The sequence below is a fragment of the Bacillus sp. SA1-12 genome, assembly GCF_000981385.1.
In the GTDB taxonomy this organism is placed as follows: domain Bacteria; phylum Bacillota; class Bacilli; order Bacillales; family Bacillaceae; genus Metabacillus.
The window spans coordinates 111,334-158,147 of sequence record NZ_LATZ01000134.1; the positions used below are offsets into that span (position 1 = coordinate 111,334).

Annotated in this window: 53 protein-coding genes (1 of these 53 running past the window's edge); 2 read left to right on the forward strand and 51 right to left on the reverse strand. The window is 36.6% G+C overall.

Translation table 11 applies throughout. The features are described 5' to 3' along the window. The 5 genes from bshA to WQ54_RS30120 all read right to left on the reverse strand — a co-directional run. Positions 1-220 carry the 5' end (the start) of an N-acetyl-alpha-D-glucosaminyl L-malate synthase BshA gene (gene bshA, locus WQ54_RS30100; protein ID WP_046590353.1) on the reverse strand. 914 nt of this gene lie to the left of the window's left edge, so the window shows 220 of its 1,134 coding nt (coding positions 1-220); it begins with the start codon at positions 218-220; its stop codon lies off the left edge, out of view. After that, complete coding sequence (bshB1, locus tag WQ54_RS30105) at positions 217-930, reverse strand: bacillithiol biosynthesis deacetylase BshB1 (protein WP_046590355.1); 714 nt, start codon at positions 928-930, stop codon at positions 217-219. Before bshB1 ends, bshA begins: the two co-directional genes overlap by 4 nt. A gap of 269 nt (positions 931-1,199) precedes the next feature. After that, entirely contained in the window at positions 1,200-1,610 is a 411-nt protein-coding gene (gene mgsA, locus WQ54_RS30110; protein ID WP_046590357.1) for a methylglyoxal synthase, read from the reverse strand. A 14-nt stretch (positions 1,611-1,624) separates the two neighbouring features. Continuing rightward, positions 1,625-2,422 (reverse strand): 4-hydroxy-tetrahydrodipicolinate reductase, encoded by a 798-nt coding sequence (gene dapB / locus WQ54_RS30115; RefSeq protein ID WP_046590358.1) that lies wholly within the window; start codon positions 2,420-2,422, stop codon positions 1,625-1,627. A gap of 237 nt (positions 2,423-2,659) precedes the next feature. Next, positions 2,660-2,986 carry a nucleotide pyrophosphohydrolase gene (locus tag WQ54_RS30120; protein WP_046590360.1) on the reverse strand — a complete coding sequence of 109 codons (327 nt, stop codon included), beginning with the start codon at positions 2,984-2,986 and terminating at the stop codon, positions 2,660-2,662. 147 nt (positions 2,987-3,133) lie between these two features. Between WQ54_RS30120 and WQ54_RS30125 the strand changes: the two genes are divergently transcribed. After that, positions 3,134-4,006: a YitT family protein gene (locus WQ54_RS30125; RefSeq protein ID WP_046590362.1), complete on the forward strand. Its 873-nt coding sequence runs from the start codon at positions 3,134-3,136 to the stop codon at positions 4,004-4,006. 362 nt (positions 4,007-4,368) lie between these two features. On the opposite strand, the gene ypjB is transcribed toward WQ54_RS30125, so the two are convergent. The 37 genes from ypjB to WQ54_RS30310 all read right to left on the reverse strand — a co-directional run bounded on the left by ypjB (position 4,369) and on the right by WQ54_RS30310 (position 39,697). Then, the gene (gene ypjB / locus WQ54_RS30130) at positions 4,369-5,163 is read right to left on the reverse strand and encodes a sporulation protein YpjB (protein ID WP_046590366.1); all 795 of its coding nucleotides are present in this window, start codon (positions 5,161-5,163) and stop codon (positions 4,369-4,371) included. A gap of 189 nt (positions 5,164-5,352) precedes the next feature. Beyond that, positions 5,353-5,955 carry a DUF1405 domain-containing protein gene (locus tag WQ54_RS30135; protein WP_046590368.1) on the reverse strand — a complete coding sequence of 201 codons (603 nt, stop codon included), beginning with the start codon at positions 5,953-5,955 and terminating at the stop codon, positions 5,353-5,355. A 154-nt stretch (positions 5,956-6,109) separates the two neighbouring features. Then, positions 6,110-6,877, reverse strand: a complete 768-nt coding sequence (locus tag WQ54_RS30140; protein ID WP_046590370.1) for a menaquinol-cytochrome c reductase cytochrome b/c subunit — start codon at positions 6,875-6,877, stop codon at positions 6,110-6,112. 77 nt (positions 6,878-6,954) lie between these two features. Then, a complete protein-coding gene (gene qcrB, locus WQ54_RS30145; protein ID WP_046590372.1) occupies positions 6,955-7,629 on the reverse strand; it encodes a menaquinol-cytochrome c reductase cytochrome b subunit in 675 nt (224 codons plus the stop codon). 3 nt (positions 7,630-7,632) lie between these two features. Continuing rightward, a complete protein-coding gene (locus WQ54_RS30150) occupies positions 7,633-8,139 on the reverse strand; it encodes a ubiquinol-cytochrome c reductase iron-sulfur subunit (RefSeq protein ID WP_046590374.1) in 507 nt (168 codons plus the stop codon). A 144-nt stretch (positions 8,140-8,283) separates the two neighbouring features. Next, positions 8,284-8,736 carry a YpiF family protein gene (locus tag WQ54_RS30155; protein WP_046590376.1) on the reverse strand — a complete coding sequence of 151 codons (453 nt, stop codon included), beginning with the start codon at positions 8,734-8,736 and terminating at the stop codon, positions 8,284-8,286. A 120-nt stretch (positions 8,737-8,856) separates the two neighbouring features. After that, positions 8,857-9,399: a ReoY family proteolytic degradation factor gene (locus WQ54_RS30160; RefSeq protein ID WP_046590378.1), complete on the reverse strand. Its 543-nt coding sequence runs from the start codon at positions 9,397-9,399 to the stop codon at positions 8,857-8,859. A gap of 79 nt (positions 9,400-9,478) precedes the next feature. After that, positions 9,479-10,747: a lipopolysaccharide assembly protein LapB gene (locus WQ54_RS30165; RefSeq protein WP_046590380.1), complete on the reverse strand. Its 1,269-nt coding sequence runs from the start codon at positions 10,745-10,747 to the stop codon at positions 9,479-9,481. Between the two features lie 85 nt (positions 10,748-10,832). Then, positions 10,833-11,753: a hypothetical protein gene (locus WQ54_RS30170; RefSeq protein ID WP_052738047.1), complete on the reverse strand. Its 921-nt coding sequence runs from the start codon at positions 11,751-11,753 to the stop codon at positions 10,833-10,835. A gap of 213 nt (positions 11,754-11,966) precedes the next feature. Beyond that, the gene (gene aroA / locus WQ54_RS30175; protein ID WP_046590518.1) at positions 11,967-13,250 is read right to left on the reverse strand and encodes a 3-phosphoshikimate 1-carboxyvinyltransferase; all 1,284 of its coding nucleotides are present in this window, start codon (positions 13,248-13,250) and stop codon (positions 11,967-11,969) included. Positions 13,251-13,461: 211 nt separating this feature from the next. Further along, positions 13,462-14,565: a prephenate dehydrogenase gene (locus tag WQ54_RS30180; protein WP_046590382.1), complete on the reverse strand. Its 1,104-nt coding sequence runs from the start codon at positions 14,563-14,565 to the stop codon at positions 13,462-13,464. A 119-nt stretch (positions 14,566-14,684) separates the two neighbouring features. Then, on the reverse strand, positions 14,685-15,770 hold the full coding sequence (gene hisC / locus WQ54_RS30185) for a histidinol-phosphate transaminase (protein ID WP_046590383.1): 1,086 nt from the start codon (positions 15,768-15,770) through the stop codon (positions 14,685-14,687). Positions 15,771-15,914: 144 nt separating this feature from the next. Then, entirely contained in the window at positions 15,915-16,706 is a 792-nt protein-coding gene (gene trpA, locus WQ54_RS30190; RefSeq protein ID WP_046590384.1) for a tryptophan synthase subunit alpha, read from the reverse strand. Beyond that, positions 16,672-17,898, reverse strand: coding sequence for a tryptophan synthase subunit beta (trpB, locus tag WQ54_RS30195; protein ID WP_046590385.1), 1,227 nt, complete (start codon positions 17,896-17,898; stop codon positions 16,672-16,674). The genes trpA and trpB overlap by 35 nt, the downstream gene beginning before the upstream one ends. Further along, complete coding sequence (locus WQ54_RS30200) at positions 17,879-18,535, reverse strand: phosphoribosylanthranilate isomerase (protein WP_046590386.1); 657 nt, start codon at positions 18,533-18,535, stop codon at positions 17,879-17,881. The genes trpB and WQ54_RS30200 overlap by 20 nt, the downstream gene beginning before the upstream one ends. Then, the gene (gene trpC / locus WQ54_RS30205; protein WP_046590388.1) at positions 18,528-19,292 is read right to left on the reverse strand and encodes an indole-3-glycerol phosphate synthase TrpC; all 765 of its coding nucleotides are present in this window, start codon (positions 19,290-19,292) and stop codon (positions 18,528-18,530) included. Before trpC ends, WQ54_RS30200 begins: the two co-directional genes overlap by 8 nt. Next, the gene (trpD, locus tag WQ54_RS30210) at positions 19,285-20,304 is read right to left on the reverse strand and encodes an anthranilate phosphoribosyltransferase (RefSeq protein WP_046590390.1); all 1,020 of its coding nucleotides are present in this window, start codon (positions 20,302-20,304) and stop codon (positions 19,285-19,287) included. Before trpD ends, trpC begins: the two co-directional genes overlap by 8 nt. Beyond that, a complete protein-coding gene (trpE, locus tag WQ54_RS30215) occupies positions 20,273-21,814 on the reverse strand; it encodes an anthranilate synthase component I (RefSeq protein ID WP_046590392.1) in 1,542 nt (513 codons plus the stop codon). Before trpE ends, trpD begins: the two co-directional genes overlap by 32 nt. 373 nt (positions 21,815-22,187) lie before the next feature. Next, entirely contained in the window at positions 22,188-22,556 is a 369-nt protein-coding gene (gene aroH, locus WQ54_RS30220; RefSeq protein ID WP_046590394.1) for a chorismate mutase, read from the reverse strand. After that, on the reverse strand, positions 22,553-23,647 hold the full coding sequence (gene aroB, locus WQ54_RS30225; RefSeq protein ID WP_046590396.1) for a 3-dehydroquinate synthase: 1,095 nt from the start codon (positions 23,645-23,647) through the stop codon (positions 22,553-22,555). The genes aroH and aroB overlap by 4 nt, the downstream gene beginning before the upstream one ends. Beyond that, positions 23,647-24,819 carry a chorismate synthase gene (gene aroC / locus WQ54_RS30230; protein WP_046590402.1) on the reverse strand — a complete coding sequence of 391 codons (1,173 nt, stop codon included), beginning with the start codon at positions 24,817-24,819 and terminating at the stop codon, positions 23,647-23,649. The genes aroB and aroC overlap by 1 nt, the downstream gene beginning before the upstream one ends. A gap of 79 nt (positions 24,820-24,898) precedes the next feature. Further along, positions 24,899-25,675: a protein-glutamate O-methyltransferase CheR gene (locus WQ54_RS30235; protein WP_046590403.1), complete on the reverse strand. Its 777-nt coding sequence runs from the start codon at positions 25,673-25,675 to the stop codon at positions 24,899-24,901. A 603-nt stretch (positions 25,676-26,278) separates the two neighbouring features. Next, positions 26,279-26,725, reverse strand: coding sequence for a nucleoside-diphosphate kinase (gene ndk / locus WQ54_RS30240; RefSeq protein ID WP_046590404.1), 447 nt, complete (start codon positions 26,723-26,725; stop codon positions 26,279-26,281). Positions 26,726-26,839: 114 nt separating this feature from the next. Beyond that, positions 26,840-27,802 (reverse strand): heptaprenyl diphosphate synthase component II, encoded by a 963-nt coding sequence (gene hepT / locus WQ54_RS30245; protein WP_046590405.1) that lies wholly within the window; start codon positions 27,800-27,802, stop codon positions 26,840-26,842. A 130-nt stretch (positions 27,803-27,932) separates the two neighbouring features. Continuing rightward, positions 27,933-28,643 carry a demethylmenaquinone methyltransferase gene (locus tag WQ54_RS30250; RefSeq protein ID WP_046590407.1) on the reverse strand — a complete coding sequence of 237 codons (711 nt, stop codon included), beginning with the start codon at positions 28,641-28,643 and terminating at the stop codon, positions 27,933-27,935. 2 nt (positions 28,644-28,645) lie between these two features. Next, entirely contained in the window at positions 28,646-29,428 is a 783-nt protein-coding gene (locus tag WQ54_RS30255) for a heptaprenyl diphosphate synthase component 1 (protein WP_046590409.1), read from the reverse strand. Between the two features lie 362 nt (positions 29,429-29,790). Next, positions 29,791-30,015, reverse strand: a complete 225-nt coding sequence (gene mtrB / locus WQ54_RS30260) for a trp RNA-binding attenuation protein MtrB (RefSeq protein ID WP_046590411.1) — start codon at positions 30,013-30,015, stop codon at positions 29,791-29,793. A gap of 224 nt (positions 30,016-30,239) precedes the next feature. Continuing rightward, the gene (gene folE, locus WQ54_RS30265) at positions 30,240-30,806 is read right to left on the reverse strand and encodes a GTP cyclohydrolase I FolE (protein WP_046590412.1); all 567 of its coding nucleotides are present in this window, start codon (positions 30,804-30,806) and stop codon (positions 30,240-30,242) included. Positions 30,807-31,059: 253 nt separating this feature from the next. After that, positions 31,060-31,338 (reverse strand): non-specific DNA-binding protein Hbs, encoded by a 279-nt coding sequence (hbs, locus tag WQ54_RS30270; RefSeq protein WP_034332307.1) that lies wholly within the window; start codon positions 31,336-31,338, stop codon positions 31,060-31,062. 476 nt (positions 31,339-31,814) lie between these two features. Continuing rightward, entirely contained in the window at positions 31,815-33,293 is a 1,479-nt protein-coding gene (spoIVA, locus tag WQ54_RS30275; protein WP_046590452.1) for a stage IV sporulation protein A, read from the reverse strand. A gap of 258 nt (positions 33,294-33,551) precedes the next feature. After that, the gene (locus WQ54_RS30280) at positions 33,552-34,271 is read right to left on the reverse strand and encodes a hypothetical protein (RefSeq protein WP_046590454.1); all 720 of its coding nucleotides are present in this window, start codon (positions 34,269-34,271) and stop codon (positions 33,552-33,554) included. A 24-nt stretch (positions 34,272-34,295) separates the two neighbouring features. Then, positions 34,296-34,496, reverse strand: a complete 201-nt coding sequence (locus WQ54_RS30285; protein ID WP_046590456.1) for a DUF2768 domain-containing protein — start codon at positions 34,494-34,496, stop codon at positions 34,296-34,298. 834 nt (positions 34,497-35,330) lie between these two features. Beyond that, entirely contained in the window at positions 35,331-36,368 is a 1,038-nt protein-coding gene (locus WQ54_RS30290) for an NAD(P)H-dependent glycerol-3-phosphate dehydrogenase (RefSeq protein WP_046590458.1), read from the reverse strand. 78 nt (positions 36,369-36,446) lie between these two features. Beyond that, positions 36,447-37,757, reverse strand: a complete 1,311-nt coding sequence (gene der, locus WQ54_RS30295; RefSeq protein WP_046590459.1) for a ribosome biogenesis GTPase Der — start codon at positions 37,755-37,757, stop codon at positions 36,447-36,449. A gap of 257 nt (positions 37,758-38,014) precedes the next feature. Continuing rightward, a complete protein-coding gene (locus WQ54_RS30300) occupies positions 38,015-38,206 on the reverse strand; it encodes a hypothetical protein (RefSeq protein ID WP_046590461.1) in 192 nt (63 codons plus the stop codon). After that, positions 38,203-39,096, reverse strand: a complete 894-nt coding sequence (locus WQ54_RS30305) for a YIEGIA family protein (RefSeq protein ID WP_046590463.1) — start codon at positions 39,094-39,096, stop codon at positions 38,203-38,205. Before WQ54_RS30305 ends, WQ54_RS30300 begins: the two co-directional genes overlap by 4 nt. Before the next feature lies 1 nt (position 39,097). Beyond that, positions 39,098-39,697, reverse strand: coding sequence for a hypothetical protein (locus tag WQ54_RS30310; protein ID WP_046590464.1), 600 nt, complete (start codon positions 39,695-39,697; stop codon positions 39,098-39,100). A 131-nt stretch (positions 39,698-39,828) separates the two neighbouring features. Between WQ54_RS30310 and WQ54_RS33200 the strand changes: the two genes are divergently transcribed. After that, positions 39,829-39,960 (forward strand): YpzI family protein, encoded by a 132-nt coding sequence (locus tag WQ54_RS33200; protein ID WP_084822389.1) that lies wholly within the window; start codon positions 39,829-39,831, stop codon positions 39,958-39,960. 58 nt (positions 39,961-40,018) lie between these two features. Here WQ54_RS33200 and fni read toward each other — a convergent pair whose 3' ends face one another. The 9 genes from fni to WQ54_RS35080 all read right to left on the reverse strand — a co-directional run. Next, the gene (fni, locus tag WQ54_RS30315) at positions 40,019-41,077 is read right to left on the reverse strand and encodes a type 2 isopentenyl-diphosphate Delta-isomerase (protein ID WP_046590466.1); all 1,059 of its coding nucleotides are present in this window, start codon (positions 41,075-41,077) and stop codon (positions 40,019-40,021) included. 11 nt (positions 41,078-41,088) lie between these two features. Further along, the gene (gene rpsA / locus WQ54_RS30320; RefSeq protein ID WP_046590468.1) at positions 41,089-42,237 is read right to left on the reverse strand and encodes a 30S ribosomal protein S1; all 1,149 of its coding nucleotides are present in this window, start codon (positions 42,235-42,237) and stop codon (positions 41,089-41,091) included. 166 nt (positions 42,238-42,403) lie between these two features. Beyond that, entirely contained in the window at positions 42,404-42,979 is a 576-nt protein-coding gene (locus tag WQ54_RS30325) for a 1-acyl-sn-glycerol-3-phosphate acyltransferase (protein WP_046590469.1), read from the reverse strand. A 4-nt stretch (positions 42,980-42,983) separates the two neighbouring features. Beyond that, positions 42,984-43,655, reverse strand: a complete 672-nt coding sequence (gene cmk / locus WQ54_RS30330) for a (d)CMP kinase (protein ID WP_046590471.1) — start codon at positions 43,653-43,655, stop codon at positions 42,984-42,986. A 122-nt stretch (positions 43,656-43,777) separates the two neighbouring features. After that, on the reverse strand, positions 43,778-43,960 hold the full coding sequence (locus WQ54_RS30335; protein WP_046590473.1) for a YpfB family protein: 183 nt from the start codon (positions 43,958-43,960) through the stop codon (positions 43,778-43,780). Positions 43,961-44,038: 78 nt separating this feature from the next. After that, positions 44,039-44,425: a flagellar brake protein gene (locus WQ54_RS32290; RefSeq protein WP_052738048.1), complete on the reverse strand. Its 387-nt coding sequence runs from the start codon at positions 44,423-44,425 to the stop codon at positions 44,039-44,041. Further along, positions 44,426-44,701 carry a flagellar brake protein gene (locus tag WQ54_RS32295; RefSeq protein WP_052738049.1) on the reverse strand — a complete coding sequence of 92 codons (276 nt, stop codon included), beginning with the start codon at positions 44,699-44,701 and terminating at the stop codon, positions 44,426-44,428. Between the two features lie 164 nt (positions 44,702-44,865). Beyond that, complete coding sequence (gene ypeB, locus WQ54_RS30345) at positions 44,866-46,212, reverse strand: germination protein YpeB (RefSeq protein WP_046590475.1); 1,347 nt, start codon at positions 46,210-46,212, stop codon at positions 44,866-44,868. Positions 46,213-46,227: 15 nt separating this feature from the next. After that, on the reverse strand, positions 46,228-46,814 hold a 587-nt coding region (locus WQ54_RS35080), incomplete at its 5' end, for a cell wall hydrolase (protein WP_231597707.1).

Below are 46,814 nucleotides of genomic sequence, written 5' to 3' on the forward strand. Positions count from 1 at the left end.
AATCATACGGCGGATATTTAAATACCGAATATTGATTTACTTCTACCTCATGAAAGGTAATATTGCAATAAACCTTATTCAAGCGGAATGGCAAGCTCGAAGTAATAAAATGGATTTCATGTCCCCGTTCAGCAAGGAGCTTTCCCAACTCTGTTGCGACAACTCCTGAACCGCCTACAGATGGGTAACAGGTAATGCCGATTTTTAATTTTCTTTTCATTTTCCTTCACCTATCAAATCTGCTGAAAGCAAGATTGGTTTTTTCGTTTTAAATCCTTCCGCATACAGCACTCCAGCCTCTTTTCCAAACAGTCTTTCCCGGCTCTCGACTGTTTCAATATATCCGTTTGTTAATGGAGTATCTGCTGAGCCTTCAGCCTTTTCAAATTGGCTTTTATACGCTCTAAGGCTTTCTATCTTTTTATCTATTGAATCGGATATATCAATAACAAAGTCTGGCCTGTGAAATCCGTTAATCATATAAAAATGAAGGTCTTTAACACGATGTGAAAACTGGCCAAGAGCATCTTTATAGTTGCGTATGCCTGCAGAGAAAACTGCTTCCTCAACTAGTTTCGCACAATGACCATGATCCGGATGACGATCTTCTAAATATGGTGCAAAAACAATAGTAGGCTGATATTCTCTTATCACCGTAACAATACTGTTGATGGCAGCTTCTGTTATGTATAGTCCACGATCCGGTAATGATAATTGGATTCTATTAGAAATACCTAATATTTCTCCAGCTTTCTTTGCTTCCTCTTGACGTAATGTAATGGTCCCATTTGATGAAAGCTCTGACTTTGTTAAATCACATATACCAATTTTGTAGCCCTTATTTGTATATTTTGCAATGGTTCCGCCCATCCCTATTTCAACATCATCAGGATGAGCTCCAATAGCAAGAATATCTAGTTTCTGACTCATGTGCCTCTCCTTCGTTTAATAAAAGGTTAAGGAAGTGAATGACATTCTTTCGAATAAAGTGAGACTCCTTCAATGGGTGTTCTTTCTCACCCCACTGATGGTTAGCAAAACTTATTAGATCTTTTACAGTAGTAATCTGAACTTATCTTCTTAGATATATGAATCCTGAATTTGGGGTATTACTAGCCGTTAAGATTTCCGAAAAAATTTCTCACTCCCTTTAGTAGGTATAAACATATAAGCAATCTTATATTTTATAAAACAAAAACCTATTTATTTTCTCTGGAATGAATTACATTTCTCCATTGTAAGTCACCGCGTTCAAGCCCACGAATTAAAATCTCTGCTGTACCCATATTTGTCGCAAGCGGAATCGAATAAACGTCACAAAGGCGAATTAGGGCTGAAATATCAGGCTCATGCGGCTGTGCGGTTAGCGGATCTCTAAAGAAGATAACCATATCCATATCGTTTTTAGCAATCAGTGCCCCAATTTCCTGGTCGCCCCCAAGCGGCCCAGATTGAAAACGGTGAATAGATAAGCCGCTTGCTTCTTGGATCCTTAGTCCAGTAGTGCCAGTGGCAAATAATTGATGATCTTTGAAAATAGGTTTATAAGCCATTACAAACTGAACAAGATCAGTTTTTTTCTTATCATGAGCTATCAATGCAATCTTCATATTACTTTTCCCCTTTATTCGATAATGTTTTCCAACCCATAAACAAGTAAATCTACTTTCATTACATTTTCAACCGCTAGTTTTACTCCTGACATAAATGAAGCGCGATTATAAGAGTCATGACGGATCTTTAATGTTTGTCCATCGCCTCCAAAAAGAACCTCCTGGTGTGCAATTAGCCCTGGAAGACGTACACTATGGAGTCGAATGCCTTGATAATTTGCTCCGCGTGCTCCTAAAAGAATTTCTTTTTCATTTGGATGTCCCTGTTGTTTTTCTTCACGAACGGCTGAAATCATTTCGGCTGTTTTTAAGCCAGTACCCGAAGGTGCATCAAGCTTTTGATCATGGTGTTGTTCAATGATCTCCACATCCTGAAAATACTTAGCAGCCATTTGAGAAAATTTCATCATTAAAATCGCACCAATTGCAAAGTTTGGGGCAATAATTGCTCCGATTCCCTTCTCAGTTGTTAATTCTTGAAGCTCTTTTAAATCTTCATCAGAAAAACCGGTTGTTCCGACTACAGGTCTTACACCATTTAGAAGTGCTTTTTTAGTATGGATTTTACCGATTTCCGGCGTCGTTAAATCGATAAGCACATCTGGGGATGTTTCAAAAAAGCATTTATCGATATCTGTATAGATTGGTACATCAACATCAAAGCCATCAATATCCTTCAAGCTTTTTCCCCCATGCTTATGATCAACTGCTGCTACTAATTGAAAATGGCTTGTTTCTTCTACAAGCTTAACAGCTTCACTGCCCATTCTTCCACGGGCTCCTGCAATTACAATTTTAATGTTTTCCATCATTCAAAACTCCTTTTATTGATTACCATGTTAAACTTGTCTTTAGATATTTCACTAACCCATTATTAGCGTTGGCCGGTATTTCCTCCATCCTATGCGCCCGCTTTGATCACAATGTCCCGTTGTTATGCAGGAATCTTTAACTTTACCCTCTAACCAACATAGCAATAATTAAAAATAAGTATTAGCATGGCTGAATGTTAAAAATAAGATATTTTTTAGAGTAAAAATATACTTTTAATCTTTTTTTGTCCAGCGATCCTTGTCCCTTGTTTTAAATTTATTCATGACAAGATCATGCGCCTTATCTAAGTCTATATTTAATGAGTTCGCAAGACATATAAGGACAAACAATACATCTCCAAGCTCTTCTTCTATCTCCTTTTCTTTTTCTGTCGCTTTTTTTGGTTTCTCACCATAGTAATGATTAATTTCTCTTGCTAATTCCCCGACTTCTTCCGTGATCCGGGCCATCATGGCTAATGGTGAGAAATAACCTTCCTTAAAACCGCTTATGTATTGGTCAACCTCCTTCTGAAGGTCTTTCATTGTCTTTTGCTCCAACTGTATCACCTCATCTGCTTTTCTCTTCAATGTTAGCTAATACTAATAAGATTTACAATTATTTCGTCATCATTTTTTCAAAATTTGCACCTTGACTTACGATCATCTATAATAGCTTTGCCATGGTCGTATTTTGGGAGGTATTATATGTTAGGAGAATTGCGTTTAAAAAACATTTTATTTATTATAATTGGATCCGCCATTTTTGCTTTCGGTCTTGTGCATTTTAATATGCAGAATAATTTAGCCGAGGGAGGCTTTACCGGCATAACCCTTATGCTTTTTTTCCTCTTTAACTTCGATCCATCCATATCAAACTTACTATTAAATATACCATTGTTTTTTATCGGGTGGCGTGTTTTAGGAAGAACTTCTTTTTTCTACACGATGATTGGAACTTTGGGATTGTCTATCTTTTTATGGATTTTTCAACGGTATCAAATTGATATGCCGTTAAATGATGATTTAACGCTTGCAGCACTTTTTGCAGGGGTATTTTTGGGAATTGGCTTGGGTACAATCTTCCGTTACGGGGGAACAACTGGTGGCGTAGATATCATTGCTAGGCTGGCACATCGCTATTTCGGTTGGAGCATGGGAAAAACAATGTTTTTATTTGACTTAATTGTAATTACGTTATCTTTAATTACCTATTTATCCTATAAAGAAGCGATGTATACACTTGTTGCTGTATTTGTTGGGGCGCGTGTTATAGACTTCATGCAGGAAGGTGCCTATGCAGCCAAAGGTGCGACAATTATCTCCAGCAAATCTGAAGAAATCTCCAAAAGAATTATGGAAGAGATGGAACGGGGAGTTACCATTTTAAAAGGACAAGGCTCATTTTCCAAACAAGATCGTGATGTCTTGTATTGTGTTGTTGGAAAAAATGAAATTGTCAGGCTAAAATCAGTAATTACAGCTGTCGATCCTCACGCTTTTGTTGCTGTAAGTGATGTCCACGATGTTCTAGGTGAAGGCTTTACATTAGACGAAAATAAAAAGCCTTTGCAGCGTTAATTTTAAGCTATGTTAATACATATTTAAGTTTTGTTTTGTTTCCGCTTAAGAATCGAAGATATAGTGGGACATGCATATCTAGGATTTTTTCTACTACCAGATGTACACGGTCATGCTTTGCTACAGAACGTTGTCAACTTACCCCACTGGTGAATGTGTTAAATCTTTTCAGACTTAAACTGCTAGGGTCTTATGTCTCTCTTAACTCGGACAACAATTTCTCGTCCGATCTTTACAGGCAGTCGATTACCCTCCACTCTTCTTAGATGATCTTGAAGTGGGGATTTTACTGCCTGTTAAAATTGGGATAGATAATATCTTCTCATTCGTTTGTAGCTAATTGTCGCTCTTCATGGCGATTTTTATTGCTGGTTATTTTTCTCTCTTTTGGAGGCTTTTTCTTTTTCTCCGCGGTATTTTCTCCAACCTGCATATGATAATGATAATAAGATGACACTTCCAGTTGAGATCATTACCCATAATAAGGAGGGATCAGCTTCATCCTCTTTTACTCTCTCAAAAAGAGATTTTAATTCTTCTTCCATAACTGTCAATTGCTTAACACGGCTAGATTCAGGAATATCTTGAAAGAGGCGATCCTCCACAACTGAAATATGGGCATCTATTTCTTTTACCCGCTGACTATCGAAATCAATCTGTATACTAGGATAAATGACTTCATATAAAGCCAAAAATTCATTCCAATCATGTTGAAAGGACTGAGTATCTCCTTCCTCCACATCCGTTTTCATTTGTGAAAAAGTCTCCATAATCGAAGACTCCATCGACCCCCATAATGGCTGATGTTCAGACACCATTGCATCAACTACAAGGCGGAACTTTGTTAATGAACGAATCTTCTCTTCTTTGCTTACTTTTTCATCTTCTACTATGCTTAAAGCATTTTTATGTGTACTTGTAATTGTTCGAAGATGATCAAGAGATATATACTTTCGATCAATCGGTATCTCATCAAATTTCACAGCAAAATATTCAAGTAATTGGGCAGACTCACTAAATCTTTCTTGCTTTGCTAGCTGTAATGCAGTGTCAGAAATATTATTTAGAGCTTCCCAGTCATATTGTTCTTCAGAAAAAGCTGGTTTTATGTGAAACAGCAACATTCCAATAATGAGTGCAACTATCCATTTCTTCATCCTTGTCCCCCCTAGAACTTCTACTAAAAAACCTATGAAGGAATGGACAAGGTTAGACCAAAATTATTACTGCAAGTAAAGGTTTTTTCATTCAAAAAATCTTCCCTCTGGAGTCTCACATCCCCATTCCAATCAACAGCCTGACAGAATGAACAAAAAGACAAAAAAATAAAAAAAGCCTAGCAATTATTAGCTAGACTGAGGCAAATTTAATTTGTAAGAACCTTTTTTAAGCACTAGGGCATAAGCAATTAGTAACGAAATGATACTTAACCAAAATGTAAAGTAACCTATTTGTGTAATATACTCCATTAAGTCACTGTACTTAGGCATCATTCCAAATACATAATCAATGACATCATTATGTAATGTCCAAACAGCAGCGACAATTAAATGCCAAGCTTTAAAACGATAATACGGTGAATAAAGCAACCCTTGCACAGCCATTCCAAGGTGTGATGCTATGAGCATATACCCTTCCCAAGGTAAACTGCCATTACTAATCAATACGAGAATGTTCATAATAACAGCCCAAATGCCATATTTAAAAAGCGTGACTATGGCCAGTGCCTCAATAAGTGGGAGATTCCTTCTTAGCAAGAATCCAAGTAAAACAATGACAAAAAATAGGCTGGCTGTAGGGCTGTCTGGAACAAAAAGATAAAAATGAGCTGGGGTTTCTGCTAATTGATACCTATACCAATAATAGCCATATATTGTTCCAAAAAAGTTAATTAAAAACATAATGAATAAAATAGGTCTTTGCCCTAAAATCAACTGAATCATTTTCATTTTTTATATACCTGTCCTAAAGATTTTAATTACTTTCTAGTCCGGGTTTTCCAATTGTGAGAGACACAGCAAAAAGAAACGTTCCCCTATCTTATTAAACAACGGATAAGCAGGTCTTTCTATACGTATAAAAAAAGCTGACAAATGTCAGCTTTTATTTTGACTTAACACTAGAGATAAACTCTGATAATACTTTTAACTCTTCATCTGTCCCTTTAAAGACACCAGCTGGCATGGCACCTTGACCATTTTTAGCAATTTCTGCAATTTTAGCAGGTTCTAATCCATTATCAACTAGAGCTTTACCTGCAGCTCCTCCTTCTAGATTGTCGCCATGACAAGAAATACATCCTTGCTCTTGGTAAAGTTTGTAACCATCTGATTCTTTATCAATTTCTGCCTCAGCTTTGATCTTACCTTGTTCAGCAGCAGCTTCCCAGTCATGTGTAGCAACAGATTCCCAAGTTAAGTAGAACGTACCAGCAATTCCCAGAAGCATCATACCAACAGCAATTGGGCGTTTTGCGGGACGGCGGTGCGGTCCGCGATCTAGGAATGGAGCAAGCATTAAAGAACCAAAAGCTAGTCCAGGAATTACAATTGCTCCAATAACCGTATATGGACCAGATGCATAAGAATATTTCAACAATTGGTATAAGAATAAGAAGTACCAGTCTGGTAATGGAATATAACCAGCATCAGTAGGGTCAGCCACACGCTCAAGCGGCGATGGGTGAGCTACTGTTAAACATAAAAATCCAATTAAGAAAACAGCACCTACAAGCCATTCCTTTAATAGAAAGTTTGGCCAGAATGCTTCTGTTTTCCCTGGATATTCCGAGTAGTCCTTCGGAATATTAGGTTTCTTCTCTGCAGGAATACGAGAATCACCTACAAATTTCATACCTTTTCCGCGATGCATGATTTCCCCTCCTTACTAAGGTGGTATCCGATATCAAATGTTTGGATCGTTAGTAAAATTTTTTATGAAACTATTTTTTATAGCGGACCAGAAATACCTTGTTTGCGAATCATAATAAAGTGAGCAGCCATTAATCCGAAAAGTGCAGCAGGCAAGAAGAATACATGGATAGCAAAGAAACGTGTAAGCGTTTGAGCACCTACGATTTCTGGATGGCCCGATAATAATGTTTTAACAGTTGGTCCAATTAAAGGCACGGATTCAGCGATTTGCAGCGTAACCTTTGTCGCAAACAACGCTTTCATATCCCAAGGCAATAAATAACCTGTTAAACCAAGACCAAGCATAATAAAGAAAATTAGTACGCCTACGATCCAGTTTAGCTCTCTCGGTTTTTTATAAGCACCTTGGAAAAACACGCGCAAAGTATGTAGGAACATCATAACAATAACAAGACTAGCTCCCCAGTGGTGCATGCCACGTACTATTTGACCAAAAGCAACCTCATTTTGTAAATAGAATACTGATTCCCAAGCATTCTTAATGTCTGGCACATAATACATTGTTAAAAACATACCAGATAGAACTTGAATAACAGTTACAAAGAATGTCAATCCGCCAAAGCAATAAACAAAGGCAGAAAAATGGTGTGCTGGGTTTACGTGTTCAGGAACTTCATGGTCAGCAATATCGCGCCACATCGGCGTAATATCTAGACGTTCGTCAACCCAATCATAAATTTTGTTAAGCAATCATTACGCCTCCCCTCGTGGTTTCGCTTTACCTAAGAATAAATAGCCGTCCTTAACTGCGCTTTCATAAACATCAAGCGGAGCAATTGGTGGTGTTCCTGGAACGTTTGTCCCATCTTTTTCATATCGCCCATAATGACACGGGCAGAAAAATTGGTTTTTGTTAGCCGGATCGTTATTCCAGCCGACTGTGCAGCCTAAATGTTTACAGATAGGTGATAAAGCCGTAATTTTTTCACCTTCTTTAAATACCCAAGCTGATCTCGTTTCTTCAGATTCATACCAAGCGTCTTTTTGTTTGATTTTAAAGTCGAAGCGTTGAGGTTCATCCGTTATTTCGTCAACCTTTACAACTTGTACTAAATCTGTCTCATCTGCTGGTCGGAGCACAGGGTCAAGTGCGAAGCGAACCATAGGCATAAGCATACCTGCAGCCATGAAACCGCCTACACCAGTAAGCGTATAGTTTAAGAATTGACGTCTAGAAACTCGATGTTTTTTCTCGCTCATCATTTTCCCCCCTCTATCTTAAGCTCAGTCCGTTTAGGACATACGGAAATGACATATAAAACTAGGACATACTCATGATATATCAATCTTTCCATGAGGTCAATAAAATCCTGAGTTCTAATCTTGGAAATGAAAAGGTTTTTATTATTTATTCCAAGATTGTAATAAAATGTTCAAAATTTGTTCGACTTGATTTTGTAAAAGCTTTCTCATCAGTTTTTCATCCATATGTTCAAACGGAACTACCGGCAACCAAATAAGATGCTCTTTCATCTGTTCGATACTGCTGTTTTTTAAAGCCTCATCACTAGTAAGGAAAAAAACATGTTTAAATTCCTGCTTTATTTTAGTTTTCCATTCTATTACATTTTCAATCACATTCGTTGAATTTTTTAGATATGAAAAAGAAGGAAATAAGAAAACTCTTCCTTTTAATTGTCTCTCAAGTTCATTGCAAACATACGTAATAAACTCACCTTTTGAAACAGTGCCTTTAAATTCTGATTCCAAGGCAACAGGTATTAGAGGGATAATTGCAGTATCTACATATTCTTTTGACTGATTGTACAAATCCACATCGCTTAAAACCCACTTCATTTATTCCACTCCCTATCATTATTTAACAATAGATCTATTATAAAGCTTGTCCTACTAATTGTTAAAGGTAAAATGCAAGAGGCTGATGAATATTCATCAGCCTCTTGCAAAAAATAAGCGTTATTTTTTTAGTTCTAATAATTGATTAGTTAGTCTTTGGAATTCAACTTTGTCCTGACGGTCGAGAGCTTCATCAATCAATTGTAAAAGCTTTTCCTTTTGAAATGTTTGCAATGAGTGTTCAAGCACTTTTTCAGCAACTTCCCGATCCTTCTCATTCCCGTGAAGATGTTCTGGCATAAACGGATTTGATTCTAAAACTGCTGCATATTGCGGTGATTGATAAGCAGATCTAAAATTAAGCTGAATAAAAAGCTCTTCATCTTTATTTAAACGTATATCATGGAATGATTTTTCCGCATCTGTTGTCATCACATTTTCTTTATAAAAACGAAAAGGAACTTCTTCAACACAATGCGTTGACATGATTATTCCTCGCGGACAGTATTGTGCTTGTTCTACAAAGTGAACTTTTTCCATAAGGGTATCATGACTCATTAAATAATTTAAAATCCATACACATTCTCTTCTTTTTAGTTGATAATGGTTTAAAAACCACCTGATAAAATCTTTCTTTTCGTGGACAGATACAGGGGCCACCATAGAATTCCCTCCTCTGCAGTACAGTTTATTCTTACTTTGATAATTCCACAAAATAAAAATAAAATCCTTCTTATCTCTCTTAAAACTCATCTTCTAATTGTAGCAAAATCTCACCAATTTCGACATTAGAAGGATCCTGCCTTAAAATTCGTCCAAAAACTTCCTTTGCTTCCTTTCTGCGGCCTTCCTCGATCAAAAAATACCCATATTCGTATAGAAAATCTCGTTGATCCTTGAAAGAATTATATGCAAGTTGATAATGGTTTAATGCCTGTGTATATTCTTCTTTTTGATGATATGCCCGAGCTAAATTCCATTCAAATTGCGGATCTTCTTCTCCATATTTTTTACATTCAGAAATGACATCAATTACATCATCATATTCCTCTTCCTGAAGAAAGACATTAGTCAATGTTAGTGCAGCCTCTATATGACCCGGATCAATTGCAAGTGTTTCCCTAAGCAATTGTGTAGCATCACTCATATTCCCCGATTTAATGGCGACTTTCCCTCCATACATATATAATTCCTTGTTAAATTCATCTACCTTAATGCCCTCTTGAACGGTACTAAGACTCTCCTGCAATAGCCCTTCATGTTCATAAGCCTTTGCTAAATATAAATAGAGGGACGAATAATGGGGATCTGCTTCTTTTAGCTTCAGAAATTGTTGAATCGCTGTTTTATAAAATCCGCCTTGGTATGCGGTAAATGCATAACCAAACAGTGTAGTAAGATCCTCATGTTTATCTGCTGCTTGTTTATAATAGTCTAATGCTTCTTCAAATTCCCCAATTGCACTTAAACACTCTGCTAATCGTTGATCAATAAAAATGCCTGAAATGGATTCTTGCTCTTTTATGATTCCTTCATAATATGGGATGGCATGTTTATATTGGCCTTGATGAAAATAGAACTCGCCTAATGCAAAATCAATGACCGGTTCATCAGGTAATAGCTGTTTTGCTTCCTGCAATTTTTGCTCGCTTACTTCTGCTAAGCCTTGCATCTGGTATAAATCTGCCAATAGTAATAATGCCTGAGGATATGCTTCATCTTCAAACGGTATTTGATTTAATAAGTCAATCGTTTGCTCTTCCTTTTCCATATCTAAATAGAGCTCTGCTAAAAACAAGGTAATTTGAGTTTCTTCAGGATAAAGAAAGTGAAGTTCTTCAATAATTTCATGCGCTTTATCAATTATTCCCCATTGGAAATATTGATCGGCAAGCTGGAGCTTTTCTTCATCATGCAATGTAGGCAAAATATTTGCCAATAAATTTAATCCTTCTTCAGTTTCACCTTTATTTACAAGATTTATTGCTTCGTTTAGTACTTGATTAAACATAGTTCTTCCTTTCTTTTAAACAATGGTAAATGCATGGACGCTTTCTTTTTAATCTTTATTTTATAATTTATATCTTTATCATACATCAAAAGGAGACTGATAGTGGTATGAAACGTCCTGAAATCGGAATAAAACATTCTACACCTATTCCTGGAATAAATGAAGTTTCTCCGTTTACATTGATTAATCTCCCTTGATGTGCAGTTATAGCCGGATGTAGCTCTAAGGCATTAATAGCTGGTTTACCATCGGTATGATACCTTATTTCACTAAGATTGTACAAATTATAGTTTACTTGCCCACCAACGCGAATATCACCTTTTTCTGGATATATGCCTAACCTCATCAACACATCCTTAGAGATGGGCACTCCTTCTTCTAAAGGAGTAATTATGGAAGAAAGCCGATGTTCTTTCATGATTCGTTCCCAATCAAAAAGTTGCTTTGACTTTTTATGAACGAATTCTTTGTTTTTCTTTAGGAACGGAATGAGTGTAATTGGGTTTGAAAACATTGCATCTCTAATCCATCCCCATGATTTTGTGGATAGCTCGTCGGTTTCATCAATTTCAACAAATACCACTGCTATTTGCTGTTGCTTGCATTTTCTAATAATTGAAGGAGAGAGTAAATTAAATGGAATTTTAATGCCAATATAATAATCAATTGGAGAATTTATCATAAGTTGTCTTTTTTGTTTTAGATTTGATCCTAATTCGTGCTCAAACTGAATATCCTCAATTGTCAATAGTGATGTACAGCCTTTTTTCATGTATTGATGAATCATATACTGTTTGAATTGTTGAAAATGAAGTAATGAATGAAGAGAAAAGTCAAGCATGACATATCCTGGGGTTAATAAATAAGTACTCATATCCATTCGCATAAATCGAATATTATCCATTTTCTTCCGCATAAATTCAATTTTGTTTTTATTAATTAATAAGGAGGTTTTTTCTAATCCATTAGCCTTAACTATTGTTGCGTTATCTATTATATATCTCATCAAACACCCCACCTTTCATCCTCTTAAGACAAGCTATGAAAAAATGAGCTTTTTTATTACAATTACGGAGAATTTTTTAAGAGGTAAGAGAAGTGCTAAAAAGGCAAGAAGAAAGAGACAGCCTTATTTATTTGTTTAATCATAAAGATTTTAAAATAAATAAAGGCTATTCTCTTTCTAGTTAACTGTATATTGTAAATGACTAACGAAATATTATTTTCTTAACAAGGAAAGATGCTCAAAAAACGATGGATATGATACATCAATAGCATGAGCATCATGTAATTCAATCGGTTCTTCAGTAATACATGAAGCAATGGCAAGCATCATACCAATTCGATGGTCACCATGACTAGAAACAGCTGCATTACCTGTTAATTTGGTTTTGCCGCTAATCACCATTCCATCATCCGTTGCTTTAATCGCTGCTCCGATTTTCGATAATTCACCAACTACAGTATCAATCCTATTTGTTTCTTTAACCTTTAACTCACTTGCATCCTTAATGATGGTTTCACCTTCAGCTTGTGATGCTAATAACGCAATTACCGGGATTTCATCAATTAATTTTGGAATTAAATCACCGCCAATGGTTGCTCCCTTTAAAGTTGACGTTTTAATCAAAATATCTGCAATTGGTTCAAACGACTGATCTTGATGGGGAATAATCTCAATGGTTGCACCCATCATTTTTAATACATCAAGTATTCCTGTTCTTGTAGGATTAATCCCAACATTTTTTAAAAGAATTTCACTATTTGGTACGATTGCCCCTGCAACAAGGAAAAAAGCTGCAGATGAAATATCACCAGGTACAAAGATATTTGTCGCTTTTAGACTTTGACCCCCTTTTACTGTTGCTGATTTTTCATCTTCTTCCAGCTCTACACTAAATGCTCTGAGCATACGCTCAGTGTGGTCTCGCGATTTGTGAGGCTCTGTTACCGTTGTTTCTTCTTGATTTGTCCGTAAGCCTGCTAAGAGGATCGCTGACTTAACCTGAGCACTTGCAACAGGTGATTCGTAGTGAATACCTTTTAAACTCGCTCCGCGGATAGCTAATGGCGTAAACTGGCCATCTTCTCTCCCATCAATTTTTGCCCCCATCATTCTTAATGGTTTTGTCACTCGTGACATAGGTCTTCTGGCTATCGACTCATCGCCAATAATGCATGAGTGGAAATTTACCCCGGCCAAAATCCCCATCATTAATCGGGTAGTAGTACCTGAATTCCCTACGTCTAAAATCTCAGAAGGTTCTTTTAACCCATCTATGCCTTTCCCTTCTACCGTTACAAGACCTTCCTGAATGTCAATTGATACACCCATTTTTCGAAAGCATGAAACTGTGCTCAGACAATCTGCTCCCATTAAGAAATTTGTAATTTCGGTTTTTCCATTTGCCATAGCACCAAACATAACAGCGCGGTGTGAGATAGATTTATCTCCTGGTATTTCAATCGTACCTGCTAAACTAGTAACCTTAGATAATTTCATTACATCTGTCATTTACTCCACCTCTATTAATTACATATAAAGTGAGACTTCCATCAGTGGGGTTCACTTCATCCAACTGATGGTTAGCGAAACTTATCGGATCTTTACGGGCAGTTTTACACATACTGATCTTCTTATCTTCTCTTCATTCTGAAATAGGTGTCTTACTGCCCATTAAGATTGCGATGAATTGAATCGGTCAAGACCAAAGTTAAATGATAAAAGTATCATAATTTGAATATTTGTTAATGCAGTCTATTGCTCGTTCTCGATCTCGTTCTGTTTGGAAGCTTAACCTTAATACGCCATATATTTCTTCTCGAGTTTCAATAATCCGTATATTGGTTAAACTAATCTCTTCCTTAGCTAAATATCCAGTAATTTCAGATATGATACCTGGATAGTCAGGTACATCAACAAATAAATCATAAAACGATGGGATCGCACCTTTTTGTTTTTCCGGCAAACCGTCGCGATATTGTTTAGCATGTTCGAAATATGTGTATAGTTGATCTGCTTCTTCATTTGCAACAAGGCCTTTTACACGGTTCATCTCAGCAATCCACTCATCAAAAAGTTCTAATAAAGGCCCTTTGTTTTGTAATAAGATATCCCGCCACATTGCTGGGTTGCTGGAAGCTATTCTCGTTATATCGCGGAATCCGCCAGCAGCTAATCTTTTTACTAGTGGAAATTGTTCTTCATGGTATTCTGCTTGGCATACCAAGCTTGCGGCAACAATATGCGGAAAATGGCTTATTATCCCCGTTACCTTATCATGTTCATCAGGAGTCATTTCTATGAAATTTGCTTTTGTCCCCTCAAGAACATCTGTTAAACGAGCGAGGTCCTGCGGAGTTACATATTCAGACGGGGTTAAAATGTAAAAAGCATTTTCAAACAAATGGGGTTTTGCGGCTAAAATTCCCGACTTATGTGAGCCAGCCATCGGATGGCCGCCGATAAATTTAATTCTTCCGTTTAGATACTTGTTTGCACATTCTACGATCTGAGCTTTTGTACTGCCAACATCGGTAATTATGACACCCTGTTTCAATTCAGCGAAATGCAGCTGCTCAATGATTTTGATTGTCTGCTCAACAGGTGTAGAAATAAAAATAATATCAACATCCGTTAAATCTGGAATAAGTGCAGCAGAAATTTCGTCAATTGCCCCGATTTTTTTGGCAAGTGAAGCTTGATCTTGATTTATATCAAATCCAATTATATGAATAGCAGGGTTTTTCCGTTTAATAGCTAATGCGATAGAACCGCCTATTAAACCAAGTCCTATTAAATAAATATTTTTCACCATTAAAATCACCTTTTTTGCCTATCATTCTAAGAGGCTATTCATAAAATAAGTACGGGTTAAAAGTTTTGGGGGTCTGCCCCATTGTATTGAGACAGCCCCTGATTTAGAAAATCATTACATTAATTAAGTACAAATTCCTTTAAAATCTCAATGATTTCTGCATTTTGTTCTTCAGATCCCACTGTTATACGTAAATGGGTCGGAAAACCTAATGCGTTACCAGAACGAACAATATACCCTTTTTTAAGCAATGCACCGAACACTTCATCTGAATCACGCTTAAAATCAATTAGGATAAAATTCCCTTCCGATGGATAATAATTTAAGCCCTGTTCTTCACAAAACTGGTAGAACTGTTGGAGACCTTTTTTATTTTTTTCTTTACATTCAGTAATGAATTCAAGGTCATCGAGAGCAGCAATTGCAGCAGCCTGTGCAACACGGCTTGTATTAAATGGTTCTCTTGCCGGTTCTATTTTTCGAATTAAATCAGCATTTCCAATTCCATAACCGACACGTAATGCAGCTAATCCATACGCTTTTGAAAATGTGCGCAAGATCATTACATTTGAATAATCTTTTAACAACGGCACAGTTTCAGGATAATCTTCAGCAGCTACATATTCATAGTAAGCCTCATCAACGACAACCAGCACATGTTTAGGAACCTTATCTAAAAATTCCAGCAAAGCTTGTTTTTTAACATATGTACCAGTTGGGTTATTTGGTGTACATACCCATACCACTGTAGTGTTTTCGTCAATTTGATTAAGCATTGCATCAAGGTCATGATCTCCATCAACAAGTGGAACTTCGCGAATCTCAGTTCCCTCTATCACGGCATTATGCTTATATTGAGGAAATGTTGGTGTTGCCATAACCGTATTTGTTTCAGGACTTAATAGAGCTCGACAAATAATTTGAACAACTTCGTCTGACCCATTCCCAAAAATTAATTCATCCTCATTTACGCCTAAATGATTAGCCACCTTTGTACGCAGAAGAGCGCTGTATCCATCAGGATAAATCGCTAACTGATCAAGTTCATCGAGTATCGCTTGCTTTGCCTTCTGTGAGCATCCGTATGGATTTTCATTTGATGCTAATTTTACTACCTTTGTTAAATTAAATTCCTTTTTAACTTCCTCAATCGGTTTTCCTGGTTGATATGGTTTTAAACTTAATAACTGCTCTTTTACTTGCAAAGCCTAACACCTCTCCTACTTTAAGTGAAACTCAGGTCAGAGGGATTAACTCTCTCTGATCGTGCTGATTCTTATCTTAATGAGAAACTTTACATAATGCAATAAAATCATAAAAAAAGCCTTTTGAATCTCTTTTTCCTTCGTTTATGATGCAAAGATTTTAGCGTATTCTCTAAATGCTTCAATTGCTTTACTTCGAGTGGTGTCGTCTTCTAATTCCGGCTGCAATCGTTCAATCTCTCTCACTAATGCACTTCCTACGACAACACCATCACAAATAGTTGCCAGTTCTTCTACCTGTTCTCTTGAGGAAACTCCAAAACCAACAACAACAGGTACTTGGCTGTATTGTTTTACTTCATCTAAGAATGATGTAATTGCGTGATCAAAGTTCTTTCTAACCCCTGTAACACCTAAAGAAGATACACAGTAAATAAAGCCTTCAGCATTCTCCGTTATCATTTTTATTCTGCTTGATGAGGTTGGAGCAACAAGTGATATAAATGAAATAGAATGGTCTTTACACTTTTGGCGAAGTTCTTCACTTTCTTCAAAAGGTATGTCAGGAACAAGTAAACCATCAATAGTATTTTCTCGCAGTAAAGCGAAAAAGGATTCCTGTTCTAATTGTAACACAGGATTATAATACGTAAATAGAATAATTGGAATATTTACTCCCTTTTTCCTCATTTCAGGAACAAGCTTGATAGCTTTTACGATATTCATACCCTTCTTTAATGCCCTAGATGAGGCCTTTTGAATAACCGGTCCATCAGCAACAGGATCAGAGTAAGGTATCCCTAATTCAATTGCTGCCGCTCCTGCCTCTTGCAATGCAACGGCTAGATCTATTGTCGCTTCACTATAAGGATCACCTGCAGTAATAAACGGAATAAATAATTTATTTTGCAGTGGCTGCTTGAAGAGTGTTTTCATGCTTTTTCTCCTCCTTAAAATGATTCATTAAAGTATGAACATCTTTATCTCCTCTGCCTGATAAACAAATCAGAATACTTTCATCACGAGACATTTGTTTAGCATGTTTAAAAGCAGATGAAAGGGCGTGTGCCGATTCAATTGCTGCAAGGATTCCTTCTTCCCTTGCCAGCAATTCAAGAGCCTGTAATGCTTCTTTGTCTGTAACACTTTCATATTTCACTCTTCCCGTGCTTGCAAGATGAGCATGTTCAGGTCCGATTCCAGGATAATCTAATCCTGCTGAAATTGAATAAGGTTCTATAACTTGTCCATATTCGTCTTGTAATAAATATGTTAATGAACCGTGCAGAACACCTTTTGTGCCCTTCGTAATTGTTGCGGCATGCATGTCTGTTTCAACTCCCATGCCGGCAGCTTCAGCTGCAACAAGTTCAACATTTTCATTTAAAAAAGCAGCAAACATCCCAATTGCATTACTGCCGCCTCCAACACATGCCACTACTTTGGAAGGAAGCTCACCTTCTAAATTAAGAAATTGCTGTTTCGCTTCGTCTCCAATAACACGCTGAAACTCTCGTACAATGTAAGGATATGGATGCGGCCCAACGACTGAACCAATAATATAAAAATGGTCTTCACAATGTTGAACCCAATAGCGCATCGCCTCATTTGTAGCATCCTTTAATGTCTTATTACCGCTTGTTACAGGAATAACTTCTGCTCCCAGCAGCTGCATACGGAATACATTTAATTCTTGACGTTTCACATCTTCTTCACCCATAAACACTTTACATTCCATACCGAACTTTGCTGCAACAGTTGCAGTTGCAACTCCATGCTGTCCTGCACCTGTTTCAGCAATAACCTTTGTTTTTCCCATTCTTTTTGCAAGCAGTGCTTGACCAATTGCATTATTGATTTTATGGGCACCAGTATGGTTTAGATCTTCTCTTTTGAGGTAGATTTTTGCGCCGCCAAGTTTTTCTGTCATATTGCTTGCATACGTAACGGTTGTCGGCCTTCCAGAATATTCCATCAATAAATGATGATATTCCTCCATAAAAGCTGGATCGTTCATTGCATCAATATGGGCTTGCTCGATTTCAGCCAATGGGCTCATTAACGTTTCAGGTACAAATCGTCCGCCAAAATCACCGTATCTGCCATTTTTATCTGGATAAATTAACATACTTTAACACCCTTTCTTCAACTTCCTGGATTTTATCTTTGCTTTTTTGTTCATCAACCTCAATGCCGCTAGAAAGATCTATCGCTTGTGGATTATAGGTTAATAGCTTTTCTATGTTATTCTCGTTTACTCCGCCGGCAATAAAGCAAAGCTTATTATTATTCCTCGAGAACATTATATATTTCGGGACTGCAGACCAGTCAAAGCTTACACCAGTCCCCCCCCACTGACCTTTTAACCTGGAATCAATGATAAACCCATCAACAATATCCTGATAATCCTCCATCTCTTCCAACGTATTTGAATGATGATGCAGTGCCTTCCAAACAGCACCTTTAAATGTATCTCTTATTTTCTTAATCTCTTCAACTGACTCATTTCCATGAAATTGAATAACATCAATCGGAACTTCTTTAAGAACTTGATTGATTTCTACTTCTGAAGGATTTACAAATACAGCAACTAATTTTTTTCCCGAAAAGTCGACGTTGCTTATCCATTCCTTTACTGATCTAGGATCTACTCTTCGTTTGCTCTCAGCAAAAATAAATCCAATATAATCGGCATTTGATTTGGAAACAAGTTTATAATCCTCAAAAGAGCGAACTCCGCAAAATTTTAATAACGGTTTAGACATTGATTTCTTCTCCAAATAATTCTTTTATCGCTAATGTCTGATCGTCTTTTCTCATAAGCGATTCTCCAACTAACAATGCTTTTGCTCCATATTGCTTAACAAGCTCAATATCTTCTTTAGTATAAATGCCGCTTTCACTGACAAGCAATGTATCTTTAGGTATGATTGATACCATATTTTCCAGCTGGCCAATATTTGTTTCAAACGTTTTTAAGTTCCGATTGTTGACACCTAAAATTTTCGGAGTTATTACACTTAATACCAGCTCAAGCGTTTGACTATCGTGAACCTCTACAAGTACATCTAATCGTAATTCTTCCGCATATTGATAAAGCTCTTTTAATAATGTCGGTTCAAGCGCTTCACCAATTAATAAAACCGCATCAGCACCAATCCGCTTAGCTTCATCCACCTGAATAGGATCAATGATAAAGTCTTTTCTTAATATTGGCAGGTTTACTGCTTTTTTTACCGCTGTTAAATATTCACGTGCTCCTTGGAAGTAGGGAGCATCTGTTAACACGGATAAACAGTCTGCCCCACCTTTTTCATAAGCCAATGCAATCTCAACCGGGTGAAAATTCTCTTTTATTAACCCCTTAGAAGGAGACGCCTTCTTTACTTCAGCTATAAGGCCTAATTCTCGATAAGGATTTTTTAGCGCTTGATAAAATGATCGATGCGGCAGATTCTCTTCAACTGGTAAAATAAGATTTTTAATTTCTTCTTTCTTAGTTTCAATTATTTTATCAAGCATAATGTTCCTCCCTTTGATGGCGCAATATTTTTAATTGTTGAAGTGCCTTGCCGTTACGAATGGCTTCTTTTGCAAATATGACACCATCAGCTATGGATGGAACATAATTTGCAACATATAATGCTGCAGCTGCATTGACGGCCACAATGTTCTCTGCACTTTTTGGGCCGTTGCCTCTAAATATCGCTTCGATCAGCTTTGCACTTTCCTGAGCATTATTAACCTTTAATTCTTCTATATCTCCTACAAATAATCCAACGTCATTTGGATGTAAAACATATCGAGTGATTTCACCGTTCTTTAATTCCACAACATCTGTTTCGCCTGAAATCGAAATTTCGTCAAGTCCGTCACGTCCAGTTACAAGCAAGACATGTTCAGAACCTAATCGTTTTAACGCCTCAGCCATTTTCTCAGCATATTCAGTAGAAAATACGCCAATTACCTGTCTTTTTGCGTTAGCCGGATTTGCTAAAGGCCCTAACAAGTTAAAAACCGTTCTAAAACCGATTTCCTTTCTCGGATTCACAGCGTGTTTCATCGAAGAGTGAAACATTGGTGCAAATAAGAAGCTCATGTTCTGATCATTTAGACTTTTAATTGCTTCTTCATTCGAAGTTTGGATATTAATCCCCAATGTTTCAAGTACATCTGCACTGCCGCTCTTAGAGGAAAATGCACGGTTTCCGTGTTTCGCTACTTTTACCTTTAAAGCAGATACAACGATTGCTGCAGCAGTTGAAATATTAAATGTTGAGGCTCCGTCGCCACCAGTACCGCATGTATCGATAACATCATTGTCATAGTAGATGGATGTCATATGATTTTTCATCGATTTTGTAAACCCGACGATTTCATCAACAGTCTCTCCTCGAAGTCTCAAAATGGAAACTAGGCTGGCAATTTGACTTGGTGTAGCATCACCTGCCATGATTGAATTCATAACTTCTTCTGCCTGTGCTTCGGACAATGTTTTTCCTTCAATACATTTTGCTAGCAGCTCTCTCATCATGCATGACCTCCTCATTAAATACCTTTTCAGCTAATTGAATTGCTTTTAACATAGCGCTTGCTTTATTACAGGTTTCCTTCCATTCAAGCTCAGGAACACTGTCTACAACAATTCCGGCTCCGGCTTGCACATACGCAATGTTATTTTTTACTGTTATTGTTCGTATGGTTATACAAGAATCAACGTTCCCATCAAAACCAACGTAGGCAACACAGCCAGCATAACTGCCTCTTGCAGCAGGTTCCAATTCCTGAATAATCTGCATTGCCCTAATCTTTGGAGCACCTGAAACTGTTCCAGCCGGGAAAGAGGATAGCAATGCATCTATTGGGTGAACATCATCTCTTAATGTTGCAGTAACCTTAGAAATTAGGTGCATGACATGGGAAAAGCGTCCTACTTCCATTAATGTTGGCGTCGTTACCGAACCGTATTCTGCGACTCTTCCAAGATCATTACGGGCAAGGTCAACTAACATATAATGTTCCGCTTTTTCTTTTTCATCATTTTTTAATTCTTCTTCAAAAAATTGATCTTCTTCAAATGTTTTCCCCCGTCTCCGTGTCCCTGCTATCGGATGAATTTCAAGATGTTTATTTTGTATATAGATTAAACGTTCAGGCGAGCTTCCTACTAGCTCAGTATCGTTAAAGCGAATATAAAACAAATAAGGAGATGGATTGACAATTCGTAAAATTCGGTAAAGAGAAAAGCCGTCTGTTGATATAGGAATCTCAAATCGCTGTGATAAAACACCTTGAAAAATGTCACCTGCACGGATGTATTCTTTTACCTTTTCTACATCTTCTAAAAACTTGCTCTTCTCATAATTTGATTTAATTTCGTCAAAATTCACCTCAAATTGATCTGCAACAGTTAATGGCAAATGCTCAGGCTGTTCTTTCTGTTTAAGCTTGCTAATGTACTTGTTCATTTTTGCCTCAGCAAGCTGGTAGGCTGCCTGAAGATGTACTTCATCTTCGTCTCCATTTACGCGTTCATAATGGATGAAATAAAGCTTTTTCTCATGATGATCAAAGGCGATCACAGTTTCACATACAAAAAACATACAATTTTGCTGTTTCAGGTCATCTATTTCATGCTTTTCAACCTTTTCTAATATCGATACAGTATCGTAACCAATGTAGCCTACAGCACCACCGACAAACGGAATATCTAATTCTGGTAATTTAATAGCCAAATGATTTTGTAGATTTTCAAATATTTTTGTTAGAGATTTTGATTTCGATATCGTTTTTCTCTGTTCATTTAAAATTGAAAATTCTCCATGGTTTTCTTCAACAAATAAAAACGGGTTTATGCCAATAAATGAATAGCGTGACCAGCTTGATTCAGCATCCTTACTCTCTAATAAGTAAACAGCTTCCTCCTTAAATAACTGGAACAATTGAATGGGTGTAAATGTATCAACAATATATTGCTTTACAATGGGGATTGTTCGATAATGCTTGCTATCTTCACAGAAAGCGGTGTAAGAAGAAATATTCAAGGTTACTCACTCCTCCAATTAATTTGGAGAATGAGCATTTAGGGAGGTTATAAAATTGAAGATGATTAGCACCGTATCACTTCTTTCCATCTATAAACCAATTTATTGATTTTTAGTTTCATCCTATTTAAATGGGACAAAACGATTAGAAAGAAGAAAAACCCAAAAACCTGCTCGGTTTTTGGGTAGACTTGTGCCGTTAAAAATAAAACCTCAGCTAAACTAACTCATTCTCTGCTACCCTATACTAATCTCTCAACTCTTCTACTAAACAATCTTCTTTATCATGTTATTATAGTACACTAATAAATGTCAAGTTCAATGTGTGATTGTTCAGAATTTTCCCACTCATCAATGACTTATAAGGAAAATTTTATTTAGTAAACGACAAATCCGGTCTTAACTTTACAGCTTCAGCTAAATACACGTGATTTATATTCTTTTGCTTTTCACTTGTTTCCACTGTCATCATGATTCTGATACACTTTGGTAAACTGTTTGGAACAGGAATTTCCAGCATACACATGACAGGTACGTATTTCCAGCCCTCAAGTGATCTAAGTGCTTTTGCAGGAAATGTCGCTGTAAGATCTTCAGTTACTGTCATAATAACCTGCGCAACATTTTCTGGTTCGATATTATTTTTTTGAATCATTTCGTGAATTAACTCTTCTGTAGCTTTTAAAATAACTGCTTCTTCGTTTTCGTTTACAGTTGTTGCTCCGCGAATTCCCCTAATCAACCCTTGTCACCCCTTTTTTCCTCTCTCCACTCATTTAGCAAGGAATACAGTTCTTCCCCAGAAAAAGTCGCGGAAGTTGTTACTCCGATCTTTTCTAGCAAAATCATTGTCAACTGATTTGATTTTGTCTTTTTATCTTTTTTCATTTTGTTTATCAATTGCTCCGTAGATTGTGAATCGGGAACTTCTGTTGGAAAACCAATTTCTTTAAACCATGATGTTAATTCTTCGTACGGAAGAGAAGCAGCCAATATTTTATTACTTAACCATGTAGCAAATAGCATTCCGATTGCAACACAATCCCCATGTGAAAGCTTGCCGTATCCTGCCTCAGCTTCTACTGCATGGCCCAGTGTGTGCCCAAAGTTTAATATCGCACGGAGTCCTAATTCCTTTTCATCTTTCGAAACAACATCTGCTTTTATTTGAATGCCTTCTAGAATCATCTTTTGCAGCTTATCGGTTGTAATATCATCTAAACGCCTTACTTCAGCGAACAAAAAATGAAAGAGCGGTTCACTTCGAATGAGGGAATGTTTAATTACCTCAGCAAACCCGGATCTCATTTCGCTTTCTGGAAGGCTTTGTAAGAAGCTGCTATCGTAAACAACCGCTTTTGGCTGATAAAAAGCACCGATCATATTTTTCCCTTCAGGATGATTGATCGCTACTTTACCGCCAACTGCACTATCATGAGCTAAAAGCGTAGTTGGTACTTGTATAAATGGGACACCCCTCATATAAGTAGCAGCAACAAAACCAGTTAAATCGCCGACCACTCCTCCACCAAAGGCAATGATCACAGATTTTCGATCGAGTTCCTGTTTTAAAGCATAAGAATGAAGCTCATAAAACATCTCAAAAGATTTTGCAGCTTCCCCGCTCTTGATTACGTACTTATAAGTCGCCCATTCACTGCCGATAAGGTCTTCGAGAACAGTTTCATATCGAGCATCCACATTTGTGTCGGTAATTATCAAAACTTTAGACGGAGCGAGACGTCTTAAAAGATTAGGCAGTTCATTTATTGCTCCATTACCAACATAAACAGGATATGTCTCATCAGTAGTGTTAATCAAAATGGATTCCATTAGAATTCCCTCGTATGTTCACGCATTTTTTGAATGTTTTCTTTTATTAGCTCCATCCGGTCAACACCAAACTGTTCTACAATAGCATTGGCAATTTCCCACGCTACAACTGCTTCTGCAACAACACTTGCTGCAGGAACTGCACAGCTATCAGAACGTTCAATACTTGCTGTGAATGGTTCCTTTGAATCAATGTCTACACTTTGTAATGGCTTATACAATGTTGGGATTGGTTTCATTACACCCCTTACAACAACTGGCATACCCGTTGTCATACCGCCCTCAAAGCCGCCTAAACGATTTGTTTTACGTGTGTATCCTGCTTCCTCTGACCAAATAATCTCATCATGTACCTGGCTGCCAAATTTCCGGGCAGCTTCAAAGCCAATGCCAAATTCTACACCTTTAAAGGCATTTATGCTGACAATTGCACCGGCAATCTTACTATCAAGCTTACGGTCATAATGTACATAACTGCCGATTCCTGCAGGCAGACCTTCGACAACCACCTCAACGATACCTCCGATTGAGTCACCATTAGCTTTTGCTTGATCAATAGCTTCCATCATTCTTGTTTCTGCTTCGCGATCATAGCATCTTACCGGAGATTCCTCTGTAACAGCTAAAAGATCGTCAATATCACGGTATTCAGTATTCTTTGCTCTTACACCGCCAATTTCCAGTACATGTCCAACAACTTTGATATCTAACTCAGATAAAAGCTGTTTTGCTAATGAGCCAACAGCAACTCGAACTGTTGTTTCGCGTGCTGAAGAACGTTCAAGTACGTTTCTCATATCACGATGGCCATATTTCATTGCACCGACTAAATCTGCATGACCAGGTCGCGGGCGGGTAATTTGACGTTTAACCTCTTGTTCCTCTTCAGGAGTAATCGGCTCTGCACCCATTATTTTTGTCCAATGCTTCCAATCCCTGTTTTCTACTACCATAGCAATTGGAGATCCCAATGCCTTTCCATGTCTTACTCCGCCTAATAATTGAACTTGATCCTTTTCTATTTGCATTCTTCGACCGCGTCCATAACCCTTTTGTCTTCTTGCCAAATCCTTATTTATATCTTCTGCCGTTAAATTTAAACCAGACGGAACACCTTCAACAATAGCAGTTAATTGAGGTCCGTGAGATTCTCCAGCTGTTAAATACCTCATATAGTTCTCTCTCCCTTCAACGCACTAACGCTTTTAAGTACAAATATATCATAACTAGTATGAAAAAAATAGCAGATTTTTAACTCTTTTGATAAAAAAAAGTATCTACAGTCGAAAGTTCATAACGTTCGGCATGGAAAATTTGCTCGGTACTGCCAACAAAAAAAATTCCTTCATGCTTTAAAGCTTTGCTAAACTTTTTAAACAGCATCTCTTTTGCTTCCTCTGTAAAATATATTAGGACATTTCTGCAGACAATTAAATCGAATTGAGTGTCAAATGAATCCGATAAAAGATTTTGCCTTTTAAATTGAACAGAATTTATAATTTGGTCACTAATCTTATAATTTGTCCCTTCTTTTTTAAAAAATTCCATTTTTATTTCTTCAGGAACTTCATTTAATGACCGTTCAGGGTAAATTCCCAGCTTGGCTCTCGCAAGAACATTTTCATCTATGTCTGTTGCTACTATTTTCACACTAGAAAGTGGTACAAATTTTGATAAAATCATGGCAAGGGTATAAGGCTCTTCTCCAGTAGAACAAGCAGCACTCCACACTTTTAACCGGCTATTTTTTTCTAAGAGCCGAGGAAGAATTCTTTCTTCGAGCACTTGCCATCGTTTATAATTCCGATAAAATTCTGAGACATTTATTGTCATCCGGTCTAAAAATTCATAATATAATTCATTGTTGAGATTTAATCCGCTGAAAAAATCCCGAAAGCTTGCAAAGCCTCTTTTCTCATACAAAGATATTAACCGCCTCTTCATTTGTGCTTCTTTGTAGAGGGATAAATCGATTCCAGATTTCTGTTTTATTTTTCCAATAAACTGTTCATAATCTTGATCAATCATTGATAACTCTCCTACTTTAGACAAACCAATAAACATTCAAGAAAGAAGTAAATACTATTCTGCCTATTAAAACTAATAAAATAATCACTCTAGAATAATTTATAGTATATCTTAATTTTGCAAGAATTTGCGCAATTTTTAAAAAGAAATTAAATTCTAGTATTTTAGAAACTTGGCTCTGCTAAACAGAGAGTTAATTTCTGTACAAGTTTTCCTTTTTCGACGGGGTTCTATTTAATATACCTTCTCAGTTTATAAGCTTGTTAAGCCTCCATTTACCTCGATTTAGTATGCAATCTACCTCTCCGCTTTAAAAAACAATATGCCAAAAACAAGGACTCTTTTCTAAGAGATTGTTGTTTTTAAATAGGTTCTAAGATGAAAACTGTTTAAGATTAATTGGAGCTGGCTGCGAGACTCTTGAGGGAGCAGCTGGAATCATAAGTGAGAAACTCATCCAGACTTTTGCGCCAAGAGAAGGCTCACCAAGGTCTTGTGCAAACGAGCTTTTGAAGCGGAAACCAAACGTTCTGCACAATTAGTTATATAACACAAGGTTTGCCAAAAAAAGCGAAAATAAAAAAAGCTAGCAAACGCCAGCTCTTAGTAAATCCAACCATTAATTAATTTATCATATTCAACAAGCTCATTCTCATTAAAAAATAATGATATTTCTCGGGCCGCGCTTTCTGTAGAATCAGACCCATGAATAATATTCTTACTTACAAACATACTGTAATCACCTCGGATTGTACCTGGTTCAGCATCTTTAGGGTTTGTTTTACCCATCATTTTACGGGTTAACTCTACTGCATTCTCCCCCTGCCAAACCATGGCAAAAACAGGACCAGAGGTAATAAAACTTACTAGATCATCATAGAAAGGTTTCCCCTTGTGCTCTCCATAATGCTTTTCAGCTAGTTCACCTGGAATTTTCATCAGTTTGGCACCAACCAACTGTAAGCCCTTTCTCTCAAATCTACTAACAATTTCACCGATGAGCTGACGTTGAACACCATCAGGTTTCACCATTAAAAATGTTTTTTCCATATTATATTCTCCATCCCTTTGATAATTATGTATAGGCTTTCACAAGCCCAAGAAAATGATAACATGTATATAAGAGATTATCAATAAAAGGATGGAGAAAAAATGCGGAAATAATTAAAATTTTCTTTTTCCAATATATTTAGCAATACTATAAAGCGTGGATCTAGCACGATTTTTCGGTAAGCTCTCAATGACCTCAAACGCTTTTTGAAGATATTGATCACTTACACCGGCAGACCTTTCTATAACATCCGATTCCAGAATTCTTTTTAATAGCGTTTGTATTTCATCAGGTCTGGTTTCATTTGTTATCTTTTCAATCTCGACTTTCATAGATGGGTCCTGTAATGCAAATAAAACTGGAAGGGTAATATTTCCTTGGAGAAGATCACTGCCAACTGGCTTACCTAATTCTTTTTCAGTTGAAGTGAAATCAAGAATATCATCTGTAATCTGAAAAGACATCCCAACATAATATCCAAACCAAAATAGTTTTTTATGTATTTCTTCAGAGGCACCTGTTGAAATAGCCCCTAATTGACAGCTAACAGCTATTAATAAAGCGGTTTTTCTCTTTATTCGTTTTAAGTATGTTCGTAATGACTGATCATATCGATATTTATCTTTAATTTGTTCAATCTCGCCTAAGCAAACTTCTACAATTGTTCTGGATAAAATTTGATGGGCTAAAGGATCATCAATATTTGTGATGACCTCTAAGGATCTGGCTAACAAGTAATCTCCGGTATACATTGCAATGCGATTATCCCATTTCGATTTTACAGTAGGCTTACCTCTGCGAAGCTCTGCATCATCAATCACATCATCGTGCACAAGCGATGCCATGTGAATTGTTTCCAAGGCAACTGCCACATATTTAACCCTTTGAATATCATAGTTTCCAAACATAGAAGAAAGAAGGACAAAAACTGGCCGAATCCGCTTACCTCCTGCCTGAAGAAGCTCTAAATTGGCTTCTCTAAGTAAAGGGTGGTGGGAAATAGCTGTTTTTTCAAGCTCTTGTTCAATTATTGAAAGGTCTGTATTCAAAAACGAATACAATGCTTTAAATTTCATACTCTTCACCTTAATACATCTTATTGTATGTGAACCCGTTCTTTTAAAGATGGCAGGAAGATCAGGCAGATTCATTGAAAATACCGATAAACCATTGATCATAAAAAAACTGCCAGGTTCTTTTTGTCTTTTATTTATTCGGCTTAACCCCTAAATGCATGGCTGCGACTCCGCCTGTGAATGACTTAATTTGGATTTGTTCAAAGCCTGCTTCCTTAAACATCTGACCGAGCTCTAACATCCCAGGAAATTCACGAGCAGATTCCTGTAACCATGAATATTCCTTATAACTCTTCGCAAAGATTTTTCCAAATAAAGGCATTATATAGCGGAAATAAAAAAAGTAACCTTGCTTAAACAGCGGTGCAGTAGGTTGCGAGGTTTCTAAACATACCGCTTTGCCGCCTGGCTTTAAGACACGATTCATTTCTTTTAGAACCTGCATATAATCCGGGACATTTCTCAATCCAAAGCCAATTGTCACAAAATCAAAAGTTTGATCCTTAAAAGGAAGACTCATCGCATTACCATGTACTAATTCAACGTTTGATAGCCTAAGCTCATCAATTTTTTGCTTGCCAACTTGAAGCATATTCTTACTGAAATCCAACCCGATAACATGTCCCTTTGGACCAACCTTCTCAGCGAGAGCAATGCTCCAATCAGCGGTCCCACAGCAAACATCAAGCGCTTTTTGACCTGATTTAACTTGCATCCGCCGCATTGTTTCTTTTCTCCATGCTTTATGACGCTGAAAAGAGATAACTGAATTCATTTGGTCATAGTTTTTATATATTTTTTCAAAAACCCCATGAACTCTTTCTTCTTTTGATTGATCCATTTTTATAACCCTTCTTCCACAGTCTTTTTAAAATGTAATGTTTCATGAAAACGAATGGATTGCAATCGTTTATACAGTATGTCTTTTATTTCGGGAGTAGAAAAACCTGTCTCTAGTAGAGATGTCGTCTCCTCAAAAAAGTTTTTGCAAGCATCATTCAAAAACGTAAGGGAGAATGGGCTTTTATAAATTTGGTTTTCAGGTAACTTTCGTTCATTCTCCAAATGAAATTTTTCATGAGATAATCTTTTATAGGTTAAAAAACTAGTGGATAGCAATTTCCAGTGATTTAGCTTCAATAGATCAGCAACCCTATTGAATAAAGCTGTTTCAACGATTAAGAGACTGTCCAAAATTGATTGCATATTGGCTTGGTCATCCTGATATAGACTTATTTTATGTTCATTAATTTCCCTAATGGCCATTGCTAAAGCACGAACCATTTTAAAATCTTTCACTTCCGAAAGCATAAAATAATATAGACCACTATAATAATCTCCTGCTAATACTGTTAATTGCCTTTGAACAAATTCTGTGGAATCAATATCGTTAGCTATGGTCACATTGTCATGAGTATCAAGAGCAGTTTGCACAAGCATAGCCGTCGTAATATAACTTTCTTTTACATCATCTGAAAGATCTATCTCATCAAAAATTGCATAAAATAGCAACAGCTTATCCTCATCTAGTTTTGGTACAGATATATACTTATCCAAATAAGGATGTGCGAGTTTCTCCCTTAACGCTATTTTCATTTTCGCTAATTTTACATAGATGTCCTGCAAATATATCACCCTTGTCCCCAAATTAACATTCTCTCTCTATTGATTATTACACTGCTTAATCCAAGTAAAAGAGACATTGATCAAAGTTCCTGCAGCCTAGCAGTTAACGTGGAAGAGGGAGCTGATACTCTACCATTTGTTCACCAAAGCCTATATTCCACATTAAATTATGTAATAATCCGGTCATTTATAAATGAATCCTAATTAATTATGTAAGTAAATGATTCCAAACGATATATTGTTCTATAAAAAGTTAAAAACAAAATCAATTATAACACAATAAATCAGATTTGTTCTTATTTAATCTTCTTTACCGAGGAATTACACAATGGATAAACGCAAATAAAAGCAGGTATCCCTGCTTATTTTCTTGACTCACTTTCTAATTCTCCAATACTAGTTTGAATTAGTGCTTTACCTCTTATTTTAATGGCAGAGGTATGTTCAGTAAACTGAGCGATCATTACTTCACCTCTATCTAGTTTCTCAGAGTGGTGAAATCGTGTATCTGAACCTCTTGTAAGTCCAATTACATTTACGCCATCTTCAATTGCTTTTATCACAACAAAGTCATTTTTTTGATTCATGCTAACACCTGCCCGTTTACAGTTTAACTTTTGACAATTTAAATGCTTACACACTTGAGCTAATAAATCATATTCTATACCCTATCATACCATTTAATAATAAATAAAAACTATCTTAATGTTTCTAAACGTTTCAATCCAATAAAAATATGTATATTAATCCTTTTCAACATTACGCTATTACCTGCTTTTGATTGCTTAGCAGGTTTTTACACCATCATTGATTATCCTTTTATTAGAGATAATACTTCTGCTCTGGCAGCTTCATCTTTTCTGAAGATTCCTCTAACAGCAGAAGTCACTGTTTGAGAACCAGGTTTTTTTACGCCTCTCATCGTCATACACATATGCTCTGCTTCAACCACAACCATTACTCCATGCGGCTCAAGAGATTTATTTATACTATCAGCGATGGTAGATGTAATTCTTTCTTGCAATTGAGGTCTTTTTGCTACTGCCTCTACCGCTCGGGCAAGCTTGCTTAAACCGGTTACTTTGCCGCCTTTAGGGATATATGCTACATGCGCCTTTCCATAAAACGGCACTAAATGATGTTCACACATTGAATAAAAGGGGATGTCTTTTACTAAAACAAGTTCCTCATGATCCTCACCGAAAATTGTTTTAAAATGTTCTGCAGGGTCTTCATTCAATCCACTAAACACTTCAGCGTACATTTTTGCCACTCGTTTAGGAGTATCTAGTAATCCTTCGCGCTCAGGATCCTCTCCTATCGCTTTAAGAATCATTTTAACAGCCTGCTCTATTTTTTCTAAGTCCACTTGTCCCATTTCTATCCTCCTAATCATTTGGATTTGATTCAGATTCTAGCATAAAAAAGGAGATAAAAGCAAAATATAGAATGAAATTATCTATGTTTTTACACTTTATTACCACATAATAGTAGAACTGAATGCACCAAGAGTATTTAATTAAATTTTTATACAAACTTTAAGATGGTGAAAAGCAAATGAAAAGCCCCTTTAAAAGGGGCTTCTGTGAAGAATGGTTGTATGTAATGAGTATTACATGACAAGTAATAACTTATTTTCCTGCTACAGCATCTTTAAGTGCTTTACCTGGTTTGAAAGCAGGCACCTTACTTGCAGCAATTTCAATTTCCTCGCCAGTTTGTGGATTACGACCTTTACGAGCCGCACGCTCACGAACTTCGAAGTTACCAAAACCAATAAGTTGTACTTTATCACCATCTTTTAGTGCATCTAAAATTGTATCGAAAACAGCATCAACTGCTTTAGTTGCGTCTTTTTTAGATAATTCACTAGCTTCTGCTACTGCGTTGATAAGTTCTGTTTTATTCATGCCTTTCACCTCCTCCCAAAGGGATGGAACTCTTCTTAGTCTCATTTCTTCACAGTTTTGTTCATTTCTATACATGATAGAACGCGAAATTACTATCAACACGCTTATCTTATACGATTTTTTTACATAATTCAATGATTTTCATCATGAATAATGGTGTTTTAGGAAGAATCGACCAAAAGAGAAAATAATTTCTGTAAAAAGAGTAACACATTCAAACGAGTGAATCAAGTTTTATCCTAATAAAAAACCAATAATATCAACGTTTCTTCCTTAAATCAGGAACATACATTCCCTTTTTCTCCTTCTTTCATCAAAATATGTTACATTTATGTAAATGTTATCTCAATATATGTCATTTATAGATGAACATTTTTCAAATTTATTTCAATCTTAAAAAATTATTTTTTTAATATAATTACCTGCAATTTTGGATTTATAAAAGAAAAAAAGACCTCAAACAGAGGTCTAAAATGTTATAGGATGATGGCAATTAATCCACCTGAGCCTTCGTTTATAATTCTCTCCAATGTTTCTTTTAACTTATATCGTGCATTTTCTGGCATTAAAGAAAGCTTAGCTTGGATACCTTCACGTACGATTGAGCTTAAGCTCCGTCCGAAAATATCAGAATTCCAAATAGATAATGGGTTATCTTCAAAATCCTGCATTAAGTAGCGAACTAATTCTTCTGATTGCTTCTCTGTTCCAATGATTGGAGCAAATTCTGACTCAACATCAACTTTAATCATATGAATCGAAGGTGCTACAGCTTTTAATCGAACCCCAAATCTTGAGCCTTGGCGAATGATCTCAGGCTCATCTAGACTCATATCAGACAATGCAGGTGCTGCGATACCATATCCTGTCTGTTTGACCATTTTCAGTGCATCTGCCACTTGATCATATTCCGTTTTAGCGTAAGCAAAGTCTTGCATTAGTTGAAGCAAATGATCTTTTCCGCGAATTTCTACTCCAACAACCTCTTTTAAGATTTGATCGTATAAGTCATCAGGAGCATATAAATCGATTTCTGCAATCCCTTGCCCCATTTCAATTCCCGCTAAGCTTGCTTTATTAATAAAATCATATTCACTAAATTGACCAACCACGCGGTCAACATCACGAAGCCTTTTAATATCCTTCACAGTGTCTTTTACAGCTTCCTGATAGCTCTCACGAAGCCAATGATTTTCTCTTAACACCATTACCCAGCTCGGAAGGTTCACATTTACTTCCAAGACAGGAAATTCATACAAAGACTCTCTTAGCACATTGATAACGTCTGACTCCCTCATACTCTCAACACTCATTGCCAGCACTGGGATATCATATTTCTCATAAAGCTGTTGACGAAGGGCTTCTGTTTCAGGATGATGAGGCCTAACCGTATTAATAATCATAATAAACGGTTTACCAACTTCTTTTAATTCTTCAATGACTCGCTCTTCCGCCTCTAAATAATCCTGACGCGGAATATCTCCAATCGAACCATCAGTTGTTATGACACAACCTAATGTTGAATGCTCTTGAATCACCTTACGTGTGCCAATTTCTGCTGCCTCATGAAATGGAATAGGCTCTTCATACCAAGGAGTATTAATCATACGAGGACCATTTTCATCCTCATAGCCTTTCGCACCAGGTACAGTGTAACCTACACAATCTACTAATCTAATATTGACGTCAAGTCCCTCATCAACATGGATGGACACTGCTTGATTTGGAACAAACTTTGGTTCGGTTGTCATGATTGTTTTGCCAGCTGCGCTTTGAGGCAATTCATCTTGAGCTCTAGCCTTATCAGATTCATTTTCAATATTAGGCAGCACAACTAACTCCATAAACTTCTTAATAAAAGTAGATTTACCTGTTCGAACTGCCCCAACTACTCCTAAATATATATCGCCACCAGTTCGTTCAGCGATATCCTTGAAAATATCTACTTTTTCCAAGTGATCCCCTCCCGATCATACATTATTGGGATAAAGCTTATCCGTCTTCTAATAGGACACTATATATGTATGACGTTGTCCTATTTATTTATGACTTAGCACGCAAATTTTTTTCCAATATCGCTTTCTCATCTATCCATAAAGTGAAAAAGAAAACCCTTCTTTTAGAGAGTATTCTCTAGAAGAAGGGTTCATGACTTTTTTATGAAGAATTTTTTACAACAATGAAAAGGAGCTTTCCTGTTACAAATCAAGCTGCTACTTCTCCTCTTTAAAAATCGGCTCTCCTTTATCATCAATCGTATATGGCAACGAATATGCTGGAACAAAGTACGTATCCTCCACTAGGAGATCACGGATGTCATCGCCTGGTTTATACGAATGATCTTTCTCTTTAAGTGCCTTAAATAAGTCAATTCGGTAATCTACATATATTTCTGCTTGATTATCAATCACTAATGGTAAATGTTCCCCCGAATACGGACTTTCAATTGTTGGAGCTTTATCATAACCGAGCTTTTTATAGTCTAACATATATATATTCTTCGTAATTAGCTCCTTAATCGGAGGATAGCCATTGGATTGTCGATAAACATCTATTCTGATTGCCAGTTCATGTATAGCTTCTGAAATTCGCAAATCAATTAATTTAACGGTGGGATTTTCTTCTACATCTACCAGTACATATGAATAAACCCCGCCATTTTCATAGGCCGTACCTGGTGGTTCTGCCATATATTTTGGCAAAAGGGCGGAAAAGTCAATCGGATATTTTTGATAGATAGGTGTTGACATATCCCTCGTCTTGATTGGAAGCAATCCGCCGGAATCCTCTTGAAATCGATCAACTGCATTTTGAACAGCAACAATTTGGTCTTCATATGGTATCGTATTTTTTTGTAATTTTTCATCTGGGTATAAACAACCAGCTAAAAGGATACAACAAAAAATACCTATTATTATTTTCAAAAAATTCATCTGCTAAAACTTCCTTTTATTTTCTTATTCATTAACAGGTCCACTTAATACAACAAATAAAATGATAATTCCTGCTAGAATCATAAACAAATAGGCGAATATTGTAACGATTACCTTTAGAAACCCTTTTAACTTAAAGCGACTTAAATAAATAAACAAAATAGAAATAAACATAAACCCCATTGATGCAAAAGAAATCCACATTTTCATCAGGGCTGCACTCATTAATACTCCTCCTTATTTGAAAAGCGCAAAGCGCATGCTTATGACCCAAGAGACCAGGCGCTGGATCTAAAAATCAAAGCGCTTACTACATTATCTAATATTTATCTTTTCTAAAACAAGAACAAACTGCAAGACACTATGCATTCTGCACTAAACATAAAACGATCGGATCTTTAATTCCTATAAAATTAAATCATAGAAGCGATGAAACCTAGGGATAAACACCAATAATATGTAGGAAAAGCAATACTTCTCTTTTTATTATTCTAAAAGCTCAAAACTCTTTGTTCCTTTAAACTATTCATTCAACCCATGGTCGATTATAATATACAATTCACGGCTTGTCCAAGCATGATGTTGGCTAACTTAAGAAGCTAGGTCCATATCAAGCGCAAGCAAAATGATTTATTAGATAAAAAAAACTGAAGTAAAGAGGGGACGATCTTTACTTCAGCAGCAAGGTGAACGACTAAATAGTACCCAACAATAAGAACAACTCTTATTTGACTACGTTGCATTTTATGCGGATATAGATGGTTTTGCATCCTCTAATGCCTAGATATGCCGTGTAAACTTTACAAGTTAGGTTTAATGTTCAGGCTACCCAAGGAAGGGATCTTAAGTAAGTCATCCGCGGTATTTGCTCGCAGCTTTAATACCTTATAGGATATTGTTCCCTTTTCATAATTCTTGGTATTATATGCTGGGGAATTTTGTTTGTCACCATTGGGTTCACATATCATACATAAAATCTTTGATTATTTTTCCTTTGCATTAGACAGTCTCTAAATGCTAATTTAGCCGTTATCGATTTCTTTTGGGATCCATAATATGTTAGCGATTTTCCATAATGTTAACAAGGTCTTCCATTTCATGAGTCCTCACACGTGCCATTAAAGAATCTACAGCTAGTTTAGGCTCCTGATCATTAAATAAGACATTATAAAGCGCCTCAGTTATTGGCATTTTAACTTCATATTTCTCGGCAAGCTGATAAGCTGCTTTTGTTGTACGTACCCCTTCTACAACCATTCCCATGTTTTCCAATACTTCTTCTAGCTTTTGGCCTTTTCCAAGCAAATTTCCGGCTCTCCAATTTCGTGAATGCACGCTTGTACACGTAACGATTAAATCACCAATTCCTGTAAGGCCTGAGAATGTTAATGGATTGCCCCCCATTTTACTTCCTAAACGTGCAATTTCAGCCAATCCGCGTGTAATTAGAGCGGCCTTTGCATTATCTCCATAGCCAAGACCATCCGATATCCCTGCAGCCAAGGCAATGATATTTTTTAAGGCACCACCTATTTCAACTCCAATAACATCAGGGTTGGTATAAACACGGAAATTTGAATTGATAAACAAATCTTGTATGTATTCAGCTGCTTCCATATTTTTTGACGAAGAAGTAACAGTTGTAATATGTCTCTGACTAACCTCTTCAGCATGACTTGGCCCTGATAAAACAACAACATCCTTTAATAAATGACCGGGCATAACTTCTTCGATGATTTCTGAAACGCGCTTTAGCGTATCAGGCTCAATTCCTTTACTTACATGAACGATCGTAATTGCGTCCTTAAGCACTTTTGAAATGTCGCTCAACACACCGCGAATGGCTTTCGTTGGGACGGCCAACACCACAGTTCTTGCCCCTTCAAGACTTTGTTCTAAGTTTGAAACTCCTGTGATGTTTTCAGGTAATTTTACCCCTGGGAGATATTTTTCATTTGTTCTTTTTTCATTAATATCGATTATTAATTCCGGACGATGACCCCAAAGTTTAACATGATGTCCATTATCAGCAAGCACAATGGCTAAAGCAGTTCCCCAACTTCCTGCTCCTAAAACAGTAATCTGTTCCTGTTCCATATGATCACGCTCTTTTCTTCGAAAAATGAGTTACTAAACCTTTAGCAGTTTTTTCTGTCAGGCAATGTTTTTGAACGTTTATTTTCTTTCTCTCGAAAATATTTTAATCGGTGTTCCTTCAAATTCAAAAGCTGATCTGATTCGATTTTCTAAAAAACGTTGATAAGAAAAATGCATAAGTTCAGGGTCATTTACAAAAACGACAAAGGTAGGCGGCTTAACAGCAACTTGAGTTGTATAGAATATTTTTAATCGTTTACCCTTATGTGTCGGTGTTGGATTCATTGCCACAGCATCCATAACAACATCATTTAACACATTTGTTTCAACTCTTCTTGCATGATTTTCACTTGCAAGGATAATTTTAGGCATTAACGTATGGATACGTTTTGTGGTCTTAGCTGATAAAAAAACAATAGGGGCATAATCAAGAAACTTAAAGTGATCACGGATGTTTTCTTCGAACTCCTTCATTGTACGTTCATCCTTATCAACCACATCCCATTTATTAACAACGATCACCACCGACTTACCAGCTTCGTGAGCATACCCGGCAATATGCTTGTCTTGTTCAATAATACCTTCTTCACCATTTAGAACAACTAAAATAACATCAGATCTCTCAATTGCTTTTAGCGCACGAAGAACACTATATTTTTCAGTTGTTTCATAAACTTTTCCTTTTTTTCTCATCCCCGCTGTATCAATGATAACAAACTCCTGGCCCTCATATTTGTAAACAGTATCTATTGCATCACGGGTTGTACCTGCTATATCACTTACAATAACACGATCCTCTCCTAAAATTGCATTAACTAATGATGATTTCCCTACATTAGGTCGACCAATTAATGAAAATTTAATCGTAGTATCATCGTAGTCTTCAGTTCCTGTATTTTTAAAGTGTTTTGCCACTTCATCCAATAAATCACCGAGTCCCAAGCCATGGGAGCCTGATATTGGGAAAGGATCGCCGAAGCCTAAAGAATAAAAGTCGTAGATGTTTGCTCGCATTTCAGGATTATCAACTTTATTTACTGCAAGCACTACAGGTTTATTGGAACGGTAAAGGATTTTTGCTACCTCTTCATCTGCTGAGGTTACACCTTCACGTACATTTGTTAAGAAAATAATTACATCTGCCTCGTCAATGGCAATTTCAGCTTGTTGGCGAATCTGATCGATAAATGGTTCATCTCCAATATCGATACCACCTGTATCAATGATATTAAATTGATAATTTAACCATTCTCCAGAACTATAAATACGGTCTCTCGTCACGCCTGGAATATCTTCAACAATAGATACCCGTTCTCCTACAATTCGGTTGAAAATAGTAGATTTCCCTACATTAGGCCGCCCTACAATGGCAACTACTGGTTTTGACATATCTTTACACCCTTCCTATTTTTCCTAAAAAACTTTATCACAAGAGAGAAGAAGTCACTCCCCGTTAAAAACAAGATGGTGAGTGGTTGTACATCTTATATTAAAAGCACGTCGCATTCTTTTATTTAGTATGTAATAGACCTAGCTGAAAATGTATTATTGGTACAAACTTTAATCCCTCTACAAAATAAACCCTTCTATTTAATTAAGAAGGGCTTAACTTTTATATAGTAGCAAACAATTCATAAATACTCAACTTAGTGTTTCACAACAATATACAAATCATCACCAATTCCATGTGCGATTCCATCTAATATCGCCTCTAGATTTTTAGCAAAAAAATGCATTTCTTCTTGTGTTTTACAAATAAATATGGCTGTTCCACCTGCTGCTTTTGTTTCATCTGTTGTAATAATAGCCAAGATAAACTTATCTAAGGAGTTAGTCATTTTATTCCCCCTCGTTCATTTGCCCTGGATTCAGATGGCATTCTTATCGCATTTTCAAGCGTAGGTACCTCACCAATTATATGAATCGCTCTTTCAATATCACGATTTTGCGGAAGAACAAATACACCAAGCCGCCCATCATTGAGATCTCTTTTGGCTAATGGTACTAAAGAAGGCTCTCCTGAATCACGAACAACTCCAAGTGCTGTTGACACATCATGTAAAATCGCTTGACGTTGGCCCAAATTTGCGATCGTTGTGATTGAATTAAAATTTTTAGGTGTAAGCACAAAACCCATTCCATATTTTAGAATAGCTTCCTGCTTATCGGGTATCCCAATATTCATTATATAGATGTTATCTACATATAAACCTGCCCCTTCAAAATGTGGTTTAACATATTGGATATCGACTAAATCCTTAATTTTACTCCCTGTCATCAGTTTTTTACATATGATGAAACAAAGTACAGCTACAACAATAGCAGCATAAAAATTTATGACTAAGTGCGCTAAGGTCGTTAATAAAGAAGTGAAAATAACGAGATAATTTCTGCTTTCAAAAGCAATTGCTATTCCTTCAATGTAGGTCTTTCCACGCGGAACAAGTTCATAACCATCTAATTCAGTAAGTGTATTCCTTTCCATATTCCGAACATCACGGAATTGTGAAGCAGCTAACGTAAGAAAGGTGATAGCCGTGAAATCCTCCTCCATTATAGATGGAATAGCAACTGTTCCTAACCCTGCAGCAATAAATCCAAGCGCAATATGGATGACTTTTCCATGAAGATATGTAGGATATTGTCTATAATCTGTCCTAAGCATATGCAGCCTTGTAACTATACCAACTATTACACCAAAAAGTACTGGCATTGTGTATTCATTCATATTAGCCCTGTTTCTCCTTTGACGGTTTTTGAAGCATTTGTTCGATCGCTAAAATAACAGTTTGAGACATATTCCATATATAAATAATCGAACAACCGATGACCAACATATCTAAAAAGGCAGCAGTCCCAATTGTTAAGCCATCATGAAATTTCCCTAAAATAAACCAATATAAAATTTCGCCTTGACATATGGAAAGGATAAATAGTGAGTATATTTGAACAGAATGTTTTCCTAAGTAAATTGCCAGCACACTGATTGTTACACTGACAATTACACGATAATCAATTAAAAACCAAACAGGATCATAAATTCTAAAAAGCATAATTCCCGCATAAGCAAACATTAACGTAAATGTAGTCATATAAAAAAGAATTGGTTTTCTCTTTTTCTGTTTGACAGCAAGATAAACGCCAAGCAACATAAATAATAAAAGCGAGACTCTTACATTAAAATCCCCTACGACAATATATAGCTCACTGAATGTGATTGTAATCAAAATAAAAATTGTTAACTTTAGACGTATCTTTCCTTTTTTCATTAAAAATGTCGTAATAATCCAAGCTAGCCACATAAACCAATAAAAAAAGATTCCTTCCATTTTCTGCCCCTCCTCCTTTATCCATTATGTCTGTTTCTAATTAGCTTTAATCTAAAAATTTAACAAAAAATAACACTAATGAATAAAAGATTGGAGGCAAAACTGATAATACACGGATAGGAGGGGTGAAAATGGGTAAAGATCGTCAAGAAAAGAAGCTAAGAAAAAGTGGCAGAGTTGAATCTGATCGAGACCAGTCACTTAATTACCCTGGCGCTACTACATTAGAAGGCCCTGAATCTGCAAGAAAACGAAATAAATAACGATAACATATTATTCAAGTGGTTATATTACGAAAAGAGGGCTAAATGGTTTAACCAATTAGCCCTCTTTTCGTATACTATATTGCTTCGTATCAATGCCTCGCTCTGTCAACCAATGATGTGTCTCTCCGCTAATGACAATTGGTGCATTCTGAAGTTCTTTAATACTCCCTTTACCAAGCGCTGTCATAATAATTGTTAAATCTTCTACCATTTGATTTATTTCCTGTACTAATGAGTCGTATCCTTCTTCTATATATACCCTAAGAAAATGCCCAGCTGTTCCTGCTGCAGACGCTCCTAGCGCGATAGATTTCGCTATATCAAGTGCATCTTGTATGCCTCCACTGCCGATAACAGAAATATGATCAACACTTGCTGCCTCAGCAATAGAAGCTGCCGTGGAAATTCCCCATTCATTAAAGTATTGCAGCATTTTCTGCCGCCTCATATTTTCGATCTTTGAAAAATTAGTTCCGCCATAACCCCCAATATCTACGATCGTGACTCCAGCATCTCTTAATTTTGCAACAGCTTCACGATTCATTCCGAAACCTACTTCCTTAACAATGACAGGAACATCAATTTCTTTTACAATTTGCTCAATTCTTTTTAAGGCACCGCTAAAATCACGATCACCTTCAGGCATGACAAGTTCTTGAACAACGTTTAAATGAATTTGTAATGCATTTGCCTCAATCATATCTACAGCTATTTTTGCTTGTTCAACGGTTGCTTCGCTGCCTAAATTCCCAAAGATAAGTCCAGTTCGATTAACCTTGCGCATGATTTCATAAGAATGCCGCTCACTCTTATCTTTAATAGCAGACATTTGTGAACCAGCAGCGACAGCAATGTTTGTTTCACTTGCAGCTCGCGATAATGCTTCATTAATCAACGCTGTATCTTCTCCGCCGCCACCGGTCATAGCATTTATAAAAAGAGGCGAACTTAAAGTAAGTTCGCCAACTTTTGTTGATAAATCTATTTTTTGAACAGACAGGTTTGGTAGGCTTTGGTGAACAAAGGTAATATCATTAAATCCATTTGTACGTTCTTGACCTGTAGTAAGTGCATGTTGGATATGTTCAATTTTTCGTTGCGCTCTTTTGCCCACCTATATCACCATTATTTAAGTTTTTTAAGTTGGTCTCCAATCATTTCTCCTAATTGGAAACCAGAAGAAGAATCTTCCTGTGCTTGATAATTACGGAAGTCCTCATCTGTTGGTTTTGGAGTTTCTTCCAGTTCACGAATACTTAACGAAATTCGTTGTTCAGATTCGTTCACATCTAAAACTTTAACTTTAACTGTTTGATTTTCTTCTAAAACTTCATGAGGAGTTCCAATATGTTTATTTGAAATCTGTGAAATGTGTACAAGACCTTCTACTCCAGGTAAAATTTCAACGAATGCACCAAACGATACAAGACGTTTTACAACACCTTCAAGAACATCGCCCACTTTTACTTTTTCAGTAATGTTTGCCCAAGGCCCTGGAAGTGTTTCTTTAATCGATAAAGAAATTCTTTCATTATCACGGTCTACTGATAATACTTTAACAGTTACTTTTTGTCCCTCTTCAACAACATCTGATGGTTTGTCGATATGTGAATGTGACAGCTGGGAGATATGTACAAGCCCATCAATTCCACCAATATCAACAAATGCACCAAAATCTGTCAGACGCTGAACTGTACCTTCAATTGTTTCTCCCACTTTGATTGAATCCAAAAGTTCGGATTTCTTTTCATTTTGTTGTTTTTCAATAACAGCTCTGTGAGATAAAATGACTCTATTTTTCTCACGATCAAGCTCCACAACGATTAATGAGAGAGTATTCCCCATGTATTCAGAAAAATCCTCTACAAAATATGCTTCGACTAAAGATGCTGGAATAAAGCCGCGAACTCCTAAATCAACGACAAGCCCGCCTTTTACAACATCCTTAACTTCAGCTTCAAATACTTCTTTTGTTTCGAATTTTTGTTGTAAAGAATCCCATGCTTTTTCAGCGTCAACGGCTCTTTTTGAAAGAACCAATGCTTCATCTTCCACTTTTATTACTTTAAGATCTAATTCATCTTGTTCATTTGCTACATCTGAAGCCTTCTCGATATGAAGACTTGAAAGCTCGCTGATTGGAATAATTCCAATATGCTTGCAATTTTCTATTTCGACAATAACCTGCTTTTCTTCTACCTTTGTTACAATACCTTTTACAATATCGCCAACCTCTGGTGTTTCAACATGTACGCTATTTAATTCTTCTACCATCTCAATTACCCTCCTTGGTCAAAACCTGCGCGACTTTTGATATATGTAAGATTTCATTTTATAAAAGAACTATTTTTATTCTTTTAAAATAAAATGAAAAATTCCTCTTTTATTAAACTTCTAATAAATGCTACTTTTTGTCAAGTAGTAAGTCTTCATCTTCCCTTTATTTTTTAATGAGCTTGCCAATTTCTGTCATAATAATTTCTGCCATTTCATCTGTAGAAACTTTTTTTGCACGATATTCATCCATGTTAATCGGTTTGCCATAAACAACCCTTAGTGTTGTAAATGGTTTATATGGTCCTATTATCGCACATGGTACTACAGCTGCATCTGACCGAAGTGCAAAGAATCCTGCGCCTGGAAGCCCTTTTCCTAATTCACCAGTTTTACTTCTAGTTCCTTCTGGAAAAAAGCCTAGCACATTGCCTTCTTTTAATATTTTTAGACCTGTCCGTAAAGCCTCGCGGTCACTTCCTCCCCGATTAACAGGGAATGTTCCGAAGTTTTTTAACAAATCTTTTAATACTGGTACTTTGAAAAGTTCAGCTTTTGCCATAAAAAATACTTTTCTTGGTGCTGTAATCCCAACAACTGGCGGGTCAAAATTACTTATGTGATTCGTACATAAAAGGACACCGCCTTCTTTTGGGAAATTTTCCAAGCCTTCAACTTTTATTCGATAAGTTGGCTTTAAAAAGCCAGCTACAACTGACCTTGCAAATGGATATAATGACACGCTATCAAAGCCTTTCTTCTATATAGTCTTCTATTTTTTTTACGACATCATGTATAGACAAAGATGTAGTGTCAATTTCGATTGCATCCTCTGCTTTTCTTAAGGGGGCAACTTCTCTTTCAGAATCTAGCTTATCACGATAAGCAATCTCTTGTTTAAGTTTCTCTAAATCTGATGCAAAACCTTTTTTTTCATTTTCCTCATGACGCCTTTTCGCTCTTTCTTCAACAGAAGCTTTTAAAAAGAATTTTAATTCGGCATTTGGCAAAACATGTGTACCGATGTCTCGACCATCCATGACAACACCACCTAACTTCGCCAATTCCCTTTGACGTTTTAACATTTCTTCTCTAACCTTTGGATGCATAGCGACAATTGAAACATTGTTTGTCACTTCATTCGAACGAATGATATCTGTTACTTCATCTTTATTTACAAGGACAATTTGTCCACTTTCAGACGGTTGAAGCTCGATATTGATTGCTGCCAAGATATCTGCAACCTTTTCTTCATCCTTAAGATCAATGTTTTCCTTTAACGCTTTGTAAGTCAATGCACGATACATTGCGCCAGTGTCAATATAAATATATGAATAATGCTCTGCAATTATTTTAGCAACCGTACTTTTTCCAGCAGCAGCTGGCCCATCAATTGCAATTGAAAGTTTTTGTTTCATAGTTCCTCCAAATAGGTTTTTAGTCTAGTAGTTTTGTCGTTCGAGAACATATTTGGGCGATGATTAAACTTCTTCGTGATTCCATGCCAAACAAATGAAGCAGGTTATTAATTTCACCTGCCTCATTTCTCTTGACTAAACGTTTCAAGCCATTCCGTAATCGTAATTTTATTAACTCCCTCATATTGAACAACTCGGGAAAGGTATGGTTGAATAGTAGATTGTTGAAGTAACAGCTGTGCACAAACTAAGGCTATAAACTGTATGACAATTAATTTGATTAAAATACGCTCAAACCGTTTCATTACTTTCAACTCCGGTATTTTTTAGGCTGTGAATATAAAGTTTCACATTGTTCCTAGTATGCATAAAAATACCAAAATTTATTCTGCCATAAGCCCTTTTCTCCGCATTTGTATTTGCTGTTGAAAGCAAAAACGGATCAATTTTTGCCGTGTTAGTTCATCGATATTTTTAAACTGTAAAGGCACTTTATAAAATCGTACATTTTCTGCCGGAATGAGACGAAGTATTTTTGCTTCTACTTTTATATAGTCAATATTTTCATCTTGAAAGGGAAGCGAAAACCATATAACTAATTCCTGATCCTGACTTAATTGGGTTGAATTTGGAATAAGGATTGCTGCACCGCCTGCACTAATATCTGCTGTGACAGCTGAAAAAGGCAGAAATTCATTCTCCAACGGGTGGACGGCAACATCTAATGTTGTATCAACTCGTACATATTCTCTCCTTTGAATTCGAATCAACTAATGATCACCAGGATAAGTTATAGAAAGCATTGGAAAAGTTTCTTTTATACGTCCTGTCACCACTGTCTGAAAACTGAATGCATGTTGTTCTTTATTAATAAAAGAGGCAAAAAGCTCTGTGCCAAGCATTAAATAGGACAATCGTCCTGTATCCGTATTAATGGGATAATCAATATAAAGTTGATTTTCTTTGCTTTCCACTAGCCTGCACTTTAGTCGTTCGCCATTTTTATCTTTCGTTTCTAATAGTATGACATCCCCAATTTTCAGCACAAAATCACTCTTTCCTGATACTCACCTTCTTATTAAAGCATGGTCTAAACGGTTGTGCAAGAGGACAAAATTTTAAATATAGAATTGCTGCAAAAAAGGATATCCCCTTAAAGAAGTAAATAGGGATACCCTTTTCTTAAACAATTATGAATATGTTTTTATTTTTAGATTTCTTGAAAAATCGGTTCAGGATTTTTTAATTTTTCTACCTTCTCTTCAATTCCAGTTTCAGCATTAATATAAATTCGGAAGGTGTCCTGATCGATTGTACCTAAGAACTCATAGCAAAGGATTTCTTCTCCGAGCTCGTTTGTGATAACAGCTAATCGATCCTCTTGTACTTCTAAACTCGGGTTTAATCTTTTGACTGCTTCTTGTTTAGCGATTTTAGGCTTTGGAATTTCCCTTAACTTATGTGCCGCTAAATAGTCCCGTGCAGAAAAACCAATGATTTTTCCGTTATCTAAAGCAACCTTTATCCGTACCGTATCTGGGTAAACTCTGACACCATCTAAAATCGAAACGAATGAAAAGACACCGGTATTATCATATTGTGCACTTTCAAAAAGATCTAAATCCTTAAAGCCATGCTTTGTTAGAAAATCACTGGCGTTATTAGAAGCTTCATTTAAACTAATAGCCTGCTTTTTTATTTCCCGATTTTGAACGAGGAAGATCGGATGTCCGCCTTTTTTGGTGATATCCATATTTATCTCAGCTTTATTCTTTTTATCAACCATAGAGACACTATAGAACCCAAAGGATGAACCTTCTCCATTTTCAGTTACCTTTATATTTGTTACATTGTTAGGAACAAATGACTTTGCGATCTTTTTTGCTTCTTCCTCATTTATTTCTTTGCCCTCAAGTTGATTAAAGCCTTCTCGCTTGTCTTTTTTCATCGCAGTAAAGCTTACACCAAAGTCGGATTCTGAATATGCTTCCATATTATTTTCAACTGTTTTAAAGCCATCAACGATCGTATTATCCATTTGCTTTTGTCCTGAAGCAAGGGCTAATTCAACATCCATCCACCTTAAATTATTTTCAATTACTAAATGTTGTACATTACGAAGTTCATTTTGAATATCAGCTGACTTTGAATACAATGATTTCAGCTTTTTATATTCCTCATCTGAAAGAGGTTCTTTTTCTAAATCTCTTATTGCAGTTCGATAACTAAAATCACTAATTCCTGCTAAAAATTCTTCTGTTTTATTAAAAGGGAGCAACGTTAAAGGTAATTGTCCAACATCTGATTGTGCTTCAGATGTAATTCTCCATACATCTGCAAGTGCAGGAGATAAAGATTGTTTGGAATTCATTGCTAATGTTCCGCCAATTCGATCATGTAATTGATCGACTCGATATGTTAAATCATGAAAAGCGCGTTGGTAGTTATTCTCTGCTTGGATTAGCACTGCATTCTTTTCTTGGTGTTCTTTATATCCCCAATAACTTGTTCCAACGACTGCAACTGTTAAAATACCAATCAGGATTCCACGTATCAAACCTTTTCACCCTTTCTATTCACAGAAAATATGCTTTCCGATACGTTTTATTTGTGGTCTGCCCCAGATCCAGGAGCTTGTCGCGGTATTCGGATTGAAATAATAAATGGCTCCTTCCGTTGGATCCCAACCATTAATTGCATCCATCACTGCTTTTTTAGCTTGTTCATTAGGAGTAAGCCAAATTTGTCCATCCGCAACTGCTGTAAATGCACGAGGTTCAAAAATAACGCCTGCTACTGTATTTGGAAATGTCGGACTATTGACGCGGTTTAAAATAACTGCTGCAACCGCAACTTGGCCGATGTAAGGCTCACCTCTAGATTCTCCGTATACTGCATTTGCCATTAATTGAATATCGTTTTGTGAATATCCGCCAGGTAAATTAACTGCTGTTGATTCATTTTGGTTGTTTTCATTTTGCTGTTGTCGTTGTTGCTGCTGTTGTTGACGTTGCTGCTGTTGTTGCTGTTGCTGTTGTTGCTGTTGTTGCTGCTGTTGACGTTGCTGCTGTTGCTGCTGTTGTTGCTGTTGCTGTTGTTGTTGCTGCTGTTGACGTTGCTGCTGTTGCTGTTGCTGCTGTTGCTGTTGTTGCTGCTGTT

What these genes read in the sequence shown, in the direction of transcription:
- bshB1 (WP_046590355.1), bottom strand. Translation starts at nt 930, where the DNA reads ATGAGTCAGAAACTAGATATTCTTGCTATTGGAGCTCATCCTGATGAT.
- mgsA (WP_046590357.1), bottom strand. Translation starts at nt 1,610, where the DNA reads ATGAAGATTGCATTGATAGCTCATGATAAGAAAAAAACTGATCTTGTT.
- dapB (WP_046590358.1), bottom strand. Translation starts at nt 2,422, where the DNA reads ATGGAAAACATTAAAATTGTAATTGCAGGAGCCCGTGGAAGAATGGGC.
- WQ54_RS30125 (WP_046590362.1), top strand. Translation starts at nt 3,134, where the DNA reads ATGTTAGGAGAATTGCGTTTAAAAAACATTTTATTTATTATAATTGGA.
- ypjB (WP_046590366.1), bottom strand. Translation starts at nt 5,163, where the DNA reads ATGAAGAAATGGATAGTTGCACTCATTATTGGAATGTTGCTGTTTCAC.
- WQ54_RS30135 (WP_046590368.1), bottom strand. Translation starts at nt 5,955, where the DNA reads ATGAAAATGATTCAGTTGATTTTAGGGCAAAGACCTATTTTATTCATT.
- WQ54_RS30140 (WP_046590370.1), bottom strand. Translation starts at nt 6,877, where the DNA reads ATGCATCGCGGAAAAGGTATGAAATTTGTAGGTGATTCTCGTATTCCT.
- WQ54_RS30150 (WP_046590374.1), bottom strand. Translation starts at nt 8,139, where the DNA reads ATGAGCGAGAAAAAACATCGAGTTTCTAGACGTCAATTCTTAAACTAT.
- WQ54_RS30155 (WP_046590376.1), bottom strand. Translation starts at nt 8,736, where the DNA reads ATGAAGTGGGTTTTAAGCGATGTGGATTTGTACAATCAGTCAAAAGAA.
- WQ54_RS30160 (WP_046590378.1), bottom strand. Translation starts at nt 9,399, where the DNA reads ATGGTGGCCCCTGTATCTGTCCACGAAAAGAAAGATTTTATCAGGTGG.
- WQ54_RS30165 (WP_046590380.1), bottom strand. Translation starts at nt 10,747, where the DNA reads ATGTTTAATCAAGTACTAAACGAAGCAATAAATCTTGTAAATAAAGGT.
- WQ54_RS30170 (WP_052738047.1), bottom strand. Translation starts at nt 11,753, where the DNA reads ATGAGATATATAATAGATAACGCAACAATAGTTAAGGCTAATGGATTA.
- aroA (WP_046590518.1), bottom strand. Translation starts at nt 13,250, where the DNA reads ATGAAATTATCTAAGGTTACTAGTTTAGCAGGTACGATTGAAATACCA.
- WQ54_RS30180 (WP_046590382.1), bottom strand. Translation starts at nt 14,565, where the DNA reads ATGGTGAAAAATATTTATTTAATAGGACTTGGTTTAATAGGCGGTTCT.
- trpA (WP_046590384.1), bottom strand. Translation starts at nt 16,706, where the DNA reads ATGAAAACACTCTTCAAGCAGCCACTGCAAAATAAATTATTTATTCCG.
- trpB (WP_046590385.1), bottom strand. Translation starts at nt 17,898, where the DNA reads ATGTTAATTTATCCAGATAAAAATGGCAGATACGGTGATTTTGGCGGA.
- WQ54_RS30200 (WP_046590386.1), bottom strand. Translation starts at nt 18,535, where the DNA reads ATGTCTAAACCGTTATTAAAATTTTGCGGAGTTCGCTCTTTTGAGGAT.
- trpC (WP_046590388.1), bottom strand. Translation starts at nt 19,292, where the DNA reads ATGCTTGATAAAATAATTGAAACTAAGAAAGAAGAAATTAAAAATCTT.
- trpD (WP_046590390.1), bottom strand. Translation starts at nt 20,304, where the DNA reads ATGATGAGAGAGCTGCTAGCAAAATGTATTGAAGGAAAAACATTGTCC.
- aroB (WP_046590396.1), bottom strand. Translation starts at nt 23,647, where the DNA reads ATGGAATCCATTTTGATTAACACTACTGATGAGACATATCCTGTTTAT.
- aroC (WP_046590402.1), bottom strand. Translation starts at nt 24,819, where the DNA reads ATGAGGTATTTAACAGCTGGAGAATCTCACGGACCTCAATTAACTGCT.
- WQ54_RS30235 (WP_046590403.1), bottom strand. Translation starts at nt 25,675, where the DNA reads ATGATTGATCAAGATTATGAACAGTTTATTGGAAAAATAAAACAGAAA.
- ndk (WP_046590404.1), bottom strand. Translation starts at nt 26,725, where the DNA reads ATGGAAAAAACATTTTTAATGGTGAAACCTGATGGTGTTCAACGTCAG.
- hepT (WP_046590405.1), bottom strand. Translation starts at nt 27,802, where the DNA reads ATGAAATTTAAAGCATTGTATTCGTTTTTGAATACAGACCTTTCAATA.
- WQ54_RS30250 (WP_046590407.1), bottom strand. Translation starts at nt 28,643, where the DNA reads ATGGATCAATCAAAAGAAGAAAGAGTTCATGGGGTTTTTGAAAAAATA.
- mtrB (WP_046590411.1), bottom strand. Translation starts at nt 30,015, where the DNA reads ATGAATCAAAAAAATGACTTTGTTGTGATAAAAGCAATTGAAGATGGC.
- folE (WP_046590412.1), bottom strand. Translation starts at nt 30,806, where the DNA reads ATGGGACAAGTGGACTTAGAAAAAATAGAGCAGGCTGTTAAAATGATT.
- hbs (WP_034332307.1), bottom strand. Translation starts at nt 31,338, where the DNA reads ATGAATAAAACAGAACTTATCAACGCAGTAGCAGAAGCTAGTGAATTA.
- WQ54_RS30280 (WP_046590454.1), bottom strand. Translation starts at nt 34,271, where the DNA reads ATGAATTTTTTGAAAATAATAATAGGTATTTTTTGTTGTATCCTTTTA.
- WQ54_RS30285 (WP_046590456.1), bottom strand. Translation starts at nt 34,496, where the DNA reads ATGAGTGCAGCCCTGATGAAAATGTGGATTTCTTTTGCATCAATGGGG.
- WQ54_RS30290 (WP_046590458.1), bottom strand. Translation starts at nt 36,368, where the DNA reads ATGGAACAGGAACAGATTACTGTTTTAGGAGCAGGAAGTTGGGGAACT.
- der (WP_046590459.1), bottom strand. Translation starts at nt 37,757, where the DNA reads ATGTCAAAACCAGTAGTTGCCATTGTAGGGCGGCCTAATGTAGGGAAA.
- WQ54_RS30300 (WP_046590461.1), bottom strand. Translation starts at nt 38,206, where the DNA reads ATGACTAACTCCTTAGATAAGTTTATCTTGGCTATTATTACAACAGAT.
- WQ54_RS30305 (WP_046590463.1), bottom strand. Translation starts at nt 39,096, where the DNA reads ATGAATGAATACACAATGCCAGTACTTTTTGGTGTAATAGTTGGTATA.
- WQ54_RS30310 (WP_046590464.1), bottom strand. Translation starts at nt 39,697, where the DNA reads ATGGAAGGAATCTTTTTTTATTGGTTTATGTGGCTAGCTTGGATTATT.
- WQ54_RS33200 (WP_084822389.1), top strand. Translation starts at nt 39,829, where the DNA reads ATGGGTAAAGATCGTCAAGAAAAGAAGCTAAGAAAAAGTGGCAGAGTT.
- rpsA (WP_046590468.1), bottom strand. Translation starts at nt 42,237, where the DNA reads ATGGTAGAAGAATTAAATAGCGTACATGTTGAAACACCAGAGGTTGGC.
- cmk (WP_046590471.1), bottom strand. Translation starts at nt 43,655, where the DNA reads ATGAAACAAAAACTTTCAATTGCAATTGATGGGCCAGCTGCTGCTGGA.
- WQ54_RS30335 (WP_046590473.1), bottom strand. Translation starts at nt 43,960, where the DNA reads ATGAAACGGTTTGAGCGTATTTTAATCAAATTAATTGTCATACAGTTT.